This window comes from Burkholderia reimsis, assembly GCF_003294055.1.
Classification (GTDB): domain Bacteria; phylum Pseudomonadota; class Gammaproteobacteria; order Burkholderiales; family Burkholderiaceae; genus Burkholderia; species Burkholderia cepacia.
In genome coordinates, this window is sequence record NZ_QMFZ01000028.1 from 1 (window position 1) to 55,680 (window position 55,680).

Annotated in this window: 53 protein-coding genes (1 of these 53 only partly in view); 22 read left to right on the forward strand and 31 right to left on the reverse strand. The window is 68.5% G+C overall.

The window, feature by feature from the left end:
- Positions 1-79 precede the first annotated feature (79 nt).
- Together DPV79_RS27725 and DPV79_RS27730 are read left to right on the forward strand one after the other, a co-directional pair.
- Positions 80-532, forward strand: coding sequence for a MarR family winged helix-turn-helix transcriptional regulator (locus tag DPV79_RS27725; RefSeq protein ID WP_048022285.1), 453 nt, complete (start codon positions 80-82; stop codon positions 530-532).
- Between the two features lie 156 nt (positions 533-688).
- Positions 689-1,108 (forward strand): organic hydroperoxide resistance protein, encoded by a 420-nt coding sequence (locus DPV79_RS27730; RefSeq protein ID WP_039358076.1) that lies wholly within the window; start codon positions 689-691, stop codon positions 1,106-1,108.
- A 113-nt stretch (positions 1,109-1,221) separates the two neighbouring features.
- Here the strand turns inward: DPV79_RS27730 and DPV79_RS27735 are convergent, their stop codons facing one another.
- Together DPV79_RS27735 and DPV79_RS27740 are read right to left on the reverse strand one after the other, a co-directional pair.
- Positions 1,222-1,398, reverse strand: coding sequence for a DUF3563 family protein (locus tag DPV79_RS27735; protein WP_021156289.1), 177 nt, complete (start codon positions 1,396-1,398; stop codon positions 1,222-1,224).
- 81 nt (positions 1,399-1,479) lie between these two features.
- The gene (locus DPV79_RS27740) at positions 1,480-2,589 is read right to left on the reverse strand and encodes an extracellular catalytic domain type 1 short-chain-length polyhydroxyalkanoate depolymerase (RefSeq protein ID WP_060155417.1); all 1,110 of its coding nucleotides are present in this window, start codon (positions 2,587-2,589) and stop codon (positions 1,480-1,482) included.
- Between the two features lie 248 nt (positions 2,590-2,837).
- On the opposite strand from DPV79_RS27740, the gene DPV79_RS27745 reads away from it, so the two are divergent.
- From DPV79_RS27745 to DPV79_RS27760, 4 genes are all read left to right on the forward strand, one after another.
- On the forward strand, positions 2,838-3,536 hold the full coding sequence (locus DPV79_RS27745; protein ID WP_113047005.1) for a phosphatase PAP2 family protein: 699 nt from the start codon (positions 2,838-2,840) through the stop codon (positions 3,534-3,536).
- 130 nt (positions 3,537-3,666) lie between these two features.
- Positions 3,667-4,464, forward strand: a complete 798-nt coding sequence (gene modA / locus DPV79_RS27750; RefSeq protein WP_113047006.1) for a molybdate ABC transporter substrate-binding protein — start codon at positions 3,667-3,669, stop codon at positions 4,462-4,464.
- 10 nt (positions 4,465-4,474) lie between these two features.
- Positions 4,475-5,152: a molybdate ABC transporter permease subunit gene (modB, locus tag DPV79_RS27755; protein ID WP_021156293.1), complete on the forward strand. Its 678-nt coding sequence runs from the start codon at positions 4,475-4,477 to the stop codon at positions 5,150-5,152.
- A gap of 55 nt (positions 5,153-5,207) precedes the next feature.
- Positions 5,208-5,909, forward strand: coding sequence for a sulfate/molybdate ABC transporter ATP-binding protein (locus tag DPV79_RS27760; RefSeq protein ID WP_113047007.1), 702 nt, complete (start codon positions 5,208-5,210; stop codon positions 5,907-5,909).
- A gap of 169 nt (positions 5,910-6,078) precedes the next feature.
- Here the strand turns inward: DPV79_RS27760 and DPV79_RS27765 are convergent, their stop codons facing one another.
- From DPV79_RS27765 to DPV79_RS27775, 3 genes are all read right to left on the reverse strand, one after another.
- Complete coding sequence (locus DPV79_RS27765; RefSeq protein WP_113047008.1) at positions 6,079-6,915, reverse strand: TOBE domain-containing protein; 837 nt, start codon at positions 6,913-6,915, stop codon at positions 6,079-6,081.
- Positions 6,916-6,991: 76 nt separating this feature from the next.
- On the reverse strand, positions 6,992-8,608 hold the full coding sequence (locus DPV79_RS27770; protein ID WP_113047009.1) for a CHAD domain-containing protein: 1,617 nt from the start codon (positions 8,606-8,608) through the stop codon (positions 6,992-6,994).
- Positions 8,609-8,737: 129 nt separating this feature from the next.
- Entirely contained in the window at positions 8,738-9,121 is a 384-nt protein-coding gene (locus tag DPV79_RS27775) for a tautomerase family protein (RefSeq protein ID WP_059649181.1), read from the reverse strand.
- Between the two features lie 127 nt (positions 9,122-9,248).
- Here DPV79_RS27775 and DPV79_RS27780 point away from each other — a divergent pair, with 127 nt between their 5' ends.
- The 5 genes from DPV79_RS27780 to DPV79_RS27800 all read left to right on the forward strand — a co-directional run bounded on the left by DPV79_RS27780 (position 9,249) and on the right by DPV79_RS27800 (position 13,954).
- Positions 9,249-10,106: a LysR family transcriptional regulator gene (locus DPV79_RS27780; protein ID WP_048022268.1), complete on the forward strand. Its 858-nt coding sequence runs from the start codon at positions 9,249-9,251 to the stop codon at positions 10,104-10,106.
- A gap of 41 nt (positions 10,107-10,147) precedes the next feature.
- Positions 10,148-11,071 (forward strand): DMT family transporter, encoded by a 924-nt coding sequence (locus tag DPV79_RS27785; RefSeq protein WP_059684441.1) that lies wholly within the window; start codon positions 10,148-10,150, stop codon positions 11,069-11,071.
- A gap of 67 nt (positions 11,072-11,138) precedes the next feature.
- Positions 11,139-11,918 (forward strand): sensor histidine kinase, encoded by a 780-nt coding sequence (locus tag DPV79_RS27790; protein WP_021156300.1) that lies wholly within the window; start codon positions 11,139-11,141, stop codon positions 11,916-11,918.
- Positions 11,919-11,994: 76 nt separating this feature from the next.
- Complete coding sequence (locus DPV79_RS27795) at positions 11,995-13,338, forward strand: hemolysin family protein (protein WP_021156301.1); 1,344 nt, start codon at positions 11,995-11,997, stop codon at positions 13,336-13,338.
- A gap of 31 nt (positions 13,339-13,369) precedes the next feature.
- Positions 13,370-13,954 carry a thiamine phosphate synthase gene (locus tag DPV79_RS27800; RefSeq protein WP_113047010.1) on the forward strand — a complete coding sequence of 195 codons (585 nt, stop codon included), beginning with the start codon at positions 13,370-13,372 and terminating at the stop codon, positions 13,952-13,954.
- 70 nt (positions 13,955-14,024) lie between these two features.
- Here the strand turns inward: DPV79_RS27800 and DPV79_RS27805 are convergent, their stop codons facing one another.
- Positions 14,025-15,677 (reverse strand): DUF3459 domain-containing protein, encoded by a 1,653-nt coding sequence (locus DPV79_RS27805; protein ID WP_111939191.1) that lies wholly within the window; start codon positions 15,675-15,677, stop codon positions 14,025-14,027.
- A gap of 305 nt (positions 15,678-15,982) precedes the next feature.
- Between DPV79_RS27805 and DPV79_RS27810 the strand changes: the two genes are divergently transcribed.
- Together DPV79_RS27810 and DPV79_RS27815 are read left to right on the forward strand one after the other, a co-directional pair.
- Entirely contained in the window at positions 15,983-16,690 is a 708-nt protein-coding gene (locus DPV79_RS27810; protein ID WP_113047011.1) for a class I SAM-dependent methyltransferase, read from the forward strand.
- A gap of 139 nt (positions 16,691-16,829) precedes the next feature.
- A complete protein-coding gene (locus DPV79_RS27815) occupies positions 16,830-17,498 on the forward strand; it encodes a glutathione S-transferase (protein ID WP_060050679.1) in 669 nt (222 codons plus the stop codon).
- A 24-nt stretch (positions 17,499-17,522) separates the two neighbouring features.
- On the opposite strand, the gene DPV79_RS27820 is transcribed toward DPV79_RS27815, so the two are convergent.
- Complete coding sequence (locus DPV79_RS27820; RefSeq protein ID WP_059591712.1) at positions 17,523-18,176, reverse strand: DUF1345 domain-containing protein; 654 nt, start codon at positions 18,174-18,176, stop codon at positions 17,523-17,525.
- Positions 18,177-18,313: 137 nt separating this feature from the next.
- Here DPV79_RS27820 and DPV79_RS27825 point away from each other — a divergent pair, with 137 nt between their 5' ends.
- A complete protein-coding gene (locus DPV79_RS27825) occupies positions 18,314-19,045 on the forward strand; it encodes a metallophosphoesterase (protein WP_042972649.1) in 732 nt (243 codons plus the stop codon).
- Positions 19,046-19,069: 24 nt separating this feature from the next.
- Here the strand turns inward: DPV79_RS27825 and DPV79_RS27830 are convergent, their stop codons facing one another.
- Both DPV79_RS27830 and DPV79_RS27835 read right to left on the reverse strand, forming a co-directional pair.
- A complete protein-coding gene (locus DPV79_RS27830; protein ID WP_027791046.1) occupies positions 19,070-19,765 on the reverse strand; it encodes an RES family NAD+ phosphorylase in 696 nt (231 codons plus the stop codon).
- A 2-nt stretch (positions 19,766-19,767) separates the two neighbouring features.
- Positions 19,768-20,187, reverse strand: coding sequence for an MbcA/ParS/Xre antitoxin family protein (locus DPV79_RS27835; RefSeq protein WP_027791045.1), 420 nt, complete (start codon positions 20,185-20,187; stop codon positions 19,768-19,770).
- A gap of 232 nt (positions 20,188-20,419) precedes the next feature.
- Here DPV79_RS27835 and DPV79_RS27840 point away from each other — a divergent pair, with 232 nt between their 5' ends.
- Together DPV79_RS27840 and DPV79_RS27855 are read left to right on the forward strand one after the other, a co-directional pair.
- Complete coding sequence (locus tag DPV79_RS27840; RefSeq protein WP_021156310.1) at positions 20,420-21,202, forward strand: ABC transporter substrate-binding protein; 783 nt, start codon at positions 20,420-20,422, stop codon at positions 21,200-21,202.
- A gap of 1,132 nt (positions 21,203-22,334) precedes the next feature.
- A complete protein-coding gene (locus DPV79_RS27855; RefSeq protein WP_060314198.1) occupies positions 22,335-22,721 on the forward strand; it encodes a GtrA family protein in 387 nt (128 codons plus the stop codon).
- A 28-nt stretch (positions 22,722-22,749) separates the two neighbouring features.
- Here DPV79_RS27855 and DPV79_RS27860 read toward each other — a convergent pair whose 3' ends face one another.
- A complete protein-coding gene (locus DPV79_RS27860; protein WP_042972653.1) occupies positions 22,750-24,231 on the reverse strand; it encodes a sigma-54 dependent transcriptional regulator in 1,482 nt (493 codons plus the stop codon).
- A gap of 453 nt (positions 24,232-24,684) precedes the next feature.
- Entirely contained in the window at positions 24,685-25,602 is a 918-nt protein-coding gene (locus DPV79_RS27870) for a metal-dependent hydrolase (protein WP_059484191.1), read from the reverse strand.
- Between the two features lie 582 nt (positions 25,603-26,184).
- On the opposite strand from DPV79_RS27870, the gene DPV79_RS27875 reads away from it, so the two are divergent.
- From DPV79_RS27875 to DPV79_RS27885, 3 genes are all read left to right on the forward strand, one after another.
- Positions 26,185-26,526, forward strand: a complete 342-nt coding sequence (locus DPV79_RS27875; protein WP_021164331.1) for an FKBP-type peptidyl-prolyl cis-trans isomerase — start codon at positions 26,185-26,187, stop codon at positions 26,524-26,526.
- 35 nt (positions 26,527-26,561) lie between these two features.
- Positions 26,562-27,335, forward strand: coding sequence for a helix-turn-helix transcriptional regulator (locus DPV79_RS27880; RefSeq protein ID WP_113047012.1), 774 nt, complete (start codon positions 26,562-26,564; stop codon positions 27,333-27,335).
- A 257-nt stretch (positions 27,336-27,592) separates the two neighbouring features.
- Entirely contained in the window at positions 27,593-29,041 is a 1,449-nt protein-coding gene (locus DPV79_RS27885) for an MFS transporter (RefSeq protein ID WP_113047013.1), read from the forward strand.
- Positions 29,042-29,051: 10 nt separating this feature from the next.
- On the opposite strand, the gene DPV79_RS27890 is transcribed toward DPV79_RS27885, so the two are convergent.
- Together DPV79_RS27890 and DPV79_RS27895 are read right to left on the reverse strand one after the other, a co-directional pair.
- Positions 29,052-29,987: a hypothetical protein gene (locus DPV79_RS27890; RefSeq protein ID WP_059591704.1), complete on the reverse strand. Its 936-nt coding sequence runs from the start codon at positions 29,985-29,987 to the stop codon at positions 29,052-29,054.
- A gap of 68 nt (positions 29,988-30,055) precedes the next feature.
- Positions 30,056-30,526, reverse strand: a complete 471-nt coding sequence (locus DPV79_RS27895; RefSeq protein WP_208866754.1) for a winged helix-turn-helix transcriptional regulator — start codon at positions 30,524-30,526, stop codon at positions 30,056-30,058.
- 153 nt (positions 30,527-30,679) lie between these two features.
- On the opposite strand from DPV79_RS27895, the gene DPV79_RS27900 reads away from it, so the two are divergent.
- On the forward strand, positions 30,680-31,915 hold the full coding sequence (locus DPV79_RS27900; RefSeq protein WP_113047015.1) for an MFS transporter: 1,236 nt from the start codon (positions 30,680-30,682) through the stop codon (positions 31,913-31,915).
- A 130-nt stretch (positions 31,916-32,045) separates the two neighbouring features.
- Here DPV79_RS27900 and DPV79_RS27905 read toward each other — a convergent pair whose 3' ends face one another.
- The 10 genes from DPV79_RS27905 to DPV79_RS27950 all read right to left on the reverse strand — a co-directional run bounded on the left by DPV79_RS27905 (position 32,046) and on the right by DPV79_RS27950 (position 44,861).
- On the reverse strand, positions 32,046-33,212 hold the full coding sequence (locus DPV79_RS27905) for a glycosyltransferase family 4 protein (protein WP_113047016.1): 1,167 nt from the start codon (positions 33,210-33,212) through the stop codon (positions 32,046-32,048).
- Entirely contained in the window at positions 33,212-34,396 is a 1,185-nt protein-coding gene (locus DPV79_RS27910; RefSeq protein ID WP_113047017.1) for a glycosyltransferase family 4 protein, read from the reverse strand. The genes DPV79_RS27905 and DPV79_RS27910 overlap by 1 nt, the downstream gene beginning before the upstream one ends.
- Complete coding sequence (locus tag DPV79_RS27915) at positions 34,393-35,859, reverse strand: O-antigen ligase family protein (RefSeq protein WP_048022241.1); 1,467 nt, start codon at positions 35,857-35,859, stop codon at positions 34,393-34,395. The genes DPV79_RS27910 and DPV79_RS27915 overlap by 4 nt, the downstream gene beginning before the upstream one ends.
- Before the next feature lie 10 nt (positions 35,860-35,869).
- Positions 35,870-37,006: a glycosyltransferase family 4 protein gene (locus DPV79_RS27920; protein ID WP_059484097.1), complete on the reverse strand. Its 1,137-nt coding sequence runs from the start codon at positions 37,004-37,006 to the stop codon at positions 35,870-35,872.
- A gap of 49 nt (positions 37,007-37,055) precedes the next feature.
- A complete protein-coding gene (locus tag DPV79_RS27925; protein ID WP_113047018.1) occupies positions 37,056-38,015 on the reverse strand; it encodes a glycosyltransferase family 2 protein in 960 nt (319 codons plus the stop codon).
- A 64-nt stretch (positions 38,016-38,079) separates the two neighbouring features.
- Entirely contained in the window at positions 38,080-40,305 is a 2,226-nt protein-coding gene (locus tag DPV79_RS27930) for a polysaccharide biosynthesis tyrosine autokinase (RefSeq protein ID WP_021163249.1), read from the reverse strand.
- 50 nt (positions 40,306-40,355) lie between these two features.
- Positions 40,356-41,534: a polysaccharide biosynthesis/export family protein gene (locus tag DPV79_RS27935; protein ID WP_021163250.1), complete on the reverse strand. Its 1,179-nt coding sequence runs from the start codon at positions 41,532-41,534 to the stop codon at positions 40,356-40,358.
- Positions 41,528-41,971 (reverse strand): low molecular weight protein-tyrosine-phosphatase, encoded by a 444-nt coding sequence (locus DPV79_RS27940; RefSeq protein ID WP_113047019.1) that lies wholly within the window; start codon positions 41,969-41,971, stop codon positions 41,528-41,530. The genes DPV79_RS27935 and DPV79_RS27940 overlap by 7 nt, the downstream gene beginning before the upstream one ends.
- 30 nt (positions 41,972-42,001) lie before the next feature.
- Positions 42,002-43,414 (reverse strand): UDP-glucose dehydrogenase family protein, encoded by a 1,413-nt coding sequence (locus tag DPV79_RS27945; RefSeq protein WP_048022236.1) that lies wholly within the window; start codon positions 43,412-43,414, stop codon positions 42,002-42,004.
- A gap of 73 nt (positions 43,415-43,487) precedes the next feature.
- Positions 43,488-44,861 (reverse strand): undecaprenyl-phosphate glucose phosphotransferase, encoded by a 1,374-nt coding sequence (locus tag DPV79_RS27950; RefSeq protein WP_059493727.1) that lies wholly within the window; start codon positions 44,859-44,861, stop codon positions 43,488-43,490.
- Between the two features lie 428 nt (positions 44,862-45,289).
- Here DPV79_RS27950 and DPV79_RS27955 point away from each other — a divergent pair, with 428 nt between their 5' ends.
- Complete coding sequence (locus tag DPV79_RS27955) at positions 45,290-46,816, forward strand: mannose-1-phosphate guanylyltransferase/mannose-6-phosphate isomerase (RefSeq protein ID WP_059493574.1); 1,527 nt, start codon at positions 45,290-45,292, stop codon at positions 46,814-46,816.
- A gap of 126 nt (positions 46,817-46,942) precedes the next feature.
- On the opposite strand, the gene DPV79_RS27960 is transcribed toward DPV79_RS27955, so the two are convergent.
- The 8 genes from DPV79_RS27960 to DPV79_RS27995 form a co-directional block, all read right to left on the reverse strand.
- Positions 46,943-47,884: a transposase gene (locus DPV79_RS27960; protein WP_113047020.1), complete on the reverse strand. Its 942-nt coding sequence runs from the start codon at positions 47,882-47,884 to the stop codon at positions 46,943-46,945.
- 754 nt (positions 47,885-48,638) lie between these two features.
- The gene (locus tag DPV79_RS27965; protein ID WP_021163254.1) at positions 48,639-49,220 is read right to left on the reverse strand and encodes a DUF3501 family protein; all 582 of its coding nucleotides are present in this window, start codon (positions 49,218-49,220) and stop codon (positions 48,639-48,641) included.
- A gap of 31 nt (positions 49,221-49,251) precedes the next feature.
- Complete coding sequence (locus DPV79_RS27970; protein ID WP_027791021.1) at positions 49,252-50,589, reverse strand: heterodisulfide reductase-related iron-sulfur binding cluster; 1,338 nt, start codon at positions 50,587-50,589, stop codon at positions 49,252-49,254.
- Between the two features lie 120 nt (positions 50,590-50,709).
- Positions 50,710-51,132 carry a rubrerythrin family protein gene (locus tag DPV79_RS27975; protein ID WP_006497294.1) on the reverse strand — a complete coding sequence of 141 codons (423 nt, stop codon included), beginning with the start codon at positions 51,130-51,132 and terminating at the stop codon, positions 50,710-50,712.
- A 313-nt stretch (positions 51,133-51,445) separates the two neighbouring features.
- Entirely contained in the window at positions 51,446-52,714 is a 1,269-nt protein-coding gene (locus DPV79_RS27980) for an RNA polymerase sigma factor (RefSeq protein WP_021164037.1), read from the reverse strand.
- The gene (locus DPV79_RS27985) at positions 52,711-53,127 is read right to left on the reverse strand and encodes a VOC family protein (protein ID WP_021164038.1); all 417 of its coding nucleotides are present in this window, start codon (positions 53,125-53,127) and stop codon (positions 52,711-52,713) included. Before DPV79_RS27985 ends, DPV79_RS27980 begins: the two co-directional genes overlap by 4 nt.
- A gap of 35 nt (positions 53,128-53,162) precedes the next feature.
- A complete protein-coding gene (locus DPV79_RS27990) occupies positions 53,163-53,582 on the reverse strand; it encodes a YciI family protein (RefSeq protein ID WP_021164039.1) in 420 nt (139 codons plus the stop codon).
- A gap of 125 nt (positions 53,583-53,707) precedes the next feature.
- Entirely contained in the window at positions 53,708-54,061 is a 354-nt protein-coding gene (locus DPV79_RS27995) for a YciI family protein (protein WP_021164040.1), read from the reverse strand.
- A 204-nt stretch (positions 54,062-54,265) separates the two neighbouring features.
- Between DPV79_RS27995 and DPV79_RS28000 the strand changes: the two genes are divergently transcribed.
- A protein-coding gene (locus DPV79_RS28000; RefSeq protein ID WP_113047021.1) for an ExeM/NucH family extracellular endonuclease crosses the window boundary here: on the forward strand, positions 54,266-55,680 show its 5' portion. The gene runs 451 nt beyond the window's last position; only the first 1,415 of its 1,866 coding nucleotides appear in the window; its start codon is at positions 54,266-54,268; the stop codon falls past the right edge of the window.

The window sequence follows — 55,680 nt, forward strand, 5'->3', positions numbered from 1 at the left end:
CCCCCTGTTCATCCCGATCTTTTGCGCGCAAAATGATTTGCGTACAAATTGTTCGCGCGTTCGACGCGCCGCCCGAATGATGGACCGCCCGCCCCCGCTGCCCCAGACACTCGACGAGCAACTCTGCTTCGCCCTCTACTCGACTTCGCACGCGATGACGAAGGCGTACAAGCCGCTGCTCGACAAGCTGTCGCTGACCTATCCCCAATATCTCGCAATGCTCGTGCTGTGGGAGCGCGACGACATCGCCGTGAAGGACATCGCCGCGCGGCTGGACCTCGACCCGGCCACGGTCACGCCGCTGCTGAAACGGCTGGAGGCGCTCGGCTACGTCGAGCGCGTGCGCAGCGCGGCCGACGAACGCGTCGTGAACGTGCGCGTGACACCGGAAGGCCGCGCACTGAAGGAGCGCGCGCGCTCGGTACCCGCCGATCTGTTCTGCGCGATGCAGCAGTCGCCCGAGTTCCTGGTCAGGCTGCGCGCCGATCTCCACCAGTTGCGCGACGCGCTGTCGGCCGCCAACGAACGCTGACGGCCAAGCATCGGCAAACCGGCCCGGCACTGCCGGGCCTTTTCTTCAAAATTTCATTTGCGCACTAATGATTAGTGTTCTATATTTTACTCGTGGCCGGCGACACCCCGTTCGACCGGGCCGCTTTTCCTCCCCTTTCCCGACAGGAGCTGCACGATGAACATTCTGTACAAGACCAGCGCCACGAGCACGGGCGGCCGCGACGGCCGCGCGGTATCCGCCGACAACAAGCTGGAAGTGAAGCTGGCCGCGCCGCGCGAACTCGGCGGCACGGGCGCGGAAGGCACGAATCCGGAGCAGCTGTTTGCCGCAGGTTACTCGGCCTGTTTCCTGAGCGCGATGAAATTCGTCGCCGGCCAGGACAAGAAGGCGCTGCCGGCGGACACGCAGGTCACGGCGGAAGTGGGCATCGGGCCGAACGACGCAGGCGGCTTCGGGCTCGACATCGAGCTGCGCGTGTCGCTGCCGGGGCTCGACAAGGCCGACGCGCAAGCGCTGGTCGAAAAGGCGCACCACGTGTGCCCGTATTCGAACGCGACGCGCAACAACGTACCGGTGCGCCTGACGGTCGTCTGACGCGACGCGACACCACGCATGCAAAAAGGGCGCGTGCGGCATGTAGCCGCACGCGCCCTTTTCTGCTGCGTGACTCGGCGGAATGGCGGACCGGCCGGCCCGCCCTGCGCTGCTTAGCGCGCGCCGAACGAATACGGGCGATTCATCGCCGATTCGCGATCGATCTTGCGCATGCGGAATTCGAGATCGTAGATATCGGTGGCTTCGGACAGGTACGCCTCGGCGCGCTCTTTACGGGCCGTTTCAGCGTTCTTGGTCAGCATCAGGAAGAGGTGGCTCAGCAGGTACATGGTCGATCTCGCAATCCAAGGGTTCTTTGACTAGGGTTTTCCCGAATTATAGGGAAAACCCTAGTCCTTGGCCAGCGTCGATCAGACGATGCGTCGTTCGGTCGCCACAGTGCGCCGCTGTGCCTCGAAAAAGGCCCAGATCATCGCGCTCGCATCGGGGCCGACCGCCGCATGAAACGGCACGGCTTCATCGCCGCCGGCCCACGCATGATCGAGCCCTTTCACATGACAGAGCCGCACGACAGGCTCGCCGTCGCGGCAGACATCGGTGATCTGCGCGCCCGCGTCGCGCGTCTCGACCCGCTCGCCGCCGCGCAGTGCGCCGCGGCTGTCGGCAAGCCCGTTCAAGCGCATGAACTGAACCGTCAGTTGGTCGGCATTCTTCGGGGCCACCACGTGGTCGCCGTCGCCCTGGACGATCAGCGCGGGCATGCCCGGATACGCGGCGGCATCGACCAGCGCATCGACGGCCGCAGCCGGGTTCTGACGCACGCCGCGCCGCATCACGTCCATCGCGGTAATGCCGGAATTCGCCTCGCCGAGCGCGGGGCCCGAGTGCAGCGCCACCGCCGCGAAGCGGTCGGGATGATGCAGTGCAAGAAGCGACGCGAGGCCCGCGCCGGCCGACAGTCCCGCGACATAAACACGCGATGCGTCGAAACCGTGTTCGTCGACGAGCGCGTCGACGAGCGACGCCACCGCGTTCGCCTCGCCGCGGCCCGCGCGGTCGGTATCTTCATACCAGTGCCAGCAGCCATGTGCGTGCGCGCGCAGCGACTGCTCCGGATACAGCACCGCGAAACCATGCTTGTCGGCCAGCAGGTTCATCCGCGTGCCTTGCGCGAATTCGTCGACGGACTGCTGGCAGCCGTGCAGCATCACGACGAGCGGCATCGCGCCGCGCCGGCGGCCGGGCGGCACATAGAGGCCGTAAGCGAGATGCTGGACGAGGCGCCCGAGCGCGGGTGCCATCGGATGTTCGCCACGCGTCCATTCACCTGCCGCCCATGCGGCCGCGCGCGGGCGCACACGCGATTCGCGCGGCGGGGACGGATCGGATACGACGGAAGACGCCGCTGCCTCGAGTGCGTCGCGTGTGATGCGCTGCGCATCGCGCGCCGCGCGTTTGGCGGCCGGAGACAGCATGCGTTTCATGCCGCCCAGCCACACCTTGGTCAGACTTTTGGTCATCGATCGGGCTCGCAGTCAGGAAAAATAGGGGCACCACAGCGGATGCGGCGTTCGACTTTGTGCAATGCACCATAACATTGTTTCCGGGATTTTTCCTGCACGCGGCTATTTCCCGGCCGCGCAAAAAACGGGGCTCGGGCGCACGCGGCGCTATACTGGGGCTTCGCCGCTTGTATCCGTTGTAGTCGTTCTTTCCGGCTCGCGCGTTGATTTAAGCATCTTCCCCGCCTTCGTTCGTCCCCTTCCCGATGTTCGACCTGTCGTCTCACCTGTGGATCATGATCACCGCGTTCGGCGGCGCCGGCCTGACCTTGCCGCTCGCGATCACGATCGCCGTCTGGCTCGCGCTCGGCTACTCGTGGCAGCGCGCGGCCGCGTGGCTCGGCGTGCTCGCGGCCGCGATCGGCGTGGTCGCGCTGACGAAGATCGCGTTCCTCGGCTGGGGCATCGGCATCCGCAAGTGGGATTTCACCGGGTTCAGCGGCCATGCGATGCTGTCGACGTCGGTTTATCCGGTCGCGATTTTCCTGGCGCTGATCCGCACGCGCACACCGGTGCGGCTCGCCGGCATCGCGCTCGGGCTCGCGGCCGGCGTCGCGGTCGGCGTGTCGCGCGTCGCGCTCGACGCGCATTCGCCATCCGAATCGATCACCGGCTGTAACGTCGGCGCGATCGCCGCGCTCGCGTTCATCGCGGGTTCGTGGCGCGCGGTGCCGCACCGCTGGTCGGTGCCCGCGGTCGTCGCGAGCCTCGCGCTCGTCACCGTGGCGCTGCACGGCATCACGGTGCCGTCGCATCGCTGGGTCACCAAGGTGGCGCTGCAGCTGTCGGGCCACGAGCGCCCGTTCGTCCGCGCGCGCTGGAAGGCCAACCCGAACTACCGCCCCGCATCGCAGCCGTCGTCGCTGCAGCGCACCCAGTCGTCGTCGCAGACGCTCCGCACGTGACCGGCCGCCCGGCCGGCTCTCCTTTTCAGGTCTGACCATTACATGCGCGCCGTCGCATGTGCGGTATGTCGAGCGTTATAACCCGCCCTATATTACGATTACGGTTTCCACCCATTCAAACGAACTCGCCATGCGCTCAACCGTCCGTCCGCTTCGCCGCACCCTGCTTCGCCTGCTGCCGATCGCCACGTTGGCCGCCGGGGTCGCGTTCAGCGCGCCCGCTTCCGCCGCCGGTGAACTCGTCGTGTCGGCCGCCGCCAGCCTGACGAACGCGTTCAAGGCCGTCGGCGATGCGTACGAGAAGCAGCATCCGGATACCAAGGTGCTGTTCAACTTCGGCGCGTCGGACGTGCTGATGCAGCAGATCGCCAAGGGCGCGCCGGCCGACGTGTTCGCGTCGGCCGACCAGAAGGCGATGGATCGTGCGGCCGACGAAAAGGTGATCGTGCCCGGCACGCGTCGCGATTTCGCGGCGAACTCGCTCGTGCTGATCGTGCCGGCGGACAGCCACGCGGCCGCGCCGACGTCGTTGAACGACCTGACCGCATCCGGCGTGAAGCGCATCGCGTACGGCGACCCGGCGTCGGTGCCGGTCGGCCGCTACACCGAAGGCGCGCTGCGCGCGGCCGGTGTGTGGGACGCCGTCAGCGCGAAGGGCGTGCTGGCCGCCAACGTGCGCCAGGGCCTCGATTACGTCGCACGCGGCGAAGTCGACGCAGGCTTCGTGTTCGGCACCGACGCGGCGATCATGCCGGGCCGCGTGAAGGTCGCCCTAACGGTGCCGACCAAGACCGCCATCACCTACCCGATCGCCGTGGTCAAGGACAGCCGCCACGCCACGCAGGCGCAGTCGTTCATCGACTTCGTCGCGTCGCCGCAAGGCCAGGCCGTGCTGTCGACGTTCGGCTTCAAGCCCGCGGGCAAGTGAGCGTAACGCGATGCAAGACGCCTGGGTTCCGCTGCTGCTGTCGCTAAAGGTTGCCGGCTGGGCGACCGCGCTCGACATCGTGCTCGGCGTCGCGGCCGCGTTCATGCTCGCGCGCTGGCGCTCGCCGCTGCGCGACGTCGTCGATTCCGTGCTGACGCTGCCGCTCGTGCTGCCGCCGACGGTGCTCGGGTATTACCTGCTCGTGCTGCTCGGCCGACGCGGCGTGTTCGGCGCGTGGCTCGACAGGCTCGGCATCGAACTCGTCTTCACGTGGCAAGGCGCGGTGATCGCATCGATGGTCGTCGCGTTTCCGTTGATCCTGAAATCGGCGCGGGCGGCATTCGAAGGCGTCGATCCGCATCTCGAACGCGCCGCGCGCACGCTCGGGCTCGGCGAAGCGGCGGTGTTCTTCCGCGTGACGCTGCCGCTCGCCACGCGTGGCATTCTCGCGGGCGCGCTGCTCGCGTTCGCGCGCGCGCTCGGCGAGTTCGGCGCGACGCTGATGATCGCGGGCAACCTGCCCGGCCGCACGCAGACGCTGTCGGTCGCGATCTACGCGGCCGTGCAGGCCGGCGACGACAGCACGGCCAACTTCCTCGTGCTGGTGACGTCGATCACCTGCGTGCTCGTACTGCTCGCGACCGGCTGGCTCGTGCCGTCGCGTGCCCGGCGGAGCCAGCTGACATGACGCGCCGGCCTCGCCCATCGTCGTGCGTGGCCGGCCGGCTTCTGCGGAGGCCCGCATGAGCCTCGTCGTCGACATCCGCAAGACCTACGCGAATGCCGAGCGCCGCTTCACGCTCGACATGTCGTTCACCGCGACGACGCAGCGCGTCGTGCTGTTCGGGCCGTCCGGCGCGGGCAAGAGCATGACGCTGCAGGCGATCGCCGGCCTGTTGTCACCCGACGAAGGCACGATCGTGCTGAACGGCGAACCGCTGTTCGACGCCGCGCGCCGCATCGACGTGCCGACCCGTGAGCGCCGCGTCGCGTACCTGTTCCAGGACTACGCGTTGTTTCCGCATCTGAACGTGCGCCAGAACATCGCGTTCGGGCTCACGCCGGGGCTGCGCAACCCGCGCGCGAAAGCAGTGCCGCCGGAAGTCGCGTACTGGCTGCAAGCGTTCGATCTCGAGGCGCTCGCAGGGCAGTATCCGTCGCAGCTGTCCGGCGGGCAGAAACAGCGCGTCGCACTCGCGCGCGCACTGGTCGCGCAGCCGCGAATCCTGCTGCTCGACGAACCGTTCGCGGCACTGGACAGCGCAATGCGCCAGCGCATGCGTCACGAGCTCGCCGAGCTGCAGGCGCGGCTCGATATCCCGATGGTGCTGATCTCGCACGATCCCGACGACGTCGCCGCGTTCGGCGACCAGGTCGTGCAGTTGAGCGAAGGACGCGTGCAGGCGGCGACGCCGCACGCCGAGTGGCCGACGCGCGTCGCCTGAGCGCGCGAGGCCGTGGTCGTCGTGGCAGGCACGTTGGAGCCTGAGAGAAGCCGCCAGCAGCGGCACAAGCGGAAAGCGGAAACGAAGCCGGCGCCGTACCGATACAGCGGCGACGCCGGCTTCGCTCCGTCCGTCACACAGCGGCCGAAGCGCGCCGGTGCGCCGCCGCTCAGCCCGTCACCGCAAGAATCACGCTCGACGCCTTGAACAGCGCGATCGCGCGCCGGCCGGCGCCGAGCTGCAGCGCATCGACGCTGTCGTTGGTCACGACGGCCGTCAGCGTCCCGCCGCCGTCGAGCGCCAGGGTCACCTCGCTGTTCACCGCGCCCGCTGCGACGGTTTCCACGCGCCCGCGCAGCTGGTTCCGCGCGGACACCTTCAACGCGTGCTCGCCGTCGTCGGCCGCGAGCACGACCCAGGACGCCTTCACTAGCGCGCAGGCATCCGCCCCAACCTGCAGGCCGAGCGCATCGGCGCTCTCGTGCGTCAGCACGGCAACGACCGGCTGTCCGCCGGGCAGTGCGAGCGTGACCTCGTCATTGACGGTGCCGCGCACGATCGCCGCGACCTTGCCGAACAACTGGTTGCGCGCGCTGGTCTTCATCCCGATCCGGCCGATCAGCGCCCAGTCGACGTCGAACCCGGCCACGGCCGCGCTCGCGGCCTCGATGAACCGGCGATGCTCGCGCTCGATCGTGCGGAACGCGGCGATCAGCGACGTCGCGCGCGGCGTCAGCGTCGTGCCGCCGCCGCCCTTGCCGCCCGTCGAACGCGCGACGAGCGGTTCGCCCGCGAGATTGTTCATCGTGTCGACGGCATCCCACGCGGCCTTGTAGCTGAGGCCGACGGCCTTCGCCGCGCGCGTGATCGACCCGGTGTCGCCGATCGCCGCGAGCAGCGCGATGCGCGTGGCGCCGCCGAGCGTCTGCTCGCCGGCGCGCAGCCACAGCTCGCCGCCCAGTTCGAGCGGTTCGGCGGACGGGGAAGAATGCGGTGCGTCGGTCATCGGGATACGTGCGGGAATTCGACCGGAACCGGAATCGGGCCGGAATCAGGCGGCCATTATAGTCGGCGCGTGCCGCTCAACCCGGCTTGCCGTCGAGCTTCGGCGGCCGCAGGCTGGCAAGCAGCGTCTCGGCGTCGCGCGCCGCGCGCTGCTCGAGCGCCGCGCCGTAGCCGCGCACGAAACCGAGCTGGTACGGCGGCGCCGCCAGTTTCTCGAGGTGGCGCAGCGCGACTATCGCGTCGTTGGCTTCGCCGAGCACGCTCTGCACGCGCGCGAGCGTCTTGACCGTCTCCGTGCGCGTGCGGCGCGACGCCAGCGACGCGAAGAACTCGAGCGCATAACGCAGCCGCTTCGCATCGATCCGCACCCGATGGCGCGCAGCCGTGTCGAGCGACGTGAGCGATGGCGACGCGTACAAATGGCCGAACAGCCGCCGCACGCGCTTTGTCGCGTGGCGCCGCAGCGAGGGGGCGTCGTCTTCGGCGTGCGGCAGCGCAAGCGAGCCCAGCCATTCGAGCCAGCCGAGCGTCAGCCGAGCGTAGCGGGCCGAATGCAGCGCCTGCCGCAGCTCGCCCCGTGCCGCGACACACTGCGCGCGCGCGGCGTCGAGCGTGCCATTCCATTCGCCGTCGCCGCCGTCGGCTGCGATCAGCGCGGGCAGGCTTTCGGTCGCGAACACGTCCCAGTCGCGCACCGTGCCGAGCAGCGCGGCAAGCCAGTGCATGTCCACGCCGAGCGTGTCCCGCCACTGGCGGTCGGCAAAGCGCGGGAAGAAGCGCATCAACGTGCGCAGGCGGCGCAGCGCGACCCGCATCTGGTGCACGAATTCGGGATCGTCGTACTCGAGCACGCCGCCCTCGTTGCCCAGCCATTGCGCGGTGATGTCGCCGGACAACGCGAACAGCGCGGCGCGCTGCGTGCGCACGCCGGTCAGGTCGACGGGCTGCGCCTTGACGGGCCCACTGGCGGCCGGCTCGGCCGCGCATGCGCGATCGATCACGCTCGTCAGCTGGACGAATGCGGGCCACGCGCCGCTCAGTTCGCGCGCCGCGGCAAACAACGCGTGCAGCGCGGCCGTGCGCGCGGCCAGGGTTTCCCAGTCCGGCGCAGCAAGACGCAGTTCGACGTAGCGGCGCGGCGGCTCGCCGCCGCGATGCAACGTGACGTCGTCGAGCGTCATCTCGACCACGACGCCGCTGTCGTCGGCCCACCGCCCGCGCCGCCGCTCGCTGACGAGGCGCAACGCCGACGATTCCGGCTGCATGCCGGCCTCCGGGCGTCCGGTCGTATCCGGCGCGACGCCGTCGACTTCGCCCGTCGCTGCGCCTGCCGCCTCGGGTACGGGCAACGGCATCGCGACGACGATGCCCGCATGCTCCGCGTCGAACAGTTCGCGCGCCGTGACCCCAGGCGCAAACACCTTCGTGCGCGACGCAACGACCCGCCTTCCATGCGCATTCGACTCGACCCACGTCCACCAGCTTGCGCCGGGGCTCGGCTCGGCCTCCTCGATCTGGCACGGCTCGATCGTCACGCGCTCATGGCCGCGGCGCATCCGGACCTGCGGGCAGATCCGCCACGCGCGCACGAGTTCGGCACCGAAATCACGCTGCGCGCCGCGGGCGCGACCCGCGGCCTTGGCCGGCCACCCTTCCAGCGACAGCGACAACACGATTTCCAGCACACGCGACATGGAGGCTCCTGCACATGAAGAAGCGCCGGCGGTCTTCCGATCGCGCCGGCGTCGTCCGTGAAGCTGCTTCCATAGTACACGCCGCAAAAACGCGCGGGCAACGATCTGGCCCTGTCGCCCTGTCGCAGGTCAAACGGCGTACTGCGCGAGGCCGTTGCCGAACGACCAGTTCTCCTTCAGCACCTCGACGAGACTGATGAATACGTCCTGCTGCCGCACGCCGGGCTGCTGCGCGAGGTTGTCCGCGATCGCCCGGTACAGCGCGCGCTTCTGCTCGAGCGTGCGCGTGTTGTTCGCGGTGATCTGGATCATCACGAGATCGTCGCTGCGTTCGATGTCGAGGTAGTGGCGGCCGTACACGAAGTTCTCGGCCGCATGCTCGGTGACGACCATGAAGATGTCGTCCTCGGGCACGTTGAACGTGTGCATCAGCGCGCGATGCACGCCGTCGACGAGCGCCGCGCGGTACGCGGCCGGTTTGCCTTCGCGGACTGCGATACGGGTGAATGGCATGGTCCTGCTCCTGTCGGTGAAGTTGACGTTGACGTTGACGTCGACGAACGGAAACACAGCGTCAGGTTAGGTGCACCGAACTATAATGAACAGTCATTGATGAATATTTCATCCATTTACATCGAAAATGAAAGTCCTCGACCTCGATGCCGTACGCGCGTTCGTGCTGGTCGCCGATCTCGCCAGCTTCACGCGCGCCGCCGATGCGCTCGGCACCACGCAGTCGGCCGTGAGCCTGAAGCTGAAACGGCTGGAAGCGCACCTCGGCAAGCCGCTGCTCGCGCGCACGCCGCGTGTGGTCAAGCTGGCCGCCGACGGCGAGAATTTCCTGCCGGCCGCCCGCGCGCTGCTCGACGCGCACGACCACGCGCTCGGCGCGATCTCGGCCGGCACGCACCGGCTCGCGCTCGGCGTCAGCGAGCATGTCGCCGTGCCCGACCTGCCGGCCGTGCTCACGAGCCTGCATCGACAGGACCCGGGGCTGTCGCTCGAAATGCATCTCGGAACGTCGACGAACCTGCTCGCGCAATACGACGAACGCCGGTTCGACGCGGTGATCGTGCGGCACGAGCCGGGCGAAGACCCGCCGCGCGAAGACGGCACCTTGCTGTTTTCCGAGCCGCTCGCCTGGCTCGCCGCCCCGGACTGGGCACCGCGTGCGGGCGAGCCGCTGCCGCTCGCGGTGCTGGCCGGCCCGTGCGGCGTGCGTGCGGCCGCGCTGCGCGCCCTCGATCACGCGGGGCGGCCGTGGCGAGAACGCTTTACGGGAGGCGGTGTCGCGGCGGTCACGGCCGCCGCTGCCGCGGGGCTTGCCGTCTGCCCGCTCGCACGGCGTGTCGCGCCGCGCACGCTGGCCGACGTCGGCGCGAAATTCGGGCTGCCGCCGCTGCCGCTGTCGCAGGTCGTGCTGTACTCGCGCGTGCGCGACCCACGCGCCGCCGCCGCGCTGCGCAGGTTTGCCGACAGCCTTGCAATCTCGGCGTAAACTGACGGGTTTCGCCGCCCGCAATCTCCAGAAGAATTCCAATGAAGCCCGAAGCCCGCAAGCACCTCCGTGCCAACCTGCTGATGCTCGCCGCCGCCGCGATCTGGGGTTCGGCTTTCGTCGCGCAACGCCTGAGCCTCGACGTGATCGGGCCGTTCCTGTTCACGGGGCTGCGGTTCCTGCTCGGCGCGCTGGTGCTGGTGCCGCTGCTGACGCTGAACACGGCGTCGCGCGCGCAGCTCGCGGCGATCCGCCGTGCGCCGGCGCTGCTGCTGCCGGGCCTCGCACTCGGCGGGCTGCTGGCGGTATCGATATCGCTGCAGCAGATCGGCCTGCAGTACACGCGCATCGCCAACGCGGGGTTCATCAGCTCGCTGTACGTCGTGATCGTGCCGCTGATGGGTGTGTTCGCCCGTCACCGGATCGGCGCGGGCACGTGGTTCGGCGCGCTGCTCGCGGCGATCGGCCTGTATTTCCTCAGTATCGACGAGCACTTCTCGGTGCTGTACGGCGACTGGTTCCAGCTCGCCGGCGCCGTGATCATCGCCGCGCACGTGATGGCCGTCGGCCATTTCGCCCAGCGCCACGATCCGCTCGTGCTCGCGTTCCTGCAATTCCTCGTGTGCGGCGTGGCGTGTCTCGCGGTCGGCCTCGCCGTCGAGCCGGTCAGCGGCGCCATGCTGCGCGGCGCACTGCCGACGCTGCTGTACGGCGGCCTGTTGTCGGTGGGCGTCGGCTATACGCTGCAGGTCGTCGCGCAACGCGACGCCGCGCCCGCACACGCAGCCGTGATCTTCAGCATGGAAGGCGTGTTCGCGGCGATCGCCGGCTGGGCCGCGCTCGGCGAAACGCTGACGCTGCGCGCGCTCGTCGGCTGCGCGCTGATGCTGGCCGGCCTGCTCGCGTGCCAGTTGCTGCCGAACGGCGACGCCCGGAAAAAGGACGAGGACGCACTGCCGGCGTGACACGCACCGTCCCTATAATGGCGGTTCGCGTGACAACCACGCCAACCGCTTCCGACAGGCCCGCTCCGTGACGTCCACTTCCGTCGATCCCGCCGCCGACCTGCTGCGCGAACGCGCAGCGCACTACGCCACCCAGGCGGCGCTGTTCCTGCGCGACCAGGCGCTCTCCACCGCGTCGCACGACCTGCGCAGCCCGCTGAATGCCATGCATAGCTGGGCATACGTGCTCGAGCGCCAGCTCGCCAACGCCGATCCGAACCTGCAGCGCGCGCTCGCGGGCATCCGCACCGGGATCGACCAGCAGGTCGCGCTGATCGACGACGTGCTCGATGCGCCGCGCGCGGAAACGCGCACGCTCGCACTCGCGCCGCAGCCGTTCGCGCTGCGCGCGCTGCTCGACGACACGCTCGCGCTCGTCCGTTTCGCGCTCGCCGACGCACGACAGGTCACGCTCGACGCGACGCTGCCGGACGGCGAACCGTCGCTGACCGCCGACCGCGAACGCATCGCGCAGGCGCTCTGGACGATGCTGACGGTCGCGGTCGAAGCCAGCGCCGCCGGCGGCCGCGTGACGTTCGCGTGCGCGCGCGACGGCGTGCAGTTCACCGCGCGCGCCACATGCACCGTCAACGCCGACACGCTCGCCGATCCCGCGCAGCCGCACGCGTTCGAATCGTTCGCACGACGCGAGCTGCTGCGCGAGCGCGACGCGAAACGGGTCGCGTGGGCGCTTGCGCTCTGCCAGCGCGTCGCGCTCGCACACGGCGGCACGTTCTCGCACGACGCGTTCGCCGATGGCGCAACCGCCACCGTCACGTTCTCCGTCCCCGGCGAGGCGCCGGTGTAAGCCAGCGGCCGCCCGATACATTACGAATTCCTTTCTGGCCCTATACTGACGGGCCTGTCATAACCGGAGTGATTCTTTGTTACAGATCTTCGCGCTCATCGGCGCGTTGTTCCTGGTGGCCCTGAACGGGTTCTTCGTCGCGGCCGAATTCGGCCTGGTCAAGCTGCGCGCCACGCGCGTCAAGACACTGGCCCGCAAGCACGGCCTGCGCGGCCGCATCCTCGGCATCGTGCACGGCCGGCTCGACGCGTATCTTTCCGCGTGCCAGCTCGGCATCACGCTCGCGTCGCTCGGCCTCGGCTGGGTCGGCGAACCGGCGTTCGCGCAACTGCTCACCCCGCTGCTCGACCTGATCGGCGTGCAGTCGGAGCGCGTCGTGCACCTGATCTCGCTGGTGTTCGCGTTCTCGCTGATCTCGTTCCTGCACATCGTCGTCGGCGAACTCGCGCCGAAGTCGATGGCGATCCGCCAGTCGGAGAAGGTCGGCCTGTGGGTCGCGCTGCCGCTCTACGCGTTCTACTGGGCGATGTACCCGGCAATCTGGGTGCTCAACAACAGCGCCAACGCGGTGCTGCGGCTCGCCGGGCTGTCGGCCGACCATGGCGGCGACGCGCACTACTCGACCGACGAATTGAAGCTGATCCTGCGCAGCCGCCGCAGCACGGCCGGCAACTCCGCGCAGCCGGCGCGCGGCACGTACAGCAACGACGAGTGGAACACGCTCGCGCATTCGCTCGATTTTTCGTCGATGACCGTATCGGACCTGATGCGGCCGGCCCATGAAATGATCGGCCTGCGCCGCGACCTGCCGCTGCCCGACAACATGGAGATCGTCGCGCGGCACCGCTTCAGCCGCTATCCGCTGTTCGAGGATGCGTCGCGTGAACAGGTGAGCGGGCTGATCCACCTGAAGGACCTGCTGCTCGCGCGTCACGCGGGCGCCGCGCTCGAGGATCTGTCCGACTACGTGCGCCCCGTGCAGTACGTGAAGCCCGACACGCCGGCCCTCGACCTGTTCCGCCGTTTCCGCAAGGGCGCACCGCACTTCGCGCTGGTCGGCAACAAGGGCGAGAAGCCGATCGGCTTCCTGACGCTCGACAACCTGCTCGGCGCGCTGGTCGGCCAGATCCACGACGAGTTCCGCCAGGGCGACGCCGACTGGAGCCGCCTCGACGACGGCACGCTGATGGGCAAGGGCAGCCTGCCCGTCGTGTCGCTCGAACAGGCGCTCGGCATCGACATCGACGAAGGCCGCGCGGAATCGGTCGGCGGCCTCGTGATCCAGGCGCTCAGCGACCTGCCGACCGAAGGGCAGCGCGTGTCGTTCGACCGCTTCGACGTCGTCGTGAAGAAGATGAACGGGCCGCGCATCGTGCTCGTGCGCGTCTACCCGAAGATCGCGAAAGAGGCCGACGAATGACGGCCGCGCGTGGCTGCCGCCGGCGCACGCGATGAACGCGACGCTGCCGCGCTGCTGCGTGATCACGCCCGAGCCGGCGTCCGCGTCGGCCGCCGATTGCGCGGCGTTCCTCGACCGGCTGTCGGCCGTGCTCGCGCGCGGCGAGACGCTCGTGCAACTGCGCGTGAAATCGTTCGACGCAGCCGCGTTTGCGCGGCTCGCCGCCGCGGCGCTCGCGCGCTGCGACGCGGCCGGCGCACACCTGATGCTGAACGGCCCGATCGATGCAGCCGGCGTGATGCGGCTCGACGGCGCCGGCTGGCATCTCGACGGCCCCGCGTTGCGCGCCGCCGCGCAGCGGCCGTTGCCGGCCGGAAGATGGGTGTCCGCGGCCTGCCACACGCGCGACGACCTGCTGCTGGCCGCACGCGCCGGCGCGGATTTCGTCACGCTGTCGCCGGTGTTGCCGACGCTCAGCCATCCCGGTGCGCCGACGCTCGGCTGGACGCAGTTCGGCACGCTGACCGCCGAGGCCGCGATGCCCGTCTTCGCGCTCGGCGGCATGAAACGGTCCCACCTCGACGACGCACGCCGCCACGGCGCACACGGCATCGCGGGCATTCGCGGGTTCTGGTAGTCCGGGGATTTCCGGCGACGCAACCGGGCGCAGATGCGCCCGGCCGTTCAGACATTACCGCCTCACGTCGTCATGCGTTCAGGTTCGGGCGCATTCCGCGCCACGCGCCGTCGTCGATGCGACGCGCATCGTGCGTGAGTGCATACCGGTTGACGTCACCCGTCAGCCACGCGACGAGCGAGTACGGCGGCAACTCCCCTTCATCGACCCGGTCGCGCGCACGCGCCGGCGTCTCGAACACGACCCGCCCTCTCGGCGCATCGAACGGCACCGCCTCGGGCGACAGGTTCAGCGCGATCGTCAGCGTCTCGTCGTCGGCGAGCCGCCATGACGCAAGCAGCGCGTCGGCATCGCCGTCGCCGTCCGACTTCAGCGCACGCGCGTCCTGCGGCCGGCAATCGGACAACCTCGGCGCGATCAGCTTCGCGCGCACCGCCAGCGCCGACTGCACGAAATGCGCGCGATCGGCGTCGCGTGCGGTTTCGTCGAAGATCAACGGGATCTGCGGCGTGAGCAGCGACAGCGCAAGCGCGGCCAGACCGGCCTCCTGCCCGTGGTCGCCCTGCCCGCTGTCGCGCCACGCGCCATCGGACAGCACCAGCGACGTCAACGACAGGCCGCTGTCGGCAGCCATGCCCTCGCCCGACCCGGCCGGCTGGAATGCGGCCCCGGTCGCGGTCAGCGCGCGGGCGAGCGTGTGGATCGACTGGTGCGCGGAAATGCCTTCGTGAGCCGACGTGTCGCGGCCCGTCAGCCGGTGCAGCGCGCGTTCGCCGCACCCGTTCCACTGCGCATCGAAATGGGTATCGGCAAGATGCGCGGGATGCCGCTCGCTGCCGAGTACGAGATGGATGAGCCGGTCGGCCGGCACCGCCGCGCGCACGCGGTCCGCGATCTCGCGCAGCCACGACACGCCGATCCGGTCCGCTTCGCGCAGGCGCAGCCCGTCGCAACGGTACTCGTCGATCCAGTACAGCGCGTTGTCGCAGAAGAAATCGCAGACTTCCGGATGATCGAGCGCGAGCGGCGACGCCTGCAGCGGATCGTCGCGCGTATGGAAGAACGGCGCCGCATAGTGGCGCAGCGCATCGGTGCCGCTGCCGAAGCGCGCGTAGTCGAGTTCCAGCAGCACCGCGAGACCGTAGCCGTGCGCATCGTCGATCAGCGCTTTCAGCGCGTCGGGGCCGCCTTCGGCCGCAAGCGGCGCGAACGGCAGGCTGTCGTGCGGCGACGCGAGCAGCTCCAGCGCGGTCACGCCGAGGCGCGCGAGTTGCGGCAGGCGCCGGCGCACGCCGCCGAAGCCGCCCACCGCGTGCGGGCGAATCGCATAGAGCGAGATGTCTTCCCATGCGCGCCCGCGCCAGAACGTGTTGCGCCACGTGAACGCGCGCGGATCGACGACCTCGCTCGGGCCGTTGAGCCCCTCGGGTTGCGAGCGCGATGCGGGATCGGGAATCGACACCGTATCGTCGAGGCGATAGCGGTAAAGCGCCCCCGCGCCGCAATCGGCAAAGACTTCGAACCAGTTCGTGCCGGCGGCCGTCATCGGAACGAGCAACGGGCCGAAACCGGTATCGAGTTCGAGCTGGACCTGCGTGCTGCCCGGTGCCCACACGCGAAAATGCGTGCGCGGCGTCGCGCAGAGCGCGCCACAGGGCTGTGCGCCGAACGGCAGGCAGTGAATGTAGTGCTGCGCATACGGGTCGTGCGGACAATCGGACATCATGCGCTCCTCGTGCGTACCGAGCGGCATGGCCGCGCCAGCGGCGCGGCACATCGGGGCCCGGCATGCGACGGCCAGGCGGGGGGAGAAACGAGTATGCGCCGGATTCGCCATCGCAATGCAACGTCCCCGGACATTATTAAATGCGAATCGACCCCTGGAAAACCCGCGGTCCGGCAAGCGCCGGCGAGGCAGGTAGCCCGCATACCGGAATGCCTGCTCGCCTTGTTGCACCGGCCATGCACGCTTACGCTCTGCGCGATGCGCGTGGACATACCGTCCGCGCCCGACCCGAGGAACCCGCCATGTCGCTTCCCGCCAGTGCCGCCAAATTCGATCCGGCACGCGCACACGAATACGCCGAGCAATCCCGCATCGCACTCGCCGGCTACGATGCCTGCCACGAACTCACCGCGTGCATGCTCGCATCGACAATCGCTGCACCCGACGCGCGGATCCTCGTCGCGGGCGCGGGCGGCACGGGGCAGGAAATCTGCGTGGCGGCCGCGCTCGAGCCGGGCTGGCGGTTCACGGCCGTCGACCCGTCCGGGCCGATGCTCGCGCTCGCGCGCTCGAACGTCGAGGCCGCGGGCTGCGGCGCGCGCACCGCGTTCGTCGAGGACGGTGTCGATGCGTTGCCCGACACACCCGCGTTCGACGGCGCGACGCTGATCGGCGTGCTGCATCACGTCCCGGGCGACGAAGCGAAGGCGGCGCTGCTGCAGGCGATCGCGCGGCGCCTGAAACCCGGCGCGCCGCTCGTGCTCGCCGGCAATCATCGCCGCTACGCGGACCACCCTCGCCTGCTCGACGCATGGCAGCAGCGCTGGCGCATGAAAGGCGCGACGCCCGACGCGGTGCGCGCGAAACTCGCGAAGATCCTGCAGGGCGCCGATCCGCCCGCGTCCGAGGAAGCCGTGTTCGCCCTGCTGCGCGACGCGGGCTTCGATGCGCCGCTGCGCTTTTTCGCGAGCCTGTTCTGGGGCGCGTGGATCGCCGTCCGGCGCGCGTGATGGATCGGGGCGGTCGGCCAGACGCGGTCGGCTAGACGCGGTCGGCCAGACGCGTCGCGCCACGTCGCGCGACGCGTTTCGCTTGTGCGCCACCCGCGCTGGGTATGATGTCGTTCCCGCCCCCACTTCCGGCGTCGACATGCTCACCGTCCATCACCTGAACAACTCGCGTTCGCAGCGCGTGCTCTGGCTGCTCGAAGAACTGGATGTGCCGTACGAGATCGTGCGCTACGCGCGCGACCCGAAGACGATGCTCGCACCGCCCGAGTTGCGCGCGATCCATCCGCTCGGCAAGTCGCCGGTCGTGACCGACGAAGGCCGCACGTTCGCCGAATCGGGCGCGATCATCGAATACCTGGTCGAACGCTACGGCAACGGGCGCCTGGCGCCGCCGCCCGGCACGCCGGAGCGGCACGACTACACGTACTGGCTGCACTACGCGGAAGGATCGGCGATGCCGCCGCTGCTGCTCAAGCTCGTCGCGCTGCGGATCGCGCATGCACCGATGCCGTTCTTCGCGCGGCCGATCGCGCGCAAGATCGCCGACACGCTGCAGTCGGGCTTCGTCGATCCGCAGATCGCGCTGCATCTCGGCCATGTCGACCGTGCGCTGCAGCGCACCGGCTGGTTCGTCGGCGACAGCTTCAGCGCGGCCGACATCCAGATGAGCTTTCCGCTCGAGGCCGCGACCGCGCGCGGCGGCGACGGCCGGTTTCCCGCGATCGCGCGCTTTCTCGACGCGATCCACGCGCGGCCGGCCTACCGGCGCGCGCTGGAGCGCGGCGGCCCGTACGAGCTTCTCAAATGACGCGGCGCACGACCGCGGCCCGCGTCAGCTCAGCAGGCCGGCTGCCACGTTGATCGACAGCCCGAGCACGGCCATGTTGAAGTAGAACGACAGGATCGACTGCGCGAGCACCGAGCGCCGCGCGGAGCGGTTCGCCAGCGACACGTCGGCCGTCTGCGACGCGACCGCGAGCGTGAACGCGAAATACAGGAAATCCCAGTAGTCGGGTTCCGGATTGCTGTCGGGGAAGCGCAGCGCGCGGTCGTTGGATGGCGAGCCGTAATAGAGGCGCGCGTAGTGCAGCGTGAAGATCGTCGGGATCAGGAACCATGCGCCGAACAGCGTCGCGCCCGTCACCGCGTAATGGCCGAGCCCCGCGCGAAACCCGACGCCCTTGGCGGTCGCCAGTTCGATCGCGATCGCGGCCACGCTCGCGACCGTCGCGAGGCAGACGACCGTCAGCACGGTCGTCGCGCTTTCGTCCTCGCGGATCGCGATTTCACGCACCTTGGAATGGTGCGCGGTGACCATGCGCACCCACATCAGCGCGAGATACAGCCAGATCGCGCAATCCCAGCCGATCAGCGCACGCACGGTCGGACGCAGCGGAAACGGCAGCAGCACCGCGCACAGCACGCCCGCGACGAACGCCGCGACCATGCGCGGCCGGTTGCGTAATACCTGCGGATAAAACGTCATTGTGTGATTCCGAAAGCAGATGGAAAGGGTTCGGCCGACGCGCGGGACACCCCGCCGCGCCGCACCGGCGGGTAGCGCCCCGATTATCGTCATTCCGTCGTGACGTGGCGATGGGCGCGAGCGCCTAAGATAATGGGATGACTGCCACCGCCCCCCTCTGCCACCATCCCGCGAATACGGCCGGCCGTGACTTCGTCGTCGGCGACCTGCACGGCTGCGTGGATGTGCTGCGCGCGCTGTTGCACGACACCCGCTTCGATCCGGCTCGCGACCGCCTGTTCTCGGTCGGCGACCTCGTCGACCGCGGCCCTGCATCCGAAACCACGCTCGATCTGCTCGACCGCCCGTGGTGCCACGTCGTGCGCGGCAATCACGAGGAAGTGCTGAGCCTCGTGGCGCGCGGCAAGCTGTCGCCCGACGCGTGGCGCGGAATCGGCGGCGACTGGGGCGCCGACCTGCCGGCGGAACGGCTGCACGCGCACGCGGCGCGCGTCGACGCGCTGCCGCTGGTGCGCGTGATCGGCGACGGCCCCGGACGCTTCAACGTGCTGCATGCGGAATTCTTCGGCTCGGACGCCGATCTCGACACGGGCAACTATTCGCACGACGTGCGCGAACGGCTGATCTGGGGCCGCGATCTCGTCCAGGGGCTCGCCGATCCGGCGCGACAGGCCGGTCTGTCGCTGACCTGCACCGGGCACACGCCGGTGCGCGCACCGCAGCGGATCGGCGCGCAGTGGTTCATCGACACGGGTGCGTTCGCACCGGCCGGGCGGCTCACGCTCGTCGAGCCGCGCACCGGGCGCACCTGGTCGATGACGCAGGCCGAGGCGCGCGAACGCCACGCGGGCGACTGGCCGCTGCCCTGATGCCCTGATGCCCGCGAGCGCACGCTAGCCGACCTGGTTCAGTTCGAACACCGCATCGACGGCCGAGCCGTTCCAGTTGTATTCGAGGTAGGCCGCGTGATGGCAATCGCGCAGCAGCGCGGTGCGGAACGCCGCCAGGCACTCGCCGCGCGGGTCGCGCACCGACGGATAGACGATCCCCGCGCCGCCGGCATTGCGCACCGCGCGGCCGAGCGCCTGCCCGGCGCTGTAATCGAGCGGGTGCAGCAACGCCGGATCGCGTTTCGGCCACATGCGCACGTCAGCCACGTCGCCTTGCGCGATCACCGTATAGAGCCGCATCTGCTGGCGCATCGGCGGCTCCTTCGTCGCCGCCAGGAACAGCGCGCTGTGATAACGCGTTTCGGCGATCGCCGTATCGCGCGAGCGCGCGCAGTAGAACACGCCGTAGCTGCCGTCGGAAAAACGGCTGCCCTGCGGATTCAGGTGCGTGAACGCGGCCATGATCGGCCCCCAGCCCAGCCCGTAGCGACGTTCGGCGGGCGGGACGAGGTCGAGCGTGCCGACTTCGTTGCGAATGCGGTCGTTGGTCAGCGATTCGAGCGCGTACAGCGCGTCGAAATCGTCCGCCGACGCAACGCGGTCGAACAGGTTGATTGCCGGGAAACGGGTGGGGATCACGCGATAGGCAGGCGCCCAGTCGACCGCGGTCGTGGGCCATTGTTGTGCTTGGATCGGCATCGTCACGCCCAGCCACCTCGCATCGCGTCGAGATATTGGCGGACGGCGACCAGATCGCCGACGTTGCCGGCGAGCATCCGGTCGAGTGCGCGCTTGCCGCCGAACGGCGCCGCGTCGTTGGGCCGCTTGACCCACGCATCGGCCGCGGCCGGCTGCGGCAGCAGGATCTGCAACGCCTTGTAGATGCCGAGCAGCAGCGATAGCCGCTCGAGCGTATCGCGCGGCAGCCGTGCCGATTCCGGCGCGGCCTTCCACTTGAAGAACGTCGAACGGCCGGGCGACCCGAGCAGCACGATCTGTTCGTCGATCGTCAGCTCCCAGTCGCGCGCGATGTTGAAAAACGCACGCAGGCCGGCCGCCGACATCTGCGCGACCGAGGCCTGCGGCGGGGAGGAGTGCGATTCGTAGGCGGGCTGTGACATGATCGTTAGTCTCGAAACGAATTTACTAACAAGATTAGTCCATTTTCGTATTTTTGCAAGGGTCGGCACCCGGCGACTGTTCACGCATCCGGCAAAACGATATTTTTTGTCCATTCTGGACTCTGATTTTATTTTCTGCGTTAATGGCCGTGCGGACACCGCGCGCAGATGCGGCTCGGGTCCGTGAAACCGTGTCGCACAGAACCGGAAGCACCCCGCCAAGGAACGCACCATGAAGAGACTGATTGCCGCTGTTTCGATCGCCCTGCTCGCGGTATCCGCAGGTCCCGCCGTCGCGAAGGACTGGACCACCATCCGCTTCGGCACCGACGCCAGCTACGCGCCGTTCGAGTCGAAGGCGCCCGACGGCAAGCTCGTCGGCTTCGACATCGACCTCGGCAACGAGATCTGCGCGCGCCTGAAGGCAAAGTGCGTGTGGCTCGAGAACGATTTCGACGGGATGATTCCGGCGCTGAAGGCGAAGAAGTTCGACGCGGTGCTGTCGTCGATGTCGATCACGCCGCAGCGTGCGCAGCAGATCGGCTTCACGACGAAGATCTACAACCAGCCGACGCGGCTCGTCGTGAAGAAGGGCTCGCCGCTGCTGCCGACGGCCGAATCGCTGAAGGGCAAATCGATCGGCGTCGAGCAGGGCACGACGCAGGAAACGTACGCAAAGGCGTACTGGGGCAAGCAAGGCGCGAACGTCGTGTCGTACCAGAACCAGGACGGCGTGTACGCGGACCTGACCTCGGGCCGCCTCGACGCGGCGCTGCAGGATGAAGTACAGGCCGCGATCGGGTTCCTGAAATCGTCGCGCGGCGCGAACTACACGTTCGTCGGCCCGGAGCTCGTCGACGAGAAGGTGCTCGGCATCGGCGCCGGCATCGGGCTGCGCAAGGAAGACACCGACCTGAAGGCGAAGATCGACGGCGCAATCCTCGACATGGTCAAGGACGGCACCTACAAGCGGCTCGCGTCGAAGTACTTCGACTTCGACATCTACGGCGGCTGAAACGGCGTCGCGCGCGTACGGGCGCCACTCCCGTCGCGCGCGTCCGACCGCCCCTCCCCTCACCACCGGACGGCAACGGCATGACGCCGTTTGCCGTCGCATCGAATGCATCATCCGTCGCACGCGCGGCAAGACCATCGCGCTTCATTCGGATTGCAGATCAATCGTTCGCGGCGACGATGCCCGGCGCGAACGGATATCGTGCGGCTTCGGTCAATAGGCGAAGACCGGGCGTCGAGGTACCGGCGCCCGAGCGCACATGCCCTTGCGAATCGGGTTCGCGTGCAGGAAAGTACCGACCCGGCGTGGATGACCGGCAATCAGCCGGATCCGCCTCGCACCGGGCGCGGAGAGATGGCCTGTCGATGCATGCCGGCCGGCCGAGAGAACGACATGCGACCGGCAATGCTCCGAATCACTGCGATCGCGGCCTGCCGGCCGCGGCGTGTGGCGATCGATCATTTTTCTACCCCGTATCAGTCTGATGGTTGTTCCGGCAACCGGACCAGGCCGGTGCCCCGACGATCAGGCGACGACGCTCCGTGCTCGCCGGAACGCGGCTGTTGCGCCGCGCTCCGCCGCCGCATCCCCGCGGACCGTGTCCTGGCCGGTACTGACAGGGTTCGCTGCCGAACCGGACGGACCGTGCATCGTCGACCTTCGCACGCCCACATTCGCAAGGAGCGGGCCAGCTTCGCGCGAGCCCGTCCGGACAAGGGCCCGGCCGGGCAGCGTGGCGTCCGGAACGGGTGCCGAATGCGGGAAGTTACGAAACTGAAACACGCGGCGCGCGGCACGCGCCGGCCGCGTGGCGGCCCTGCCTTGCCGGATAAGGCTGAACAATGAAGCACAGCATTTTTACCGATGGACGGCCGGCCGTTCACGCCGATTCGCGATGCAAATTCGCATGGCCGCCGACGCGAAATGTTTCATGTGCTTTACATGCCGTCGGCAGCACGCGGGCCGCGGGTTGCCCGCGCTAACCATCCGCCGGGGCCGGGCCGGCCGGGCGCACGGCTATACTGCGAAACCGGCGCGCGTCGTGTTCGCATCGGCGCCTCCGGCCGGCGGATGCCGCGCCGCACGACGCCGCCCCGCACGCCGCCCCACCGCCCGAACGATCGCCCCGCCGATGATCCGTACCCTCTATATCGCCGAACGCGCCAGACTGATTCGCTTCGGTGTGTCGGGCCTCGGTTCGACCGCGCTGCATGCGTTGATCGCGACCGCGATGTTCGCGCTGTTCGACGCGACGCCCGTGACCGCGAACGCGGTTGCGTTCGCCTGCTCGACCGCGTTCTCGTATCTCGCCAACACGCTGTGGAGTTTTTCGTCGCCCGTGACGTGGGGCAACTTCATGCGCTTTCTCGCCGTCGCGATGGTCGGCCTCGTCGTGACGATGCTACTTGCGCACGGCGCCGTGACGCTCGGGCTGGCGCGCGCGTGGAGCGTCGTCGCGGTCGTGCTGTGCGTACCGCCCGTCACGTTCGTGCTGCACCGGCTCTGGACCTATCGCTGAACCGGCCCACGCGTCGCACGTGCGCCGCTCAGCCGACCCGCTGATGCCCCGCGTCGCCGGACGGCGCGCCGTCGTGCCCGCCGTTGTCGCCGTTCCCGCCGTTGTTGTCGTGATCGTTCAGCCCGTGCTCGATCATCATCCGGTAGAGCGTCACGCGCGAAATGCCGAGTTCGGCGGCGGCCTTGTTGATGCGGTGATCGTTGCGCAGCAGCGCATTCTCGATCGCGGTGCGCTCGGCGAGCGCCCGCGCCTGTTCGAGCGTCACGGGTTCGGTTTCGCCCGGCGTATCGAGCCCGAGATCGTGCGGCGTCAGCAGCCGGCTCTCGGCCATCACGATCGCGCGCCGCACGCGGTTGATCAGCTCGCGCACGTTGCCGGGCCACTCGTAGCGCCGCATCGCGTCGAGCGCGGCCGACGTGAAGCCGCTGATCTTGCGGCCGCTATCGGCCTTGTATTTCTGCAGCACGTAGTGCGCGAGGATGTCGATGTCCTTGCCGCGCGCGCGCAGCGGCGGCTCGTGGATGCGCAGCACGCACAGGCGGTGATACAGGTCGGCGCGAAAGCGCCCGGCCTCGACCGCGCCGTCGAGATCCACGTGGGTGGCCGAGATGATCCGTACGTCGACCGGAATCGATTCCTGCCCGCCGAGCCGCTCGATCTTCCCTTCCTGCAGGAAGCGCAGCAGGCTCGCCTGGCTTTCGACCGGCATGTCGCCGATTTCGTCGAGAAACAGCGTGCCGCCGTTCGCCGATTCGATCCGGCCCGCGCGACGCTGGTTCGCGCCGGTGAACGCGCCGCGCTCGTAGCCGAACAGTTCCGACTGCAGCAGGTGATGCGGAATCGCGCCGCAATTGATTGCGATGAACGGCCCCTTGCCGCGGCCGGAACGCTCGTGAATCGCGAGCGCCGTCAGCTCCTTGCCGGTGCCCGACTCGCCCGAGATGAACACGCTCGCGTCCGTCTTCGCGACCTTGCGGATCGTGCTGAACAGCTGCTGCATCGCCTCGCAGTTGCCGATCATCCCGTGTTCGCCGATCGACGCCGCGTAGGCCGCGCCATCGACGCGATCGAGCGCGGCCATCCCGCGCGCATGGCCGAGCACGTGCGAGATCCACTCGTACGGCAACGGAAGGGTCACGTAGTCGAAGCAGTAGCTGCGGATCAGCTCGCGCACGGCCGGGCCGATCGTGACACCGGCCTGGGCGATGGAAATCCAGCCGATCGACGGCTGGCTCAGGCACGCCTTCAGCGCGGGATACTCGCGCGACGTGAACCCGGAGAAATCGACCAGCCCGGCGGCGACGCTCACGCCGGACGTCATGTTCTGCGCGGCGCCGGCGGTCTTCGCGACGGAGATTTCCCAGCCCAGCCCGCGCAGTTGCGCAAGCAACGGCTCGTCGGGCGAACGCATGATCACGAACAGCTTGCGTCCATCCTCGGGCGCGGTGACGGACACATGCGTCATCTCGGGCACCGTGTGCCCGTTTGCCTCAGGTGACCTAGCAACCATCGTTGTTCCCCGCTTGGCATTGGTATCGCGCGCCCGGCTCGCCGCCGCTTGCGACGAACCTCGATCGAACCGACATATTGGCCGCATTTCCGTCCGAATAAAATCCCCTCGTGCATGAATCGCGCGTGAGGTGGACAGTGTCATCAACGGTATATCGATGTGGCCGGCGCGCGGCTAGATGGGTGTTATCCCGGTGGCGTGCGCGGCGCGCGCGGTCCACGGGCGGCCACGCGACGCGCAAAGCCGCGCCGGTGCTGGCGCACGGCGTTCGCGGGCGATGCGGCACCGACAGGATCGGCCCGGCCGCGCATGCGTGCGCGGCCGGTCGACCGGCCGCCGGGATGCCCGCCCGGCCGGTTCGAATTGATTTCGGTCAATCGTCAGAGGAAGCCGGCTGATGCAGGAACGCAACACGCCCGGCCCGATGCCGCGCACGCCGGCGCAGCGGCGGGGTCAACGTCCCGATGCGAGCGGCGCCGGCGCGTTCGCACGGCCACGGCCGGCCGGCGTGCCGCCGTGTTCGCCGTAGGTGGCGGCAAGCGCGTCGACGCGCGCGAGATGGTGATGATTGTCGTGGTCCCACGGATGGAAACCCGGCCGGAAGAAGCTCAGCCATTCGCCGGCGATGCGCGGGAACAGCCCGCGGCGCGGCCCGTACAGGAACGCGATCATCCGCAGCATGCCGCGCACGTGATGGCCGGCGCCGCGATCGCGCCACAGCAGCGTCGCGTGCATCAGGAACACGGTCGGCCAGAAGGTCAGCGTCGTCAGCAGATACACGCCGATGCGGATCAGGTAACGACGCAGCCCCGGCGCCATCGCGGTGTTCCACACGTCGAACGACACGGCCTTGTGCTCGGTTTCCTCGAGCGCGTGCCAGATCCACATCTGGCGGTAGCCTTCGACCGAACCCTCCAGGCGCGTCGGGTCGCGCAGCAGCCAGTCGGCAAGCATCGCCGTGTAGTGCTCCGCCGCGACCGTGTGCGCGAGCTGCACCGAATGCGGTAGCTTGCGCTTCATGTAGCCGAGCACCGCCCACACACGCTTGTCGAGCTTGCGCGCGGGCAGGTGGTTCGCCTGCATCAGCTCGTTGTACTCGATGTGCTCGCGCGTGTGCATCGCCTCCTGGCCGATGAAGCCGAGCACCTGCTGCTTCAGCACGGGATCGTCGATCCGGTCGCGATAGTTGCGCACCGAATCCATGAAGAAACGCTCGCCGGCCGGGAACAGCAGCGACAGCGCGTTGAAGAAATGGGTCACGTGCGACCCGAGGCCATGCCAGTCCTTCGCGCGTTCGACCGGCAGGTCGAAGCGCAGGTCGCGGCGCACCGGCATGATCCCGGCTGCGGTGGCGGAAGCGGCTGACTTCATGTTCATCGTTCTCCTGGTTCCGGAGCGGCCCGCCGCGTCGTCCGACGCGGCCGGCGCGGGCCCGGGCGGCACATCGCGCACCGCCAAAATCTTGACATCGACAGCTGTAAAGATAGGCCGCCCGCGGCAACGCGCGCAAGCCGCGCGGTAGATGCGCGCTTCCAAACAGGGCACGGTCGAAAAGGCGGAAAAAACGGCGTTCGAGCGGCGTCCGGACACGGCGGGATTCGAACGCACGGGACCGCACGCGAGCCGTTCGCGGCAGTCGGCACCGCGTCGCAGCGGTGGCCCGGAAGCCCCGCGTGGCGCGGCATTTCACGGAATCCGGCAACCCAGCGTGGCATGCGGCCGAGCTCCCCGGTAGCACCGATTCATACACGCGTCGCACTCGCGCGGTGCAACCTCGGTCGCGGGGCTGGCCGGAAATTCAAACGCGCGTTCTATTTGCATTCCGCGCGATCGCGGCCGCGACGGCCCGCCGCCGTCCGCGATACGCGCGAGACGGGCCGAAAGCCACGAGCGGCGGCCCGCAGCGCGCTCGCCTACAATAGCGGTTTTACCCATCCTTTTTCAGGAGAAGTCATGTCTGTCATCACGACCGAATCGGGCCTCAAATACGAAGACCTGACCGAAGGCACCGGCGACGCAGCGCAAGCCGGCCAGACCGTCAGCGTCCACTACACGGGCTGGCTGACCGACGGTCAGAAATTCGATTCGAGCAAGGATCGCAACGACCCGTTCGCGTTCGTGCTCGGCGGCGGCATGGTCATCAAGGGCTGGGACGAAGGCGTGCAGGGCATGAAGGTCGGCGGCGTGCGTCGCCTGACGATCCCGCCGCAACTCGGTTACGGCCCGCGCGGCGCAGGCGGCGTGATTCCGCCGAATGCGACGCTCGTGTTCGAAGTCGAACTGCTCGCCATCTGACACGGCACACGAGCCCCCGGCTGACGCCCCGCCCCGTGCCACACCTTCCGTCCCCCACCGTCGCGCTGCAACGCTACGACGCGCTCGAAGCGTCGGACGTGCACGACTTTCACCAGATCGTGCTCGGCATCGACGGCGCGATGGTGATGGCGGTGAACGGCGTCAGCCAGCGTCTCGACCGGCACCGCGCCTGGCTGGTTCCAGCCGGCGCGCGCCATGATTACGCGGGCCTCGGCGAGAATCGCCAGCTCGTGCTCAATCTTCCCCTCGCATCACTCGCGGTGCCGCAGCGGCTGTTCGACAACGCGCGCGCCGTGGCAATCGATCCGGCCCTGACGTCACTGGTCGCGCAGATCGCGGCGGCGGCCGCGCAATTCGAAGCGCCCGCGGCCGACGCGCCGCACGCGGCCGCACACCGTTTCCAGTGGCAGGCCGCCGCCCGGCTGTGCGGCGCACTGCTCGACGAACGCGACATCCCCGCGCCCGCATCGGGCCTCGATTTCGCGCGCATCGACCGCTGGCTGCGCGCGCGGCTCGCCGAGCCGCTGCGCATCGCCGATCTCGCCGCGCACTGCGGCTACGGGATGCGCCGCTTTCATCAGCTGTTCGTCGATGCGTTCGGCGAAACGCCGCATCGCTACCTGCAGCGGCTCAGGCTCGACGCGGCGGTGATCCTGCTCGCGGATGGCCGGTATCCGCTCGTCGATATCGCCGGGATGGTCGGCTTCGCGGATCAAAGCACGTTTACGCACGCGTTCACGAAGCGCTTCGGCGTTGCGCCGGGTCGCTGGCGCGGCGAGCGGCATTGAACGCCGCCAAGGTTCCGCGCTGAGCACGCGTCAACACGGGTCGTAGCGGCACGGTTGGGCACGCGGCGCTCACGTCGGCCCACGCGCAACATTCTTCGCTCCTGCTTCGTCCCCGCTTCGTCCCCGCTTCGTCCCCGCTTCGTCCCCGCTTCGTCCCCACTGCGTCCCGCTCGCCGCCCTGCTGCTTCGCCCCCGGCGCTTCGACGCTTCACGTCCCGCTGAAACATCGCCGGCCGCCCGCGCCCTACGATTGGCGCATGGACACGACCCTCCCCTCCTCCGCCTTCCCGCCCGCGCTCGCCCGCGTCGTCGCGACCGTCAGCACCGGTTTCGTCGTCACGCAGCTCGACGTGACGATCGTCAACATCGCGCTCGCGCATCTCGCCGGCGACCTGCGCTTGCCCGTCGCCGGCCTGCAGTGGGTCGTCGATGCGTACACGCTCGCGTTCGCGGTACTGATGCTGTCGGGCGGCGCGCTCGGCGACCGCTTCGGCGCCCGCCGCCTGTACATCGCCGGCCTCGTGCTGTTCGCGCTTGCGTCGCTCGCATGCGGCGCCGCGACCGCGCCCGCGATGCTGATCGCGGCGCGCGCACTGCAAGGCGTCGGCGCCGCGGCGATGTTGCCCAATTCGCTTGCCCTGCTCAACGACACGTGCCGGCACGACCCGCGCCTGCGCGCGCGGGCCGTCGGCTGGTGGACGGCGGCCGGGTCGATTTCGATCGCGGCCGGCCCGGTCGTCGGTGGCCTGCTGATCGCGGCGTGGGGCTGGCGCGGCATCTTCCTCGTGAACCTGCCGCTGTGTGCGGCCGGGCTGGCGGCCGCCTTCGCGTGGATACCTGCGCGCCGTGCGGCGGCAACGCCGGCCGCGCCATCCCGCTCCGTCCGCGCACTCGACCTGCGCGGCCAGTTCATCGCGATCGCGATGCTGACCGCGTTGACCGGCGCCGTGATCGAATGGCGTCCGCTCGGCTTCACGCATCCGGTCGTCGCCGGCGGTTTCGCGCTGGCGGCGCTCGCCGCGCTCGCATTCGTCGCGGTGGAAACGCGGACGGCCACGCCGATGCTGCCGCTGTCGCTGTTCCGCCACCGCACGTTCAGCGCGGCCGTGCTGTTCGGGATCTGCGTAAACCTCACGTACTACGGCACCGTGTTCGTGCTCGCGCTGTACCTGCAGCGCGCACGCGGCGAATCGGCGTTGCAGGCCGGCCTCGCGTTCCTGCCGCTGACGGGCGGCTTCCTGCTGTCGAACCTCGCGAGCGGTCGCGTCGTGGCGCGTCACGGCCCGCGCGCGCCGATGCTGGCGGGCGCGCTCGTCGCCGCGCTCGGCTACGGATCGCTGCACTTCATCGACGCGTCGACGCCGCTGGCCGTCCTGCTCGTGCCGTTCCTGCTGATTCCGTCGGGCATGGGTTTCGCGGTGCCGGCGATGACGACCGCCGTGCTCGCGTCGGTCGCGCCCGAACGGGCCGGCATCGCGTCGGCCGTGCTGAATACCGCGCGGCAGGCCGGCGGCGCGATGGGCGTGGCCGCGTTCGGCGCACTCGCCGGCGGCGGCGGCGCGGCGCAGGTCGTGGACGGGTTGCGGATCGAAACGGCCGTGTCGGTCGCGCTGCTGGTCGCCGCCGCGCTGCTCGCGACGCTGGTGCGACCCGATGCGCATCGCGGCGCATCGTCCGTGCGTCAGGCCGTGCCGGCGGCCGATTGAACGGCTGCGGTCATGCGTCGCCGGGGTCCCGCTGGATCAGGTGACGCCACGGAAACACGTTGTCCTTGAAGTGACTCACGTAACCGCCGCTGCCGGCCTGGATCACCATGAACGACAGCCGCGGATGCAGCGCCTGCAGGGCTTCGAGCGCCTCCCGGTCGAGACAGGTGTTTCTCAGCGTCAGCCTGCGGAGCCGCTGGCCGGCACGGCTCTTCAGCAGGCGCTCGTAGGCGTCGAACGACGTCACGCTGCCGGCGTCGCGCTCGCGCTTCCACGTCGAATGCAATGCGGTCGACTCGGAGAAATCGAGCCAGCCGAGCGACGGCAGGTTGTCGCAATCCGCCAGGCGATCGATGAACTGCTGCGTGTCGTCCCCGCCGCCGATGCGCAGCCGCTCGAGATGCGCAAGCGGTACATCGAAGAAACGCGCATCGGGCGCGTTCGGCACCGTCAGCTCGGCGAGAAACGGCGCCTTCGCGGCAAAGCGGGCAATCTCGCCGCCTTCCTGCATGATCAGGTCGCGACGCACGATCATCGACTGGTTGTGATCGGCCGGCTCGGTCGGCCGCACATACAGCGAGCGCAGCATCGGGAAGCGCGCATCCGAATCGAGCAGCGGCCCGAAATCCCATTCGCGCGTGCCGTTCGCCCCTTCGTCGATGCCGCTGAACGCGAGGTCGGTCACGAGATCCGCGACGTCCCGCAACGCCAGACACTGCAGCGTCCAGTCGAACGGTTCCTCCCAGGCGCCGCCGAAGTACCGGACGTGCAGCCCCGCCCGCATCGGCGCGACCGTGACATGGTTGAAATCGGTCTGCCACAGCGGCTCCGCGGGATCGGCATGGTCGCGCCCGTCCTCGGCGCCCTCGCGCTCGCAGAAATCGTGAATGCGTCGCTGCAGGTCGAGCAACAGCCGATAAGCGGCGGAATCCAGCGGATGGGACATGGCGATGCAGTTCCGGTCGGCGACGATCGCGACAGTCTATCCGACCGTGCAGCCGTCGCGCACGACGCTCATCGCCGCCGTGCGCCCGCTTCGTCGCCGACCTTCCTCACGACCGTCTCGCCCGCCTTCACCGGCCGGCCGTCGTCGTGGCGCAGCGCGAGTTTGCGGATCGCGCGCCCCGTGTGGCGGTCGACCAGCACCGAATGCGGCTCGCCTCGCGCGAACAGGTTCGCCTCGCCCCACTGCCGCAGCATCACGATCACCGGGAACAGCCCTTCGCCCTTCCTGGTCAGCACGTACTCCTGATACGCGCTGCCGTCCGACGCCGGCACGACGTCGAACACGCCCGCATCCACGAGCATCCTGAGCCGGTCGGACAGGATGTTGCTCGCGACGCCGAGGCTCGCGCGGAAATCGCCGAACCGGCGCACTCCGTCGAACGCATCGCGCACGATCAGCAATGCCCAGCGATCGCCGACGATATCGGTCGCCCGTGCCACCGGGCACGGCGAATCCGCAAGACTTTTCTGCCTGGCCATGTGCCTCTCCGCAATCTTGCCGGCCGCCTTTTCGGCAACACCGGCCATCCGTGCACGGACATCTCGCCCGCCGCACAACAGGTTGCATTTTAAAACTACTTTTCCTACACTCACGCCAGTTTCAATTTGCAACTACTTTGCGCGAGGAAATCCATGGCGTCTTCCTGTCGTTCCGGCACCGTTGCATCGAACGCATCCGCGCCTGCCGCGCATCCGGCCGCCGTCGGCACCCTGTCCACGGCGCGCGTCGCGACGCTGGCCGTCTGCTGTGCGGCCAGTGTCGCGAATGTCTACTACGCGCAGCCGCTGCTCGATTCGATCGCGCGGGATTTCGGCGTGTCGCAGGCGGCGGTCGGCGGCGTCATCACCGCGACGCAGCTCGGCTGTGCGCTCGCGCTGCTGTTCGTCGTGCCCCTCGGCGACCTGCTGAACCGCAAGCGCCTGATTGCCGTGCAGCTTCTGCTGCTGACGGCGGCCTGCATCGGCGTCGCCGCATCGTCGACGCGCATCGCGCTGCTGGCAGGGATGGTCGCGGTCGGGCTGCTCGGCACCGCGATGACGCAAGGGCTGATCGCGTGCTCGGCCGCGCTCGCGGGCGCCGGCGAACGCGGGCGCGTGGTGGGTGCCGCGCAAGGTGGTGTCGTGGTCGGGTTGCTGGCCGCACGCTCGCTGGCCGGCGTCGTCACCGACATCGCGGGCTGGCGGGCCGTCTATCTGGTATCCGGCGCGCTCGCGATCGCCATGCTCGCCGTGCTGTCGCGACTGTTGCCGGACGAAAACGGGCCGCGCGAGCGCATCGGCTACGCGGCGCTGCTGCAATCGATGGTGTCGCTGTTGCGCGACGAACGCGTGCTGCGCGTGCGCGGCGCGATCGCGCTGCTGATGTTCGCGGCATTCAGCATCTTCTGGAGCGCACTGGTGCTGCCGCTGAGCGCACCGCCGCACGCGATGTCGCATACGCAGATCGGCGCCTTCGGCCTCGTCGGCGCACTGGGCGCGGCGGCCGCCGCCCGCGCGGGCCGGCTCGCGGATCGCGGGCGCGGCGAAGCGACGACCGGCGCCGCGCTCGCGCTGCTCGCGTGCTCGTGGCTGCCGCTCGCATTCGGCGATTCGTCGATTGCATGGCTGGTGGTCGGCATCGTGCTGCTCGACGTCGGCGGGCAGGCCGTCCACGTCGTCAACCAGAGCATGATCCTCGGCACGCGGCCCGATGCGCACGCGCGCCTCGTCGGCTGCTACATGCTGTTCTATTCGGCCGGCAGCGGGCTCGGCGCGATTGCATCGACGATGATGTATGCGCGCGCCGGGTGGGCGGGCGTCTGCGCGCTCGGCGCGGTCGTGAGCGTGGCGGCGCTCGGCGTCTGGGCTGCGACGCTCAGGCGCGCGTGACGCGTGCCGGCGTCGCGCATCGGATGGGGAGAACGAGCCGGCCCTGCGCAGGCCGCCGGCACGCGAACCGGCCGCGCATGCGCGCCGGTTCGGCTTCCCGTTCGGCGCGCAGATTGCGCGCCACGGGCGCTCAACCTGCCGCCTGGATCGCCTCTTCGTACACGCCGGCCACGCGCCGCGCGATCACCGCGTTGTCGAAATGATCGCGCGCATAGCGCTTGCACGCGGCCTCGTCGGGCAGCGTGATCGCGCCCGACAGCGCGGCACCGAGCCCTTCCGCGATCGCGTCCGCGCCGGTGGACGGCAGCACGAGATCGTCGGACAGCCCGGCCACCGCCTCCGGCAGCCCGCCGACCGGCGTGACCAGCACCGGCGTGCCGGACGCGAGCGATTCGACGGTGATCAGCCCGAAGCCTTCGAGCGCGACCGTCGGCACGACGCTGACCGTCGCCGCGCGGTACAGCGCAGCGAGATGGTTGTCCGGCACGAAGCCGAGCAGCTTCACGTTGTCCTGCAGGCCTGCCGCATCGATGCGCTGCTGCAGTTCCTCGCCGATCTTGCCCTTGCCGGCGATCAGCAGCAGCACGTCCGGGTGACGGTGCTTGAGGAGGCCGATCGCGTCGATCAGGTCCTCCAGCCCCATGCGCCGCACGAGCCGGCGCACGGCCAGCACGATCGGCCGGTCCTGCGGCAGTTGCAGCTTGTGCCGCGCCTCGGCGGGCGTGAGCGGCGTATCGAACTGCGCGGTATCGACGCAACCGGGAATCACGCGCACACGCGACGGATCGATCCCGTAGCGGTTCGTCAGGATCTGGCCGAACGCCTGCGACAGCACGATCAGCCGCGACGAACGCGTATAGACGGCCTGCTCGAGATAACGCTTCGCGCGCTGGCCGAGCGACGCGGCGCCCTCGACCTGGCTTTCGTCGGCCCACGGCCCCTGGAAGTGCGATACCTGCGGAATCCCGCGCGTGACGTCGAGGCCCGGGAACGTGTACAGCGCGAAGTGCGACGAGATCACGTCCGGCCGCTCGCTGCGGATCTCCTCGCGCAGCGCGCGCCGCGCGGCGAGCATGCGGCGCGCGAGCGGCTCCGATGCGGGACCGAAGCCCTGGATCGCGCCGCCCGTGTCGTCGGCGACCTTCTGCGAGCCGGCGACGAGCCCGCGCACCTCGACGCCCGCGCCCGGCAGCGCGCCGACGAGCGAGTAGTACATCCGGTCGAGGCCGCCCGCGCGTTCGGGGAACCAGTGCATGCCGATCTGCAACGATTTGATCGGCCGGGAAGAGTGGGACATTACGATTGCTCCTGCGTCACTGCATGCTCGACCCGCTCGAAGGCGGACGGCTGCGTGGGTTGGCCGATGCGCCGGTAGAGCGCGACATACTGGGCGCCCATGTGCGCCCAGCCGAAACGGGTCATCAATTCGCGGGCCGCGTCGCCCATCGCGCGGCACGTGTCGCGCGACGCCGCGAGCGAGCCGATCGCCTGCGCGAGCGCGGCCGGATCGTCCGGGTCCTCCAGTACGATCCCGCATTCGCGCGTGATGATTTCGGCGCCGCCCGCCGTGCGCGCGGTGACGACCGGCAACCCGGCCGCCATCGCTTCCAGCAGCGACAGGCTCATCGCTTCGTAGCGCGACGGGAACACGTAGGCGTCGACCGAGCGCATCAGCGTCGGCATGTTTTTCACGAGGCCGAGGAAATGCACGCGCGCATCGATGCCGAGCGCGCGCGCCTCTTCCGGATACGGGCTGCCGGGCAGATAACCGGCCACCGCCAGGTGCACGTTCGCGGGCAGCTTCGTCAGCGCCTTCAGCACCGTGCCGAGGTTCTTGCGCGGCGTGCGCAGGTCGCCGACGAACAGCAGCAGGAACGCGTCGTCCGGCAGCTTGAACGCCGCGCGGTCGGCCTGCGCACCGGCGAACGCGCTGCCGTCGACGCCGTTGTAGATCACGCTGATCTTGCGGCTGTCGATGCCGAGCCCGGCGATCTCGTCGGCCACCTTCTGCGACACGGCGGTGATCGCGCGCGACCGCTTGTACGCCCAGCGCTCGAGCGTGGTGTTCACGCGCGTATAGACGTACTGATAGGCCGACCACAGCCCCTTCGTCGGCCCGAACGGATAGTACGGACTCTTGAACCAGCCGCCGTGCACGAAGTGCGCGGTATTCACGTCGGCCTTGATCCACGAGATGAAGCCGTTCACGTGCAGCACGTCGTATTCGCTGCGGTGTGCGCGCAGCCAGGCCGCGCTCTTCAGCGCGAACACCTGCTGCTTGACGAGATTCGACGGCCAGAAGCAGCCGACCTTCACCGGCACCCAGCGCACGCGCGGGTCGGCCAGCAGCTCGGGCGCGACGTGCGACGCGACCAGCGTGACCTCGTAGTTCTCGGCCAGCGCCGCGCGCGCGATTTCGTAATTGACGCGGCCCTGGCCGTCGTTATGTCGCACGACGTGCGTGACGATCGCGATTCTCAATGGTCGCCTCCCCGTGAATGCGCGGCGGCCAGCAGGCGTTGTGCCTTTTGCCAGTGCGCCGCGGCTAGTATCGAAAAAATGGCTGTGAACATCAGCAGGCCGCCCGTACCGATCAGCGAGTTCGTGAACACGAGCATCGCGAAGGTCGACAGGCACAGGCTCAGGCACGCGCCGACGAACTTGTCGTTGCGCAGCTTGAATGCCGCCCGCAGCGTGCGGCCGAACAGCATCACGACGCCCGAGAGATACAGCAGCGTGCCGGGCCAGCCGAGCACGAACGGCACGTTCATCACGCCGCTGTCGAAGCTGCCGTACTTGCCGAGCTCGCCGCTGTCGCTCGACAGCTTCGTGGATGCACCCGTCGCGCCCATCCCCTCGCCGGCGACGTCGGTGAACGCCGTCTGCGCGAAGGTGGCGTAGAACTTGTTGCGGTCGTCGTAGCTGCGGTCGTCCTTCAGGTTCGTGATCGACTGCAGACGCGCGCCGAGACGGTCGGCCACCGGCCCGACGGTCAGGAGCGGCACGCACAGCCCGACCAGCACGACGCCGCTGATCAGGATCCGCATCCGCACGCGGTTGCTCGACTGCACGAGCTGGATCGCGAGCGCGATCACCCAGCCGCCCCAGGTCGAGCGCACGAGACAGAGCGCGAACGACACGAAGCCGGCCGCGCCCGCGAACCAGCGGATCTTCTGCGGCGCGGCGAACACGAACACCAGCGCGCCCATGATCGCGAACGCGAACGGCCCGGACGAATTCATCGTGCTGAACACGCGCACGCCGTACGGCACCGGCTCGCCCTGCGAACCCATGTCGGAGCCGATCATCCACAGCACGTCCCACTGCGGCATCACGAAGTACTGCACGACGCCGTACAGGCCCATCACGAGCATGCCCCACATGAACGTGGACAGCAGCACGTCGCGGTATTCGGGATAGTCGCGGGCGTTGACCATGATGTGAAAACCGATCAGCACCGGGTACACCCAGTTCGCGAGGTCGTAGGTCGCGGCCATCACGCCGCTCGACACGATCCCGACGAGGTACGCGTACGCGAGCCCGAACAGCATCAGCAGGATCGGGATGCCGCGCCGCTGCGCGAGCACGCGGTAATGCCGGATCAAGCCCAGGCCGGCGATCATCGTCACCGCGAGCGGCGCGACCTGGATCAGGCTCGTCGGCGTGAACGCGCCCTTCGACCAGTCGGCGAGACGCCGCACTTCCGGGCTCAGGAACCACACCCACCACATGAAGCCGACGTAGCGCGCCGGACTCTTGAAATACAGCCAGATGCCGACCGCGATGGCCAGCACCGGAAACGCGAGCGTCAGCACCTTGCCCTGGTGAATGGCAATCAGCGCGGCGGTGAAGGACCACAGGCCGGCCTGCCCGACCCAGTGCTTCCGCTCGGGCAGCCAGCTGCGGTGGCGCGACGGTGCGCGTTCGGCGGCAATCGTACTCATCGATCCGCTCTCACCGCGACGACGGGCGCGAATCCGCGAGCGGCATCGCGAGGCCCGCCGCCGCCGGCGTCCGGCGCCGGCGCAGCATGTCGCGCGTGATCCGCACGTGCTGCTCGGCGAACGCCTGCGTGGTCAGGTCGCGCTCGCGCAGGCACGCGGCAGCGGCCCGCGCGCAGCCCAGCGCCGCGACCGGGTCGGCCGCGAAGCGATCGGCGGCCTGGCGCATCGCCTGCGCGTCGAAGGCCGGCACGTAGGCGGCCGTATCGTGCGGAAAGTAGTCGCTGAGGCCGCCGACGTCGGACACGATCATCGGCTTGCCGACCGCGGCCGCCTCGAGCATCACGGTGATGCCCGACGCGTGGAAATTCGGCCGCAGCGGCACGACGATCACGTCGGCCCATGCGTACAGTTCGTGCTGCTTCGCGAGCCCCGACGCCGAGCCGATCTTCACGTTCGGCGCATGCCACTCGCGCGGCACGCGGCGCCGGGTCGCCAGCCGCACGTCGTAGCGCGCGTCGCCGCCGAACGCGGCGAGGAACGTGCGCCAGTCGCGGTCGCGGTCGTTGCCGATCGCCGCGATCCGCAGCGGCCGGTTCGGTTGCCATTGCCGCGGCTCGACGATCGGGAAATCCTGCGTGTTCAGCCCGTAGTAGACGAACTCGGCTTCGCGGCCGAGATAACGGCGGCACAGGTCGGCGTTGTCGCGGGCCAGCGTGGTCAGCGCGTCGGCGCGCGCGATCAGTTTGCGGTACAGCCAGCGGCGCGGGCCGCCGAAGCTGCCCCACTTGTCGAACAGCCACACGCTCTGCGCAAGCAGCAGCGGGCGTTTGCCCTGCTCGCCGGCCAGCTTCAGGATCAGCGACGCCGCAAGGTGCTCCTGCTCCGTGTGCGTCCAGATCACGTCGGTGTTCAGCAGCGCGGCACGGTTGCGCCATGCATGCACGACGTCGAAGCCGAGCGCCGCCTTCAGCGCGCGGCGCGCGAGGCTGGCGACGCGGCTCTCGCCACCGTCCTGCGAATAGGTCAGCCGGAATTCGTCGGATTCGGCGTGGTGATAGCCGTACAGGCAGCCGATGTTCTCGCCTTTCCGGTAGGTACGCGGATCGGCGCCGTGGAACAGATGGACATGAACCTTGGTTGCAGTCATTCGAGCCCTTCTCCGGGTTCGGCCGCGCGGCGTTGCGCGCGCGGCTCGTTCAAGACGTCACCGGCGGCATCGCCGCACGGTGGGGGGCAAGGTTCGCGCGGCGGGCATCGCGCGCGCCGCGGCGCACCGCGCGCCACTGCTCGCGGATCCGCTCGCGCTTCGCCGTATGCAGCGACAGCAGCACGTGCGCGAGGCCCGGGTAGACGCGCGTACCGACCAGCGTCCACCACCACCACGCGATTTCGCGCCGCACGGGCGGCAGGTGCTCGCGCAGGATCAGGTGCAGGTTGTACGCGCCGTTGCTGATCGCATTCAGCGACGCGGCATCGCGCCGGTCGTCGTCGAAGCGTTCCGCCGGAAAATGATCGACCGCGATCGCCGGGTCGTAGACGAGCTTCCAGCCGTTGCGCTGCACGTGCATGCTGAAACCCATGTCGTTGTGCACTTGCGCACCGGCGCCGCGCAGCCGCGTGTCGAAGCGCAGCCGATCGATCGCGGCGCGGCGGTAGCTCATGTTCGCGCCTTTCAGCATGTCGACTTCGCGCATGCCGCCGACGCCGAGGTGATGGTTGCCGACGATCTTGCCGGACAGCGTGAGCTGGCCGACGAGCGCGCGCGATTCGTCGAGCACGCGGCCCTTCTCGTGCACCCAATCGCGCCCGCCGACCGCGCCCACGCGCGGGTCGGCCTCGAACGCCGACTCGACGCGGGCGAGCCAGTCGGGATGCGGCGCCGCGTCGTCGTCGGTGATCGCGACGATGTCGCCGTTCGCCGAGTCGAGCCCCTTGTTCAGCGCGGCGACCTGGCCCGGCACATCGACCGGCACGATGCGCAGCGGCAGCGCGCCGCCGACCGCCGGATCGGCGAGCCGTTCGTGCGTGGCATCGTCCTCCGGGCGCGCGACGACGATCACCTCATCGGGCAGCCGCTGCTGCCGCTGCAGCGCCAGCAGGCAGCGCGCGAGGTCGGCGGGGCGCCGATAGGTCGGAACGAGCACGGAAATTTTCATCGTTGGTTCTCCTGTCGACCGGGCAGGCGGCACGCGCGGCCCGCCCGGTTACGTGCGATTCGGATCAGGCGCTCAGGTATTCATGCACGGCCGCATAACCGCGGCCGTAGCCGCGCGCCTTCGGCGGCACGCCGTTGAAGATCCCGCCTTCCAGATCGACGCCCGCGGTACGCAGGCGCTTGATCGCGTCGGCGATCTCGCCTTCGGTATGCATGCCCGAGCGCAGCACGAGGAACGTCGAGCCGGCCATGCGGCCGATGATGGTCGCGTCGGTCACCGCCAGCACCGGCGGCGAATCGATCAGCACGACGTCGTAGCGCTTGCCGAGCCCTTCGAGGTATTGCGGCAGGCGCGTCGACATCAGCAGCTCCGACGGGTTCGGCGGGCGCGTGCCGGCCGAGATGAACGACAGGCCCTGCACCGGCGTCTCGCGCACCGCGTCCTCGAGCGCCGACTGGTCGCTCAGCAGCTCGGACAGGCCCGGCTGCGAGGTGAGGCCGAAGTAGCGGTCGAGCAGGCCGCGGCGCATGTCGGCGTCGATCAGCAGCACGCGCTTGCCCGAATGCGCGAGCAGCACCGCGAGGTTGACCGTCAGGAAGCTCTTGCCGATGCCGGGCGTCGGGCCCGTCAGCACGATCACGCGGTTCTTCGCGTCCATCATCGCGAACTGCATCGCGGTGCGCAGGCTGCGCAGGCTCTCGACGCTCAGATCCTTCGGACGCAGGCTCGCGAGGATCGGCCGTGTGCGGCTGCCGCCCTTCTCGGCCGCCGCGTCGAGCTTCACCTGTTCGGCGCTTTGCGGCACCAGCCCGTACAGCGGCAGGTTGAACGTGCGCTCGATGCGGTCGGGGTCCTCGATGCCCTGGAACAGGTTGCGGCGCAGGAACACGACGCCGGTGCCGAGGATCAGCCCGAGGAACACCGCGGCCGACAGGATCAGCACCTTCTTCGGCTTGACCGGGTCGCCCGGACGCAGCGCGGAATCGACGAGGTGGATGTTGCCGCCCGTGCCGGCCTTCTGCACCGACAGCTCCTGCACGCGGTTCAGCAGCAGCACGTAGATGTCCTCGGCGACCTTCGCGTCGCGCTGCAGCTGGACGGCCTTCACTTCGGTGGCCGGCAGGCTGCGGAAGCGGTTGCTGAACTTGTCCTTCTCGCCCTGCAGCTCGGCAAGCTGCTGCTTCGCGGCGATCACCATCGGGTGCGAATCGGTGAAGCGCTGCGCGAGCGACGCGAGCTGCAGGCGCTGCGCGGCGATCTGCTGCTCGTACTGCACGCTGCCCTCGAGGTAGACCTTCGCCTCGTCGCTCGCGTTGATCGAGCCCGACGTGCGCTGGTACTGCGTCAGCGCGGCTTCCGCCCGTTCGAGGTCGGCCTTCAGGCGCGGTTCCTCGCCCTTCAGGAAGTCGAGCATCTTGGTCGCTTCGGCCTGCTTCGCGACCACGTGCTGGTTCAGGTACGACTGCGCGAGCGCGTTCGCGATCGCGGCGGTCTGGTCCGGGTCCTTGCCTTCGAGCGAGATCTGCACGACGCCCGTCTGCTTGCCCTGCTCGGTCACCTGGATGCCGGCCTGGAACCCGCTGATCGCGTCGAGATCGTTGTAGCGGACCACCGTGAACTGCGTGCCGGGGCGCGCGACGAGCTTCGACACGAGCAGCGTCACGCCGCCGCCCTGCGTCGATTCGCCGACCTGGCCCGACAGCAGCCGCGTGCCGTTCTGGTCGACGAGCGAATAAGTGCCGTTCGGGCCGGCCGTCAGCGTCAGCTTCTTGCCTTCGAGCGCGGGCACGACGCTGATCGAATCGACGTCGGCGACTTCACCGCCCCATGCATACGATTTCAGGCCGAGCCATGGCCGCGACGGCGTGCCCGGCGTCGCGACACGCGCGGCGAGGCTGCCGATCAGCGGCAGCGTCTTCGGCACGACCGAGAAATTCAGCTTGAACTGGTCGACCACCGGCGCGACGACGCCGCGGCTCTTGATGATCTCGATTTCCGCGTCGGTCTGCGCCTGCTGCGGACCGCTGTTGATCGTCGCGCCGGTCTGCGTCTGCGTGAGCGCCTGCGACGTGTTGTCGTTGCTCTCGACCCGCACGTGCACGTCGGCCTGGTACACCGGCTTCGCGACGTAGCAGTAGAGGCCGGCGAGCGCGACGACCGTCACCGCGATGCCGAGCAGCAGCCAGATGTCGTCCATGATCACCTGGAGCAACTGGCCGAGGACGACGTCCTCTTCCTCGGTTTTCACGGACAGATCCGCGTAGGAGTGTTTCGCTTGCGTGTTCACCATTCGTTCCCGCTTGAGTGGTGCCGGGGCGGAGGTGCCGCCCCGGCGGGCTATCAGCGCGTGATTTGCCGCATGTAGAAGATCGTCTGGATCGTCGGCAACACCTGCTGCAGCACACGGTTGAACTGCACCGAGCTGGCCGTGCTGACGTAGACCACATCGAGCGGCTGAAGCGGGAAGCGGCTCGACAGCATCAGCGCATCGGGCTGCGTCATGTCGAGACGGAACACTTCAGGCTTCGTCGGGTTGTCGCGCATGCCGCGCATCACGTAGATCTTGCGCGGGTTCGCATCGGTGTCGAGGATGCCGCCGCCGGCCGTCAACGCGTCGGCGATGGTCAGCTTGCCCTTGAGCATCGGCACCGTGACCGGCGTCTTGACCTCGCCCATGATGAACACGCGGCTGTCGCTGCGGTCCGGCACGTTGATGATGTCGCCCTGCTGCAGCATCACGTTCTGCCGCACGTCGCCGCGGTCGAGCACGCCGTTCGCGTCGAGCGTGTAGAGCTTGCCGTCGCGCGTCAGGCGCACGCGCTGCAGATCGGCGTCGGTCGTCGAGCCGCCCGAACGCGAGATCGCGTCGACCAGCGTCAGCGGCACGTCGCTCATCGCGAGCGGGCCCGGCGTCTTCACCTCGCCGGTCACCTGCACCTTCTGGCTGCGGAACGACAGCACGCGCACGTCGAGCTGCGGATTCTTCACATAACGCGCGAGTCGCGTGGCCAGCTCGTCACGGGTCTGCGCGATCGTCTTGCCCGCCACGTGGATGCGGCCGACGAACGGGAAGAAGATCGTGCCGTCGGCGGCCACCGTCTGGCCATAAGGATCGGCCTGGCCCGGCAGCGACGACGAATAGGGTTGCTGCAGCGCGCCCGCGATCGTCTGCGTCGTGTTGCCGCCGCTCGAGAACGACTGGCCCTGCGGCGTCGTCAGCTCCGGGTGGTCCCAGACGGTGACGCCGAGGATGTCCTGCGGCCCGATGCGGTACACGTATTGCGACGGATCGGTATAGCGTCCGGGCGGCAGCGGATGATCGACCTGCGCTTTCTGCAGCTGGTCCATCACCACTTTGGCGTCGATGTAATGAACCGGATAGGTCTCGGCCGCTTGCTGCCGGCCTTCGTCCTTCAGGTTCGACGAGTCGAGGTAGTTGCCGGGCGCGGTTGCACAGGCTGACAGGAAGGTCGTCAGCGCGACGGCAAGCGCCACCGGGCGCATCGGGCGTTTCAGCATAGTTTCTGTAGCCATCCTTGAACCAGACGTTCGATCAGTGAGTAGCTCTGGCGGTAATCGGCCTCGGGGCCGCCGTGCGGGTCGGCAATCTCGGCCCCTTCCCACTTGCCGAGCAGGTGGACCTTGCCGCGCGCGAACGGATCGACCTTTTCGACGGCCGCGATCTGTCCGCGCTCGCTGACGAGAATCAGGTCGGCGTCGCGCACGATCCGGCGCGACAGCCGCCGCGAGCGGTGGGTCGTCGCATCGACGCCCCGCTCGGCGAGCAGCTGCCGCATCACCGGATCGATGCCGTCGCCGTCGTTCGCATGCACGCCGGCCGAATGGAACGTCGGGCGCGGGCCGCCGCGCGACGCGGCGTGCGACTTGAACAGCATTTCCGCTGCCGGGCTGCGGCAGACGTTCGCGTGACAGACGATCAGGATGTTCCGGAACATGGCGTCTCGTAACGAGTGACGGGAAACGGATTACGCGCTCGCGGGCGCGGTGCCCGGCACACGCGCGGCGACGGCCTGGCGCGAGCCCGGCCGGCCGATCGGGTGGTATTCGATGCCCTGCTCGCTCATCGTCTCCGGCTCGTACAGGTTGCGGCCGTCGAAGATCACCGGCGCTTTCCACAGGCGGCCGAGCGCGACGAAGTCGGGGCTCTTGAAGATCTTCCATTCGGTGACGATCACGAGCGCGTCGGCATCGCGTGCGGCCTGCGCCTCGTCGTCGACGAAGCTCAGGCGCTCGAGCCAGCTCGGGTGATCGGCGAGATCGAGCGCGATCACGCGGCGCGCTTCCTGCTGCGCGACCGGGTCGTACGCGGCGATGCGCGCCCCGCGCGACAGCAGCTCGGCGATCAGCTCGCGGCTCGGCGCTTCGCGCATGTCATCGGTGTTCGGCTTGAACGCGAGGCCCCAGATCGCGAACGTGCGGCCGGTCAGGTCCTCGCCGAAGCGGGCGACGATCTTCTCGGCGAGCACGCGCTTTTGCGTGGCGTTGACCGACGACACGGCCTTCAGGATCTGCAGTGCCTGCCCGTGCTCGTCGGCCGTGCGGATCAGCGCCTCGACGTCCTTCGGGAAGCACGAGCCGCCGTAGCCGCAGCCGGCATACAGGAAGTGATAGCCGATGCGCGGATCGGAGCCGATCCCGCGGCGCACGGCCTCGATGTCCGCGCCGAAACGGTCGGCGAGGTTCGCCAGCTCGTTCATGAACGAGATGCGGGTCGCGAGCATCGCGTTCGCCGCGTATTTCGTGAACTCGGCCGAGCGCACGTCCATGTACAGCGTGCGTTCGTGGTTGCGGTTGAACGGCGCATAGAGCTTCTTCATCAGCTCGCGGGCGCGCTCGCCCGGCACGTCGTCGTCGCAGCCGATCACGATGCGGTCCGGCCGCGTGAAATCGTCGACCGCCGCGCCTTCCTTCAGGAATTCCGGATTCGACACCACCGAGAACATCTGGTCGCCGCCGCGCTTCGCGAGCTCTTCGGCCACCGCCGCGCGCACGCGCTCGGCCGTGCCGACCGGCACCGTCGACTTGTCGACGATCACCTTGAAGCCGGTCATGTAGCGGCCGATGTTGCGCGCCGCCGCGAGCACGTATTGCAGGTCGGCCGAGCCGTCCTCGTCGGGCGGCGTGCCGACCGCGATGAACTGCACGTCGCCGTGCGCGACCGCGGCCTCGATATCGGTCGAGAAGCGCAGGCGGCCCGCCGAGCGGTTGCGCGCGATCACTTCCTTGAGGCCCGGCTCGTGGATCGGCACGCCGCCGTTGTTCAGGATGTCGATCTTTGCCTGGTCGACGTCGAGACAGAACACGTCGTGCCCGATGTCGGCGAGACAGGCGCCGGTGACAAGACCTACGTAACCGCTGCCGATGATAGTCAGATTCATGATGTGTCGGACCTCTTGACCAATGATTCGAAATTCGTAAAACCGCGATGCCTGCGTGGCGCGGCCTCGGTACTCAGTACGCGTTGCTGCCGGTGAAGCCTTTCCAGAGCGTCAGCACGACGATCTTGATGTCGAGCCAGAACGACCAGTTCTGCATGTAGTACAGATCGAGCTTCACGCGTCCCATCATCTTCTCGATCTGGTCGGTCTCGCCGCGAAAGCCGTTGATCTGCGCCCAGCCGGTGATGCCCGGCTTGATCCGGTAGCGGAACATGTAGCCCTTGACGAGATCCTTGTAGATGTCGTCGTGCGCGAGCGCATGCGGGCGCGGGCCGACGACCGACATCTCGCCCTTCAATACGTTGATGAACTGCGGCAGCTCGTCGAGGCTCGTGCGGCGCAGGAACCGGCCGACCGGCGTCACGCGCGAGTCGTTCCTGGTCGCCTGCGTGACCTGCCCGGCCACTTCCTGGTGCACCTTCATCGAGCGGAACTTGTAGATCTCGAACTCGTGCCCGTCGATGCCCTTGCGCTTCTGGCGGAAGAACACCGGCCCGCGCGACGTCAGCTTGATCAGGCCGGCGATCACCACCATCACCGGCGCAAGCGCGGTGAGTGCGGCCAGCGCGAACAGCCGGTCGAACACGAACTTCGGCAGGATCCGCACGTCGGTGATCGGCGACGCCGCGAGGTTGATCGCCGGCACGCCGAGCACCTCGACCACTTCCTGGTTGAAGAACGACAGCGTGCGCACGTCCGGGATGAAGCGGATGTTGACGAAGTCGTGGCGGAACACGGTCACGATCTGGTGAATCCGGCGTTCCTCCGTGATCGGCAGCGTGAGCCACAGCTCGCTGATCGCGCGGCTGCGCACCAGCCACACCAGCGATTCGAACTGCCGCTCGATGCGCACGTCGTCGAGCGCGACCTCGCCCGGCGCTTCGCTTTCGTCGTAGACGCACACCGGGTTGAAACCGGCTTCCGGCCGCGCCCGCATCTGCGCGATCAGCCGCCGCGCCGCCGGCGTACCGCCGACGATCGCGACCGCCTTCAGGTTGTAGCCGCCGCGGCGCAGCTGCCGCAGCACGACGTGCACGCAGGCTTTCGAGCCGGCGAGCAGCGCCATCGTCACGAGCGCCCAGTAACCCAGCCACAGCCGCGACAGGTCGCCCGACTGATGGAAACTGAAGCTCATCAGGATGCCCGCGAGCTCGACCACGAGCCACGCGAACGCAACCCGGCCCACCAGCCCGACGAGACGCTTGCCGCGCCACGACTGGTAAATGCCGATGGCCGGAAAGAACACGACGACGAGCAGGCAGTCGAACAGCACCGTCGTGCGCTGCAGGTCGTTGAGCCAGATGCTGCCGCCGTGCAGTGCGGCGGCGATCAGCGCCCCCGCTACGACCATCGCGATATCGATGACTCTCGCCAGCACGCTCAACATGTCTGCTTCCTCTTTGAACAGGCGTTTGCCGAACAGCTCCTCGTGCGACCCGTGCCGCACATTCGATTCAAACGTTGCATGACGCTATTGAAGCGGTAAGAAAATTCCGCCTCAAGCGCACAAGTATTTCGAAAAATAATCGGAAATTCTTGCTGCGTAGTTTTTGAATTAAATCGGCAGCTTTTCCCGAAATGATCACGAATCGGGAATTTTTCGGAAGCTTTACGGTTTCCGCTCACCCTTTGCGGGCGGTCAACACCAGCCGATTCACCGATTTATTTTTTACTTTTTTATTTGCACCGGATGCTGGCGCGGAAAATTCTTCCCGGTGAATGCCCGGCGAATATCAGGCAATGGGTCCGGTTTTATTGTCGATTTACTTCATGCTACAACGGCAGGCACTGACTTCAACCGTGGAGAGTGTCAACATGAATGCTCCGGCCGTGGCTGCCGAAACGCGCCATTCCCCTTCCGCCGCACCCGCCGCCGGCACGCGCGTCGCCGTGCAACCGGTGATTCTCGCCGGCGGCTCCGGCACGCGCCTGTGGCCGATGTCGCGCGAGCGCTTTCCGAAACAGCTGATCGGCTTGCTCGGCGAACATTCGTTGCTGCAGTCGACCGCGCTGCGCCTCGACGGCCTGGCGGGCGATCATCCGCTGACCGACGACGTGCTGATCGTATGCGGCGAGGATCACCGCTTCACGACCGCCGAACAGCTGCGCCTGACCGGCAAGTCCGCGTCGATCATGCTCGAGCCGATCGCCCGCGACACCGCGCCCGCGCTGACGCTCGCCGCGCTGCGGCTCGTCGCCGACGGCAACGACGCGATCATGACCGTGATGCCGGCCGACCATGCGGTGGCCGACCTGCCGCGCTTTCACGCCGCGGTCGCGGCCGGCGTGCACTGCGCGAAGCAAGGCCGGATCGCGACGATGGGCATCGTGCCCAAGCACGCGGAAACCGGCTACGGCTACATCCGCGTCGGCGCGCCGCTCGGCGACGCCGCGACGGGCAGCCTCGACGTGCGCCGCCTCGATCGTTTCGTCGAGAAACCGCATCTCGAACTCGCTCAGCAGTACGTCGCATCGGGCGAATACTGGTGGAACAGCGGGATCTTCATCGTGCGCGCATCGGTGTGGCTGAAAGCGATCCGCCAGCTCGAACCCGCGATCTACGCGGCCTGCGAACAGGCCGTCGCCCAGGGCAAGGCCGATGGCGATTTCTTCCGCGTCGATCGCGACGCATTCGCCGCGTCGCCGTCGAACTCGATCGACTACGCGGTGATGGAGCCGCTCGCGAGCCTGCCGCAACTGTGCGAGAGCGTCGTCGTGCCGCTCGACGCGGGCTGGTCGGACGTCGGCTCGTGGGATGCGATCTGGCAGATCTCGGAGAAGGACGAAGCCGGCAACGTCGGCCGCGGCCACGTGCTGCTCGAAGACGCGGAATCGACGTTCGCGCATTCGGAAAGCCGGCTCGTCGCCTGCGTCGGCACGCAGAACCTCGTCGTCGTCGAAACCCCCGACGCCGTGCTCGTCGCGGACAAGTCGCGCGTGCAGGACGTGAAGAAAATCGTCGGGCGCATCAAGGCGCAACGCGGCGCGGAAGCGTCCGATCACCGCAAGGTGCATCGCCCGTGGGGCCACTACGACTCGGTCGACATGGGCGAACGCTTCCAGGTGAAACGCATCGTCGTGAAACCGGGTGCGCGGCTGTCGCTGCAGATGCACCACCACCGCGCCGAACACTGGATCGTCGTGCGCGGCACCGCGCGCATCACGCGCGGCGACGAAACGTTCCTGCTGTCCGAAAACGAATCGACGTACATCCCGCTCGGCGTGTCGCATCGCCTCGAGAACCCGGGCAAGATGCCGCTCGAGCTGATCGAAGTGCAGTCGGGCGCGTATCTCGGCGAGGACGACATCGTTCGCTTCGACGATACCTACGGCCGCCAGTAACACACGTGCGCCCGGGGCGCCGCTTCGACGGTGGCGCCCCGGGCGATGCAGGCAGGCATGGAAAGACGGAGCTTCCGCGCGGGCGTCGTGGCACACGACGGCCCGCCCGTTTCACCGGTGCGGCGATCAGCCTACGCGGTACACGTATTCGCGACGCTCCTGCTGCACCGGATCGTTGCGGCTTTCGGACAGCGCGCTCGTGTGCCGCTCGGCGATGAAGCGCTTGATGTCCGACTCCGCACGCGCGAGCGCGGACAGGCCGGCCAGCACCTCGCCTTGCGGCGCGCGTGCCGGTTCGTCGCTCGCACCATGGCGATCGATCCACTGACGTGCCCAGTCGAGCGCGAACTGCTCGGCTTCCTCGGCATCGGTGAAGCGCGGGCCGATCAGGCCCGAACGCTCGACGCGCCGCTCGTCCTGCGAGATCTCGGCCCACGCGCGATACATCAGGTTCTGCACGGGCTGCGCGATGCCGCGGATCGTATAGCCGCGATACTCGTCGACTTGCGGTTCGGCCGCGGCGAAGCTCGCCGACGACGCACGCGCATGGCGCAACTCCACCGACCGCGCGCCCGGCACCACGAACGACGCATCGGACGGCCGCGCCTCGGCGTCGTCCTGCATCGACGACTGCGACGCGCCTTCGCCATCCCAAACGTTTGCGTGCGCGACCGGCAATTGCCACGACTCGGGGTTTTGCCAGAACACGCCGCGCAAGCGATCGTTGTCGGGCACGGGCTCGGCACGGCGTGCGGGCACGACCGGCACCGGCGGCGGCGGGATATACGCGAACGTGCGCCCGCTGAACTGGGTCAGCACGTCGATCATCTGCAGCAGCGTGCCGGACGCCAGCCATTCCTCGTAACGGCGACGGCACGTCGGCCCGGACGGATAACGACCGGGCAGCTTCGACCAGGCTTCACCGGTCGTCAGGATCCAGAGCACCGCGTTGGCGACGACGCGCGGTTCGGCACGCGGACGCCCACGACGGTTCAGCCGGATGGGTTCATCGGCGATCAGCGTTGAAAGACGAAACCACTCTTCATCGGTAAGCTCATCGAAGAACATAGTAGATCTCTCCACGCAGCCAGGCCGGGGCTGCGATTGGCGGCGCCATCGCGACACATCGCGTCGCGGGGCGGCCAGGTTGCACATTATGCTTATCCGGTGTTGTGCATGCCGGTGCGACACCGCACTTTCACGGTGCCGCCATTCCCGGCAATGGCGCACAAATCACGGTCTCACTCCAATGTGGGAATTTTTGTGCACGAAGCATACCATCCCTAGGGTTTATCTCAATATGACAATGACTTAATGTTACGCACTGAAACAACCTGCCAAGGGTGCGTAATGTATTTATGCTTGAATTTTTTTGCGGGATCTTTATGCCCGACGCTGCAAAGGCCCGTCTGGCGGGGCTCTCCAGCGTATGAAGAATGCCAGCGAATGGGCATTTTCGGGCCGCTCCGCCCCATGCCGGCAACAATCCCGCGCATTGCTTCCCAACATCGGTAAATCAGGGAAAAAAGCGTAACAAGATATTCACGAATCGGTAAATCATTCAAATTTCGCCGATTTTAATTATCTCCGTGCACAATCTTTTTATTGTTTCTCTGCGAGTGATGAAAGCACGGTGACGTGCGATGCACGTCTTTCGCTGGATGCAAGTTCGTGACGCCTGTTACATCTTCGCGGCGGCAGGCGAACGATACGCGCCGCATCGCGTGCGGAGATCGCGTTTCGGGTCGGAACGGAAAAATGGAAACCGGTGCGCGGGACGCACCGGAAGTGCCGGAAGCGCCGCTGACGTGCTGCGGATGCGTCAGCGCAGATCGCCGGCCAGCGATGCGGTCACGTCTGCGTCCACGCGCTGCGCCGGCATCGTGTAGGCCGGGTGATCGCAGCCGATCGACAGCGCCGCCCCGCCCTTGAGCGCCGCGCGCATCGGCGCGTCGAGCTCGAAGCGCAAGAAGTGCACGGCCGACGTCTTCTCGGCGTTGTCGCGCTCGAGATCCTCGTCGGCGATCGCATAAATGCGCGCGTGCCCGTCGACCTGCAGGTACACGCGATCCTCGACACCGATCAGCCGCGCGAGCGCCGCACGCCGTTCGACCTCGTGCTCATACTCGATCTGCATCGTCGCCTTCAGGTTCGTGCCGTCGGGCACGAGCGGCAGATACGCTTCCAGCTCCCCTTCGATGCCGGCCTGGTCGAAGATCTTCTCGATGTGCAGCATCTCCTGGATCTGATAGCGGATCGTCGTCTCGTCCTCGAACAGGAAGCGCAGGTGGTTGCCGAGGGCCACCGCGCGGCGGCGCTTGTACGCGACGAGCCGCGCGTGCTCGGCCTTGCGGATCTTCGCGTACGCTTCGAGCGTCAGCAGGGAGTCGCGGGTCAACGTCATGGGATGTCCTCGTGGGTCGGCCGGCGGCGGCTCAGATGCCGTATGCGCGGCGCAGCAGCGTGAGCGGATGCGCGAGCGGCGCGGACGGCAGCCCGTTGTCGTCGATGCCCTGCACGATGTGATGGCCGGCCAGCGCGCAGTCCGACGACACGAAATCCGGCTGCGGCTCGGCCATCGCCTTGAACACGGGCCCGCCGATCCGCATCGCGTCCGCATGAAACTCCTTTTTCACGCCGAACGTGCCCGCGTGGCCCGAGCAGCGCTCGACGACGTTCACGCGCGTATCGGGCACGAGCGACAGCGCGTCGGCCGTCTTGCGACCGATGTTCTGCACACGCGCATGGCACGGCACGTGATACGACACGGTGCCGAGGCCCGTCTTGAAATCGGTCTTCAGCAACCCGTCGCGATGCCGTGCGATCACGTATTCGAACGGATCCCAGAATGCATCGGCCACGGCGCGCACCGCGTCGTCGCCGGGGAACATCAGCGGCAGCTCGCTCTTGTACATCAGCACGCAGCTCGGAATCGCGCCGATCAGTGCATAACCTTCGCGCGCATAGCGTTCGAGCACGGGCAGGTTCACGTCCTTCTTCGCGGCCACGCCGGCGAGATTGCCCTGCTCGAGCAGCGGCATTCCGCAGCAGGCTTCGCGCGTGACGAGCTCGTAAGGGATGTCGTTGTGCGCGAGGATCGCGAGCAGGTCGTGGCCGATGCCCGGCTCGTTGAAATTCACGTAACAGGTCGCGTAGATCGCGACCTTGCCGGGCGTGCGTTCGCCGTCGCGCACGGGCAGGCCGTCCGACGGTTTCGCCGCGCGCCGGAACTTGCGCGGCGCGAATTCCGGCAGCCACGCATGGCGATCGACGCCGAGCGTCGCTTCGAGCGCATGACGCGCGGGCGGCGTACGGTTCACCGCGTTCACCGCCTGCGTGACGATCGGAATGCCGGCAAAGTGACCGAGCGCGTCGGTGTTCGACAGCACCTTGTCGCGCAACGTCGCTTCGCCGCGCTTGTAGCGCGCGGCCTTGCCGCGCAGCATCAGGTGCGGGAAGTCGACGTTCCATGCGTGCGGCGGCACGTACGGGCATTTCGTCATGTAGCAGAGGTCGCACAGGTAGCACTGGTCGACGACCTTGCCGAACGCCGCCTTCGGCACTTCCTCGATATCGCCCATCGGCGTGTCGTCGACCAGGTCGAACAGCGTCGGAAACGCGCCGCACAGCGACACGCAGCGCCGGCATCCGGCACAGATGTCGAACACGCGCGTCATTTCCGCGTCGATCGCGGCCTGGTCGTAGAACGCATCGGACTGCCAGTCGAGCGGATGCCGGGTCGGGGCTTCGAGACTGCCTTCCTTGTGGGGCATGGGGCGCTCCAGCGTGGCGCGCATGCGCGCCAGCGCCGCCCGCGCGATGCGGGGCAGCGATGAACGAACAGCCGGCCGCTTGCCGGTCGCACGGCCTGCCGTGCGGCCCGCGGCGGCCTGTCAGTCGACGAGACTGTCCAGCGCCTTCGTATAGCGATTCGCGTGGCTGCGTTCGGCCTTCGCGAGCGTCTCGAACCAGTTCGCGATTTCGTCGAAGCCCTCGTCGCGCGCCGTCTTCGCCATGCCCGGATACATGTCCGTGTATTCGTGCGTTTCGCCGGCGATCGCCGATTCGAGATTCAATCGCGAGGAACCGAACGGCAAGCCCGTTGCCGGATCGCCGACGGCTTCCAGGTATTCGAGATGGCCGTGCGCATGGCCGGTTTCGCCTTCGGCGGTCGAGCGGAACAGCGCGGCGACGTCGTTCTGGCCTTCGACGTCAGCCTTCGAAGCGAAATACAGATAACGCCGGTTCGCCTGCGATTCGCCCGCGAATGCGGCCTTCAGGTTCTCTTCGGTTTTGCTGCCCTTGAGTTGAGCCATTTGCGCCTCCGTTCGAGTCGGCGCGGCCGCGTGCGAAGCCGGGCCGATCAGGTATGTGGGGAACGATGCGTGCGCCGCGGCGCGCGTATCGCGTTCTTCAATCTAGGCGCTCGCGTTCGCATCCCCCAATAGGCTTTTTCAATCCGGACGATAGTCGGCGCGTTGCACGGCGGGGCGCGATGCGTTGCGGGGTGGTGCGCGGGGTACGCGTGTGAGGGGTGCGCGTGTGCGTGCTGCGTGCTGCGTGTGCGTACTGCGTGCGTACTGCGTGCTGCGTGCGTGCCGCATGCATGCCGCGTACGTGCCGCGCGCCTCACGCGTCGGTCGCGCGCCTGAGCAGCAATTCGCGCTCGCGCTCGTTGCGCGTCAGTTCCGCCGCGCGGCGGAATTCGGCCTTGGCCTCGTCGGCGCGGCCAAGCTTCGCCAGCAGGTCGCCGCGCACGCTCGGCAGCCAGTGATAGCGCGCAAGCGCCGGATCGTCGCGCAGCACGTCGACGAGTTCGAGCGCCGCGGCGGGCCCGAACGCCATCCCGACGGCCACCGCGCGATTCAGTTCGACGACCGGCGACGGCGCGACCTCGGCGAGCGCGTCGTACAGCGCGACGATCTGCGCCCAGTCCGTGTCCGCCGCCTGCCGCGCACGCGCATGGCAGGCAGCGAGTGCAGCCTGCAACGCATACGGCCCGCGCACGCCGCCGAGCTTCGTCGCCTGCTCCAGCGCCGCGAGGCCGCGCCGGATCAAGAGCGGATCCCAGCGGCTGCGATCCTGGTCGAGCAGCAGCACGGGCCGGCCCTGCGCGTCGGTGCGCGCGTGCATGCGCGACGCCTGCAGTTCCATCAGCGCGACGAGCCCGAGCACTTCGCTCTCGTCCGGCGCCAGGCCGGCCAGCACGCGGCCGAGCCGCAGCGCCTCGTCGCACAGCGCCGGGCGCGTCCAGTCGTCGCCCGCGGTCGCCGCGTGGCCTTCGTTGAACACGAGATAGATCACCTCGAGCACCGACGCGAGCCGCGCGGGCCGCGCATCGGCGGCCGGCACCTCGAACGGCACGTGCGCGGCCGCGAGCGTGCGCTTGGCGCGCACGATCCGCTGCGCGATCGTCGGCTCGGGCGTCAGGAACGCGCGCGCGATCTCGCCCGTCGTCAGCCCGCCGAGCAGCCGCAGCGTCAGCGCGACGCGCGCATCGGTCGACAGCACCGGGTGGCACGACGTGAAGATCAGCCGCAGCAGATCGTCGCCGATGTCGTCGTCGCTCGCGTCGGCGAGCGCATCCGCGATGTCGGGCACGACATGCGCTTCGAGCGCGTCCATCTCGTGGCCGAGCTGGTCGCGCTTCGCCGCGTGGAGCGACTCCTGCCGAACCCGGTCGAGCGCGCGGCGCTTCACGGCCGTCATCAGCCACGCGGCCGGGTTGTCGGGCACGCCGTCGACGGGCCAGTGCTCGAGCGCCGCGACGAGCGTGTCCTGCGCCAGCTCCTCGGCCACGCCGACGTCGCGCACCACGCGCGCGGCGCGCGCGATGATCTTGGGCGCCTCGATCCGCCAGACCGCTTCGATCGCACGGTGAGTCGCCTCGAGCGTCACGACGCCTGCCCCTGGGCGGACGCATCCAGCGGCATGGCCATCAGCTCCCATGCATGGCCGTCCGGATCGTCGAACCCGTGGCCGTACATGTTCGGATACTCGCGCGGCGCCTGCGGCGCGGACCCGCCGGCCGCGAGCGCCTTCGCGACGATCGCGTCGACCTCGGCACGGCTGTCGCACGACAGGCACGTCAGCGCCTGCACCTGCGTCGCCGGATCGACGATGGTCTTGCCGGTGAAGGTCTGGAAAAACGGCCGCACGAGCAGCATCGCGAAAATCGTGTCGCTGATCTTGATGCAGGCGGCCTGTTCGTTGGTGTAGGCCGGCACGACCTCGAAACCGAGTGCCTGGTAGAACGTCTTCGCGCGCGGCAGGTCGGCCACGGGCAGGTTGATGAAAACCATCTTGTGCATGACGGATGCTCCGGTGAGACTGGATTCGGGTGGATTCAGGCCTGGGTGCGACCGACGTGGAGATCGCGGAACCGCTCGACCGCGTCGCTCGGGGTGAGGTCGTCGAGCTCGAACAGCGGCCGCACCTCGATCTCGCAGTCCATTTCGGCGCCGAACGGCGCGGGGAACCGGCGCGTCCATTCGAGCGCCTCGTCGCGCGAACGCACCTGGATCAGCGTATAGCCGGCGATCAGTTCCTTCGTTTCGGCGAACGGGCCGTCGATCACCGTGCCCTTGCCGCCCGTGTAGCGCACGCGCCAGCCGCGCGCGCTCGGCCGCAGCCCGTTCGCGTCGAGCAGCACGCCGGCCCTGGCCAGTTCCTCGTGGTAGACGGTCATGGCTTCGACCAGCCGGTTGTCCGGCAACGCGTCGGATTCGCTGACGGCGTTCGCCCGGATCATGATCATGAATCGCATCGTTTACTCCTTGTCATCGGTGGCAGGCGGCGCCCGTTCGGCGGCGCCTTATCCGGACGACGGCCGGAAGACGCGCGGATCGACACGTTCCTCGACCAATCAGGGTAAATACCGAGTCGCGGCATTCAGAGGAAGCACGGGCCGACCGCGCGTACCTCGACCGTGCACCATTGCGCGGCCGGGCACTGGCGCGCGATCTCGATCGCTTCCTCGCGGGTATCGACATCGACGAGAAAGAAGCCGCCGACCATCTCCTTCACCTCCGCGAACGGGCCGTCGAGCAGGCGCGTCTCGCCGTCGCGCACCTGCACGCGCGTGCCGCGCTCGGAACGCTCCAGCGACTCGACACCGCGCAGCACGCCGCGCGCCTTCAGCGTCTCGGCGAAATCGACCATCCGCGCGTACAGCGCCTGGCCTTCGTCGAGCGTGCGCTCGGCACGCTGGTCGGTCGGCTCGACAATCAACAGCATGTAGGACATGGATTTCTCCTGTGGGAACGGGGCGCGGCAGCGTGTGCTGCGCGATCGGGATGCGCCGCCGATGCAAAAGCGTAACAGCCGCCGTGCGCGTTGCATCGTCGGCCGATCGGCACACTGGCCGGACGGCCAATTTCGCCGCTTCCTGACATTTTGCCGTCAAGATGCTTTCCCGAATCGTCGGATTTTCTTCCTGTGGACCGCCCCATGTCACGCCTGCTTTCGCCGCCTGCCGTTGCAGCGTTCTTCGTCCTCTCCCCCCTCTTCGTCCTCCTCGCCGGGCCCGCCGCGGCCGCGCCGCCGGTCAGCGTCGGCTGCGGCGGCGCAACCACGCCGATTGCCGACCTCCGCGGCGCCGGCGGCCCGTCGCCGCTGGCCGGGCAAACGACCTCGATCGAAGCGGTCGTCACCGCGGCATTCGCCGGCACCGACGGCCTGGGCGGCTTCTTCGTCCAGCAGGCCGACGCGCAGCGACGGCACCGGCCGGGCGTCCCGGAAGGCGTGTTCGTGTACGCACCGAACGCGCGGGCAAAGGCCGGCGATCTCGTGCATCTCACGGGCCGCGTCGACGAGCGCTACGGCCGGACGCAATTCACGCTGTCGGGCGGCATGACCGTCTGCGCAAGCGGGCAGGCCGTCACCCCGGCAACGCTCACGCTGCCGGTCGCCTCGTTATCCGTGCTGGCCGCGCATGAAGGCATGCGCGTGCGCCTGCCGCAAACGCTGACGGTCAGCGATACCCACGCACTCGGCCGCTACGGCAGCGTCGTCCTCAGCCACGGCCGGCTGCGCATCCCGACCCACGTCGCACCGCCGGCCGAGGCCGCCACGCTCGCGGCAGCCAACGCACGCAACCGCATCGTGCTCGACGACGGCTCGAACCGCCGCGATCCCGCAACCGTGCGCTATCCGCCACCCGCGCTCAGCGCCGCCAACACGCTGCGCGCGGGCTACACGGTGCGCGGCGTCGAGGGTGTGCTCGAACTGCGCTACGGCGCATGGCGGCTGCAACCGGTTGCCGGCGCGGCGCCCGTCTTCGATGCCGCCTCGAACCCGCGTACCGATGCGCCGGCCCGTCATCCCGATGCCGACGCGCGCATCGTGTCGTTCAACGTATTCAACTATTTCAATGGTGACGGGCACGGCGGCGGATTCGATGCCCCGGCCGGCCGAGGAGCGAAAACGCCCGCCGTGTTCGCGCGGCAGGAGGCGAAGATCGTTGCGGCATTGCGCGCGCTGCGAGCCGACGTGATCGGGCTGATGGAAATCGCGAACAATGGCCACGGCGACACGAGCGCCGTGCGGCGTCTCGCCGCGCAGCTTGGCGAAGGCTGGCGCGCGGTCGATCCCGGCACCGCGCGGCTCGGCCGCGATGCAATCACGGTCGCGCTGCTGTACGACAGCCGCACGGTCGAGCCGGTCGGCCGCGCCGCGACCGTCTCGCTCGGCAGCCGGCATCGCCCGCCGCTCGCGCAGACATTCCGGCGCGTCGGCGGCACGCGCGCGTTGACGGTCGCGGTCAATCACCTGAAATCGAAGAAGTGCCCGAACGCGACCGGCGCCGATCTCGACCGGTCGGACGGCCAGGGCTGCTGGAACGCGGCGCGCACGCGGGCCGCCGT

What these genes read in the sequence shown, in the direction of transcription:
- DPV79_RS27745 (WP_113047005.1), top strand. Translation starts at nt 2,838, where the DNA reads ATGTTCGACCTGTCGTCTCACCTGTGGATCATGATCACCGCGTTCGGC.
- DPV79_RS27730 (WP_039358076.1), top strand. Translation starts at nt 689, where the DNA reads ATGAACATTCTGTACAAGACCAGCGCCACGAGCACGGGCGGCCGCGAC.
- modA (WP_113047006.1), top strand. Translation starts at nt 3,667, where the DNA reads ATGCGCTCAACCGTCCGTCCGCTTCGCCGCACCCTGCTTCGCCTGCTG.
- DPV79_RS27885 (WP_113047013.1), top strand. Translation starts at nt 27,593, where the DNA reads ATGGACACGACCCTCCCCTCCTCCGCCTTCCCGCCCGCGCTCGCCCGC.
- DPV79_RS27900 (WP_113047015.1), top strand. Translation starts at nt 30,680, where the DNA reads ATGGCGTCTTCCTGTCGTTCCGGCACCGTTGCATCGAACGCATCCGCG.
- DPV79_RS27725 (WP_048022285.1), top strand. Translation starts at nt 80, where the DNA reads ATGGACCGCCCGCCCCCGCTGCCCCAGACACTCGACGAGCAACTCTGC.
- DPV79_RS27815 (WP_060050679.1), top strand. Translation starts at nt 16,830, where the DNA reads ATGCTCACCGTCCATCACCTGAACAACTCGCGTTCGCAGCGCGTGCTC.
- DPV79_RS27950 (WP_059493727.1), bottom strand. Translation starts at nt 44,861, where the DNA reads ATGTTGAGCGTGCTGGCGAGAGTCATCGATATCGCGATGGTCGTAGCG.
- DPV79_RS27870 (WP_059484191.1), bottom strand. Translation starts at nt 25,602, where the DNA reads ATGAAGTCAGCCGCTTCCGCCACCGCAGCCGGGATCATGCCGGTGCGC.
- DPV79_RS27990 (WP_021164039.1), bottom strand. Translation starts at nt 53,582, where the DNA reads ATGCGATTCATGATCATGATCCGGGCGAACGCCGTCAGCGAATCCGAC.
- DPV79_RS27805 (WP_111939191.1), bottom strand. Translation starts at nt 15,677, where the DNA reads ATGTCCGATTGTCCGCACGACCCGTATGCGCAGCACTACATTCACTGC.
- DPV79_RS27890 (WP_059591704.1), bottom strand. Translation starts at nt 29,987, where the DNA reads ATGTCCCATCCGCTGGATTCCGCCGCTTATCGGCTGTTGCTCGACCTG.
- DPV79_RS27765 (WP_113047008.1), bottom strand. Translation starts at nt 6,915, where the DNA reads ATGACCGACGCACCGCATTCTTCCCCGTCCGCCGAACCGCTCGAACTG.
- DPV79_RS27915 (WP_048022241.1), bottom strand. Translation starts at nt 35,859, where the DNA reads ATGAGTACGATTGCCGCCGAACGCGCACCGTCGCGCCACCGCAGCTGG.
- DPV79_RS27970 (WP_027791021.1), bottom strand. Translation starts at nt 50,589, where the DNA reads ATGCCCCACAAGGAAGGCAGTCTCGAAGCCCCGACCCGGCATCCGCTC.
- DPV79_RS27775 (WP_059649181.1), bottom strand. Translation starts at nt 9,121, where the DNA reads ATGCCATTCACCCGTATCGCAGTCCGCGAAGGCAAACCGGCCGCGTAC.
- DPV79_RS27810 (WP_113047011.1), top strand. Translation starts at nt 15,983, where the DNA reads ATGTCGCTTCCCGCCAGTGCCGCCAAATTCGATCCGGCACGCGCACAC.
- DPV79_RS27905 (WP_113047016.1), bottom strand. Translation starts at nt 33,212, where the DNA reads ATGTCCCACTCTTCCCGGCCGATCAAATCGTTGCAGATCGGCATGCAC.
- DPV79_RS27840 (WP_021156310.1), top strand. Translation starts at nt 20,420, where the DNA reads ATGAAGAGACTGATTGCCGCTGTTTCGATCGCCCTGCTCGCGGTATCC.
- DPV79_RS27925 (WP_113047018.1), bottom strand. Translation starts at nt 38,015, where the DNA reads ATGAAAATTTCCGTGCTCGTTCCGACCTATCGGCGCCCCGCCGACCTC.
- DPV79_RS27935 (WP_021163250.1), bottom strand. Translation starts at nt 41,534, where the DNA reads ATGCTGAAACGCCCGATGCGCCCGGTGGCGCTTGCCGTCGCGCTGACG.
- DPV79_RS27895 (WP_208866754.1), bottom strand. Translation starts at nt 30,526, where the DNA reads ATGGCCAGGCAGAAAAGTCTTGCGGATTCGCCGTGCCCGGTGGCACGG.
- DPV79_RS27960 (WP_113047020.1), bottom strand. Translation starts at nt 47,884, where the DNA reads ATGTTCTTCGATGAGCTTACCGATGAAGAGTGGTTTCGTCTTTCAACG.
- DPV79_RS27825 (WP_042972649.1), top strand. Translation starts at nt 18,314, where the DNA reads ATGACTGCCACCGCCCCCCTCTGCCACCATCCCGCGAATACGGCCGGC.
- DPV79_RS27770 (WP_113047009.1), bottom strand. Translation starts at nt 8,608, where the DNA reads ATGTCGCGTGTGCTGGAAATCGTGTTGTCGCTGTCGCTGGAAGGGTGG.
- DPV79_RS27740 (WP_060155417.1), bottom strand. Translation starts at nt 2,589, where the DNA reads ATGACCAAAAGTCTGACCAAGGTGTGGCTGGGCGGCATGAAACGCATG.
- DPV79_RS27855 (WP_060314198.1), top strand. Translation starts at nt 22,335, where the DNA reads ATGATCCGTACCCTCTATATCGCCGAACGCGCCAGACTGATTCGCTTC.
- DPV79_RS27995 (WP_021164040.1), bottom strand. Translation starts at nt 54,061, where the DNA reads ATGTCCTACATGCTGTTGATTGTCGAGCCGACCGACCAGCGTGCCGAG.
- DPV79_RS27975 (WP_006497294.1), bottom strand. Translation starts at nt 51,132, where the DNA reads ATGGCTCAACTCAAGGGCAGCAAAACCGAAGAGAACCTGAAGGCCGCA.
- DPV79_RS27940 (WP_113047019.1), bottom strand. Translation starts at nt 41,971, where the DNA reads ATGTTCCGGAACATCCTGATCGTCTGTCACGCGAACGTCTGCCGCAGC.
- DPV79_RS27875 (WP_021164331.1), top strand. Translation starts at nt 26,185, where the DNA reads ATGTCTGTCATCACGACCGAATCGGGCCTCAAATACGAAGACCTGACC.
- DPV79_RS27785 (WP_059684441.1), top strand. Translation starts at nt 10,148, where the DNA reads ATGAAGCCCGAAGCCCGCAAGCACCTCCGTGCCAACCTGCTGATGCTC.
- DPV79_RS27920 (WP_059484097.1), bottom strand. Translation starts at nt 37,006, where the DNA reads ATGACTGCAACCAAGGTTCATGTCCATCTGTTCCACGGCGCCGATCCG.
- modB (WP_021156293.1), top strand. Translation starts at nt 4,475, where the DNA reads ATGCAAGACGCCTGGGTTCCGCTGCTGCTGTCGCTAAAGGTTGCCGGC.
- DPV79_RS27830 (WP_027791046.1), bottom strand. Translation starts at nt 19,765, where the DNA reads ATGCCGATCCAAGCACAACAATGGCCCACGACCGCGGTCGACTGGGCG.
- DPV79_RS27985 (WP_021164038.1), bottom strand. Translation starts at nt 53,127, where the DNA reads ATGCACAAGATGGTTTTCATCAACCTGCCCGTGGCCGACCTGCCGCGC.
- DPV79_RS27965 (WP_021163254.1), bottom strand. Translation starts at nt 49,220, where the DNA reads ATGACGTTGACCCGCGACTCCCTGCTGACGCTCGAAGCGTACGCGAAG.
- DPV79_RS27945 (WP_048022236.1), bottom strand. Translation starts at nt 43,414, where the DNA reads ATGAATCTGACTATCATCGGCAGCGGTTACGTAGGTCTTGTCACCGGC.
- DPV79_RS27930 (WP_021163249.1), bottom strand. Translation starts at nt 40,305, where the DNA reads ATGGTGAACACGCAAGCGAAACACTCCTACGCGGATCTGTCCGTGAAA.
- DPV79_RS27800 (WP_113047010.1), top strand. Translation starts at nt 13,370, where the DNA reads ATGAACGCGACGCTGCCGCGCTGCTGCGTGATCACGCCCGAGCCGGCG.
- DPV79_RS27955 (WP_059493574.1), top strand. Translation starts at nt 45,290, where the DNA reads ATGAATGCTCCGGCCGTGGCTGCCGAAACGCGCCATTCCCCTTCCGCC.
- DPV79_RS27735 (WP_021156289.1), bottom strand. Translation starts at nt 1,398, where the DNA reads ATGTACCTGCTGAGCCACCTCTTCCTGATGCTGACCAAGAACGCTGAA.
- DPV79_RS27835 (WP_027791045.1), bottom strand. Translation starts at nt 20,187, where the DNA reads ATGTCACAGCCCGCCTACGAATCGCACTCCTCCCCGCCGCAGGCCTCG.
- DPV79_RS27820 (WP_059591712.1), bottom strand. Translation starts at nt 18,176, where the DNA reads ATGACGTTTTATCCGCAGGTATTACGCAACCGGCCGCGCATGGTCGCG.
- DPV79_RS27760 (WP_113047007.1), top strand. Translation starts at nt 5,208, where the DNA reads ATGAGCCTCGTCGTCGACATCCGCAAGACCTACGCGAATGCCGAGCGC.
- DPV79_RS27780 (WP_048022268.1), top strand. Translation starts at nt 9,249, where the DNA reads ATGAAAGTCCTCGACCTCGATGCCGTACGCGCGTTCGTGCTGGTCGCC.
- DPV79_RS27860 (WP_042972653.1), bottom strand. Translation starts at nt 24,231, where the DNA reads ATGGTTGCTAGGTCACCTGAGGCAAACGGGCACACGGTGCCCGAGATG.